This window comes from Citrobacter sp. S-77 (assembly GCF_963864895.1).
GTDB classification, from domain to species: Bacteria; Pseudomonadota; Gammaproteobacteria; order Enterobacterales; family Enterobacteriaceae; genus Citrobacter; species Citrobacter murliniae.
On record NZ_CAWLWU010000002.1, the window covers coordinates 4,302,083 to 4,359,753 of the forward strand.

The 57,671-nt window shown below is 51.8% G+C and carries 49 protein-coding genes and 1 pseudogene (1 of these 50 cut by a window edge); 21 read left to right on the forward strand and 29 right to left on the reverse strand.

Going from position 1 to position 57,671, the window contains the following annotated elements:
* Positions 1-27: 27 nt before the first annotated feature.
* From ptsN to npr, 3 genes are read left to right on the forward strand one after another with little or no spacing between them, the layout of a single operon-like run.
* The gene (ptsN, locus tag AACS05_RS21090; RefSeq protein WP_045448092.1) at positions 28-519 is read left to right on the forward strand and encodes a PTS IIA-like nitrogen regulatory protein PtsN; all 492 of its coding nucleotides are present in this window, start codon (positions 28-30) and stop codon (positions 517-519) included.
* Positions 520-564: 45 nt separating this feature from the next.
* Positions 565-1,419, forward strand: coding sequence for an RNase adapter RapZ (rapZ, locus tag AACS05_RS21095; protein WP_003025085.1), 855 nt, complete (start codon positions 565-567; stop codon positions 1,417-1,419).
* A complete protein-coding gene (gene npr, locus AACS05_RS21100; protein WP_045448095.1) occupies positions 1,416-1,688 on the forward strand; it encodes a PTS phosphocarrier protein NPr in 273 nt (90 codons plus the stop codon). Before rapZ ends, npr begins: the two co-directional genes overlap by 4 nt.
* Positions 1,689-1,735: 47 nt before the next feature.
* Here npr and mtgA read toward each other — a convergent pair whose 3' ends face one another.
* The 4 genes from mtgA to AACS05_RS21120 all read right to left on the reverse strand — a co-directional run bounded on the left by mtgA (position 1,736) and on the right by AACS05_RS21120 (position 6,695).
* Positions 1,736-2,455 (reverse strand): monofunctional biosynthetic peptidoglycan transglycosylase, encoded by a 720-nt coding sequence (gene mtgA / locus AACS05_RS21105; RefSeq protein ID WP_045448098.1) that lies wholly within the window; start codon positions 2,453-2,455, stop codon positions 1,736-1,738.
* Positions 2,452-3,105, reverse strand: coding sequence for an isoprenoid biosynthesis glyoxalase ElbB (gene elbB, locus AACS05_RS21110; protein WP_045448101.1), 654 nt, complete (start codon positions 3,103-3,105; stop codon positions 2,452-2,454). The genes mtgA and elbB overlap by 4 nt, the downstream gene beginning before the upstream one ends.
* 229 nt (positions 3,106-3,334) lie before the next feature.
* Positions 3,335-5,671: an aerobic respiration two-component sensor histidine kinase ArcB gene (arcB, locus tag AACS05_RS21115; RefSeq protein ID WP_045448104.1), complete on the reverse strand. Its 2,337-nt coding sequence runs from the start codon at positions 5,669-5,671 to the stop codon at positions 3,335-3,337.
* Positions 5,672-5,765: 94 nt separating this feature from the next.
* A complete protein-coding gene (locus tag AACS05_RS21120) occupies positions 5,766-6,695 on the reverse strand; it encodes a TIGR01212 family radical SAM protein (RefSeq protein ID WP_144243086.1) in 930 nt (309 codons plus the stop codon).
* A gap of 684 nt (positions 6,696-7,379) precedes the next feature.
* Between AACS05_RS21120 and gltB the strand changes: the two genes are divergently transcribed.
* The 4 genes and pseudogenes from gltB (at position 7,380) to AACS05_RS21140 (ending at position 16,044) form a co-directional block, all read left to right on the forward strand.
* Positions 7,380-11,840, forward strand: a complete 4,461-nt coding sequence (gene gltB / locus AACS05_RS21125; protein WP_144243087.1) for a glutamate synthase large subunit — start codon at positions 7,380-7,382, stop codon at positions 11,838-11,840.
* 12 nt (positions 11,841-11,852) lie between these two features.
* Positions 11,853-13,273: pseudogene (locus AACS05_RS21130) on the forward strand (glutamate synthase small subunit).
* A 250-nt stretch (positions 13,274-13,523) separates the two neighbouring features.
* Positions 13,524-14,774: a cytosine permease gene (codB, locus tag AACS05_RS21135; protein ID WP_045448109.1), complete on the forward strand. Its 1,251-nt coding sequence runs from the start codon at positions 13,524-13,526 to the stop codon at positions 14,772-14,774.
* Positions 14,764-16,044, forward strand: a complete 1,281-nt coding sequence (locus tag AACS05_RS21140) for a cytosine deaminase (RefSeq protein WP_045448111.1) — start codon at positions 14,764-14,766, stop codon at positions 16,042-16,044. Before codB ends, AACS05_RS21140 begins: the two co-directional genes overlap by 11 nt.
* A 64-nt stretch (positions 16,045-16,108) precedes the next feature.
* Here AACS05_RS21140 and nanQ read toward each other — a convergent pair whose 3' ends face one another.
* The 6 genes from nanQ to nanR all read right to left on the reverse strand — a co-directional run bounded on the left by nanQ (position 16,109) and on the right by nanR (position 21,602).
* Positions 16,109-16,576, reverse strand: a complete 468-nt coding sequence (gene nanQ / locus AACS05_RS21145; protein ID WP_045448113.1) for an N-acetylneuraminate anomerase — start codon at positions 16,574-16,576, stop codon at positions 16,109-16,111.
* Between the two features lie 2 nt (positions 16,577-16,578).
* Entirely contained in the window at positions 16,579-17,448 is an 870-nt protein-coding gene (gene nanK / locus AACS05_RS21150) for an N-acetylmannosamine kinase (RefSeq protein WP_045448115.1), read from the reverse strand.
* Positions 17,445-18,134 carry an N-acetylmannosamine-6-phosphate 2-epimerase gene (locus AACS05_RS21155; RefSeq protein WP_045448117.1) on the reverse strand — a complete coding sequence of 230 codons (690 nt, stop codon included), beginning with the start codon at positions 18,132-18,134 and terminating at the stop codon, positions 17,445-17,447. Before AACS05_RS21155 ends, nanK begins: the two co-directional genes overlap by 4 nt.
* Before the next feature lie 47 nt (positions 18,135-18,181).
* Positions 18,182-19,672, reverse strand: coding sequence for a sialic acid transporter NanT (gene nanT / locus AACS05_RS21160; protein ID WP_045448119.1), 1,491 nt, complete (start codon positions 19,670-19,672; stop codon positions 18,182-18,184).
* Positions 19,673-19,782: 110 nt separating this feature from the next.
* Positions 19,783-20,676: an N-acetylneuraminate lyase gene (gene nanA / locus AACS05_RS21165; protein WP_045448122.1), complete on the reverse strand. Its 894-nt coding sequence runs from the start codon at positions 20,674-20,676 to the stop codon at positions 19,783-19,785.
* Positions 20,677-20,810: 134 nt separating this feature from the next.
* On the reverse strand, positions 20,811-21,602 hold the full coding sequence (gene nanR / locus AACS05_RS21170; RefSeq protein ID WP_045448125.1) for a transcriptional regulator NanR: 792 nt from the start codon (positions 21,600-21,602) through the stop codon (positions 20,811-20,813).
* 359 nt (positions 21,603-21,961) lie between these two features.
* On the opposite strand from nanR, the gene dcuC reads away from it, so the two are divergent.
* Entirely contained in the window at positions 21,962-23,329 is a 1,368-nt protein-coding gene (gene dcuC / locus AACS05_RS21175; RefSeq protein WP_045448127.1) for an anaerobic C4-dicarboxylate transporter DcuC, read from the forward strand.
* Between the two features lie 44 nt (positions 23,330-23,373).
* On the opposite strand, the gene sspB is transcribed toward dcuC, so the two are convergent.
* The 5 genes from sspB to zapE form a co-directional block, all read right to left on the reverse strand.
* Complete coding sequence (gene sspB, locus AACS05_RS21180) at positions 23,374-23,877, reverse strand: ClpXP protease specificity-enhancing factor (RefSeq protein ID WP_045448130.1); 504 nt, start codon at positions 23,875-23,877, stop codon at positions 23,374-23,376.
* 5 nt (positions 23,878-23,882) lie between these two features.
* Positions 23,883-24,521: a stringent starvation protein SspA gene (gene sspA, locus AACS05_RS21185; protein WP_045448133.1), complete on the reverse strand. Its 639-nt coding sequence runs from the start codon at positions 24,519-24,521 to the stop codon at positions 23,883-23,885.
* A gap of 316 nt (positions 24,522-24,837) precedes the next feature.
* On the reverse strand, positions 24,838-25,230 hold the full coding sequence (rpsI, locus tag AACS05_RS21190; protein WP_003025138.1) for a 30S ribosomal protein S9: 393 nt from the start codon (positions 25,228-25,230) through the stop codon (positions 24,838-24,840).
* 15 nt (positions 25,231-25,245) lie between these two features.
* Positions 25,246-25,674 carry a 50S ribosomal protein L13 gene (gene rplM / locus AACS05_RS21195; RefSeq protein WP_003025141.1) on the reverse strand — a complete coding sequence of 143 codons (429 nt, stop codon included), beginning with the start codon at positions 25,672-25,674 and terminating at the stop codon, positions 25,246-25,248.
* 218 nt (positions 25,675-25,892) lie between these two features.
* Entirely contained in the window at positions 25,893-27,020 is a 1,128-nt protein-coding gene (gene zapE / locus AACS05_RS21200) for a cell division protein ZapE (protein WP_045448136.1), read from the reverse strand.
* 192 nt (positions 27,021-27,212) lie between these two features.
* On the opposite strand from zapE, the gene zapG reads away from it, so the two are divergent.
* The 3 genes from zapG to degS all read left to right on the forward strand — a co-directional run bounded on the left by zapG (position 27,213) and on the right by degS (position 30,311).
* On the forward strand, positions 27,213-27,611 hold the full coding sequence (zapG, locus tag AACS05_RS21205) for a Z-ring associated protein ZapG (protein ID WP_045448139.1): 399 nt from the start codon (positions 27,213-27,215) through the stop codon (positions 27,609-27,611).
* A 168-nt stretch (positions 27,612-27,779) separates the two neighbouring features.
* Entirely contained in the window at positions 27,780-29,153 is a 1,374-nt protein-coding gene (gene degQ / locus AACS05_RS21210) for a serine endoprotease DegQ (RefSeq protein WP_045448142.1), read from the forward strand.
* A gap of 90 nt (positions 29,154-29,243) precedes the next feature.
* Complete coding sequence (degS, locus tag AACS05_RS21215) at positions 29,244-30,311, forward strand: outer membrane-stress sensor serine endopeptidase DegS (RefSeq protein ID WP_045448145.1); 1,068 nt, start codon at positions 29,244-29,246, stop codon at positions 30,309-30,311.
* 98 nt (positions 30,312-30,409) lie between these two features.
* Here the strand turns inward: degS and mdh are convergent, their stop codons facing one another.
* Positions 30,410-31,345, reverse strand: a complete 936-nt coding sequence (gene mdh / locus AACS05_RS21220; RefSeq protein ID WP_045448148.1) for a malate dehydrogenase — start codon at positions 31,343-31,345, stop codon at positions 30,410-30,412.
* A 435-nt stretch (positions 31,346-31,780) separates the two neighbouring features.
* Between mdh and argR the strand changes: the two genes are divergently transcribed.
* Positions 31,781-32,251, forward strand: a complete 471-nt coding sequence (gene argR / locus AACS05_RS21225) for a transcriptional regulator ArgR (protein WP_045448150.1) — start codon at positions 31,781-31,783, stop codon at positions 32,249-32,251.
* Between the two features lie 375 nt (positions 32,252-32,626).
* Positions 32,627-32,893: a peroxide/acid stress response protein YhcN gene (gene yhcN / locus AACS05_RS21230; RefSeq protein ID WP_045448153.1), complete on the forward strand. Its 267-nt coding sequence runs from the start codon at positions 32,627-32,629 to the stop codon at positions 32,891-32,893.
* Between the two features lie 56 nt (positions 32,894-32,949).
* Here yhcN and AACS05_RS21235 read toward each other — a convergent pair whose 3' ends face one another.
* From AACS05_RS21235 to aaeX, 5 genes are all read right to left on the reverse strand, one after another.
* Positions 32,950-33,228 carry a barstar family protein gene (locus AACS05_RS21235; protein ID WP_045448157.1) on the reverse strand — a complete coding sequence of 93 codons (279 nt, stop codon included), beginning with the start codon at positions 33,226-33,228 and terminating at the stop codon, positions 32,950-32,952.
* 29 nt (positions 33,229-33,257) lie between these two features.
* Entirely contained in the window at positions 33,258-34,706 is a 1,449-nt protein-coding gene (locus tag AACS05_RS21240; RefSeq protein WP_045448161.1) for an NAD-dependent succinate-semialdehyde dehydrogenase, read from the reverse strand.
* Positions 34,707-34,794: 88 nt separating this feature from the next.
* Positions 34,795-36,762, reverse strand: a complete 1,968-nt coding sequence (aaeB, locus tag AACS05_RS21245) for a p-hydroxybenzoic acid efflux pump subunit AaeB (protein ID WP_045448164.1) — start codon at positions 36,760-36,762, stop codon at positions 34,795-34,797.
* A 5-nt stretch (positions 36,763-36,767) separates the two neighbouring features.
* Positions 36,768-37,700, reverse strand: a complete 933-nt coding sequence (aaeA, locus tag AACS05_RS21250; RefSeq protein ID WP_045448166.1) for a p-hydroxybenzoic acid efflux pump subunit AaeA — start codon at positions 37,698-37,700, stop codon at positions 36,768-36,770.
* A 7-nt stretch (positions 37,701-37,707) separates the two neighbouring features.
* On the reverse strand, positions 37,708-37,911 hold the full coding sequence (aaeX, locus tag AACS05_RS21255; RefSeq protein ID WP_003828816.1) for a p-hydroxybenzoic acid efflux pump operon protein AaeX: 204 nt from the start codon (positions 37,909-37,911) through the stop codon (positions 37,708-37,710).
* Between the two features lie 186 nt (positions 37,912-38,097).
* On the opposite strand from aaeX, the gene aaeR reads away from it, so the two are divergent.
* Positions 38,098-39,027 (forward strand): HTH-type transcriptional activator AaeR, encoded by a 930-nt coding sequence (gene aaeR, locus AACS05_RS21260; RefSeq protein ID WP_045448175.1) that lies wholly within the window; start codon positions 38,098-38,100, stop codon positions 39,025-39,027.
* Between the two features lie 98 nt (positions 39,028-39,125).
* Here aaeR and tldD read toward each other — a convergent pair whose 3' ends face one another.
* The 8 genes from tldD to csrD all read right to left on the reverse strand — a co-directional run bounded on the left by tldD (position 39,126) and on the right by csrD (position 51,485).
* Positions 39,126-40,571 carry a metalloprotease TldD gene (gene tldD, locus AACS05_RS21265; RefSeq protein ID WP_045449807.1) on the reverse strand — a complete coding sequence of 482 codons (1,446 nt, stop codon included), beginning with the start codon at positions 40,569-40,571 and terminating at the stop codon, positions 39,126-39,128.
* Between the two features lie 76 nt (positions 40,572-40,647).
* Positions 40,648-44,448: an AsmA2 domain-containing protein YhdP gene (yhdP, locus tag AACS05_RS21270; RefSeq protein WP_045448178.1), complete on the reverse strand. Its 3,801-nt coding sequence runs from the start codon at positions 44,446-44,448 to the stop codon at positions 40,648-40,650.
* Positions 44,449-44,559: 111 nt separating this feature from the next.
* A complete protein-coding gene (gene rng, locus AACS05_RS21275; RefSeq protein ID WP_003828822.1) occupies positions 44,560-46,029 on the reverse strand; it encodes a ribonuclease G in 1,470 nt (489 codons plus the stop codon).
* Complete coding sequence (locus AACS05_RS21280) at positions 46,019-46,612, reverse strand: Maf family protein (RefSeq protein WP_045448181.1); 594 nt, start codon at positions 46,610-46,612, stop codon at positions 46,019-46,021. The genes rng and AACS05_RS21280 overlap by 11 nt, the downstream gene beginning before the upstream one ends.
* A 7-nt stretch (positions 46,613-46,619) precedes the next feature.
* On the reverse strand, positions 46,620-47,108 hold the full coding sequence (gene mreD, locus AACS05_RS21285) for a rod shape-determining protein MreD (protein WP_003025196.1): 489 nt from the start codon (positions 47,106-47,108) through the stop codon (positions 46,620-46,622).
* Positions 47,109-48,131 carry a rod shape-determining protein MreC gene (mreC, locus tag AACS05_RS21290; RefSeq protein WP_045448184.1) on the reverse strand — a complete coding sequence of 341 codons (1,023 nt, stop codon included), beginning with the start codon at positions 48,129-48,131 and terminating at the stop codon, positions 47,109-47,111. It abuts the gene before it with no gap.
* 64 nt (positions 48,132-48,195) lie between these two features.
* Positions 48,196-49,239 carry a rod shape-determining protein MreB gene (gene mreB / locus AACS05_RS21295; RefSeq protein ID WP_000913396.1) on the reverse strand — a complete coding sequence of 348 codons (1,044 nt, stop codon included), beginning with the start codon at positions 49,237-49,239 and terminating at the stop codon, positions 48,196-48,198.
* 305 nt (positions 49,240-49,544) lie between these two features.
* Positions 49,545-51,485, reverse strand: a complete 1,941-nt coding sequence (csrD, locus tag AACS05_RS21300; RefSeq protein ID WP_045448201.1) for an RNase E specificity factor CsrD — start codon at positions 51,483-51,485, stop codon at positions 49,545-49,547.
* A 225-nt stretch (positions 51,486-51,710) separates the two neighbouring features.
* Between csrD and acuI the strand changes: the two genes are divergently transcribed.
* The 7 genes from acuI to panF all read left to right on the forward strand — a co-directional run.
* A complete protein-coding gene (gene acuI, locus AACS05_RS21305) occupies positions 51,711-52,685 on the forward strand; it encodes an acrylyl-CoA reductase (NADPH) (RefSeq protein ID WP_045448204.1) in 975 nt (324 codons plus the stop codon).
* 117 nt (positions 52,686-52,802) lie between these two features.
* On the forward strand, positions 52,803-53,807 hold the full coding sequence (gene msrP / locus AACS05_RS21310; RefSeq protein ID WP_045448206.1) for a protein-methionine-sulfoxide reductase catalytic subunit MsrP: 1,005 nt from the start codon (positions 52,803-52,805) through the stop codon (positions 53,805-53,807).
* Positions 53,808-54,407 (forward strand): protein-methionine-sulfoxide reductase heme-binding subunit MsrQ, encoded by a 600-nt coding sequence (gene msrQ / locus AACS05_RS21315; RefSeq protein WP_045448208.1) that lies wholly within the window; start codon positions 53,808-53,810, stop codon positions 54,405-54,407.
* Between the two features lie 392 nt (positions 54,408-54,799).
* The gene (gene accB, locus AACS05_RS21320) at positions 54,800-55,270 is read left to right on the forward strand and encodes an acetyl-CoA carboxylase biotin carboxyl carrier protein (RefSeq protein WP_045448210.1); all 471 of its coding nucleotides are present in this window, start codon (positions 54,800-54,802) and stop codon (positions 55,268-55,270) included.
* A 10-nt stretch (positions 55,271-55,280) separates the two neighbouring features.
* Positions 55,281-56,630, forward strand: a complete 1,350-nt coding sequence (gene accC, locus AACS05_RS21325; RefSeq protein ID WP_045448212.1) for an acetyl-CoA carboxylase biotin carboxylase subunit — start codon at positions 55,281-55,283, stop codon at positions 56,628-56,630.
* A 108-nt stretch (positions 56,631-56,738) separates the two neighbouring features.
* The gene (locus AACS05_RS21330) at positions 56,739-56,981 is read left to right on the forward strand and encodes a YhdT family protein (protein WP_045448214.1); all 243 of its coding nucleotides are present in this window, start codon (positions 56,739-56,741) and stop codon (positions 56,979-56,981) included.
* On the forward strand, positions 56,971-57,671 hold the 5' portion of the coding sequence (panF, locus tag AACS05_RS21335) for a sodium/pantothenate symporter (RefSeq protein WP_045448216.1). The gene runs 751 nt beyond the window's last position; the window shows 701 of its 1,452 coding nt (coding positions 1-701); the start codon lies at positions 56,971-56,973; its stop codon lies beyond the right edge, outside the window. The genes AACS05_RS21330 and panF overlap by 11 nt, the downstream gene beginning before the upstream one ends.

Genomic DNA, 57,671 nt, shown 5'->3' on the forward strand with positions numbered 1-57,671 from the left:
TTGTACAGTTAGCGCTTAGGTGAAATTATGACAAATAACGATACGACTCTACAACTGAGCAATGTTCTTAACCAGGAATGTACACGCGCGGCCGTTCACTGCCAAAGTAAGAAACGCGCACTGGAAATCATTAGCGAACTGGCGGCAAAGCAGCTCAGCTTGCCTCCTCAGGTGGTGTTTGAAGCCATTCTGACGCGTGAGAAAATGGGCAGTACCGGCATCGGCAATGGTATTGCAATTCCGCACGGTAAGCTGGAAGAAGATACGTTACGTGCGGTCGGCGTGTTTGTTCAACTCGAAACCCCCATCGCTTTCGACGCCATTGATAATCAGCCTGTTGATCTGCTTTTCGCTCTGCTGGTCCCTGCCGATCAAACCAAAACGCATTTGCATACGCTGTCACTGGTTGCAAAACGCCTGGCAGATAAAACCATCTGTCGTCGCCTGCGTGCCGCACAAAGCGACCAGGAGTTGTATCAAATCATCACGGACACCGAAGGTGAACAGGATGAGGCATAATAACCCAATGGCATCTTTTTCTGTCGTTGTGAGGAGAAACAGTACATGGTACTGATGATCGTCAGCGGTCGCTCAGGGTCGGGAAAATCTGTCGCCCTGCGAGCGCTGGAAGATATGGGTTTTTACTGCGTGGATAACCTCCCCGTCGTGTTGTTGCCCGATCTGGCTAGAACGCTTGCCGATCGCCAAATTTCTGCGGCTGTCAGCATTGATGTGCGTAACATGCCTGAGTCACCAGAGATTTTCGAACAGGCGATGAATAACCTGCCAGAGGGCTTCTCACCGCAGCTGTTGTTCCTTGATGCTGACCGTAACACGCTGATTCGCCGCTACAGCGATACGCGACGTCTGCACCCGCTCTCCAGCAAAAACCTATCTCTGGAAAGCGCGATTGATAAAGAAAGTGATTTACTGGAACCACTGCGTTCCCGCGCAGACTTGATCGTTGATACCTCGGAAATGTCCGTGCACGAACTGGCGGAAATGTTACGTACCCGACTGTTGGGTAAACGTGAACGTGAACTGACGATGGTATTCGAGTCCTTTGGTTTCAAACACGGTATCCCAATAGATGCGGATTACGTCTTTGACGTACGATTCCTGCCTAACCCACACTGGGATCCAAAACTACGTCCGATGACCGGTCTTGACAGGCCTGTCGCCGCCTTCCTCGATCGACACACAGAAGTACACAATTTTATCTACCAGACTCGCAGCTATCTTGAGCTATGGTTACCCATGCTGGAGACGAACAACCGCAGCTACCTCACCGTAGCCATCGGCTGTACCGGCGGGAAGCACCGTTCGGTGTATATTGCAGAGCAACTGGCAGACTACTTCCGCTCACGCGGTAAAAACGTACAGTCACGCCATCGTACGCTGGAAAAACGTAAATCATGACCGTGAAGCAAACTGTTGAAATCACGAATAAGCTGGGCATGCATGCCCGGCCCGCAATGAAACTGTTTGAATTAATGCAGGGTTTTGAAGCAGAAGTACTGCTACGTAATGATGAAGGAACGGAAGCCGAAGCAAACAGCGTTATCGCATTGCTAATGCTGGATTCCGCCAAAGGCCGTCAGATAGAGATTGAAGCCTCTGGCCCCCAGGAAGTTGAAGCCCTTGCAGCGGTTATTGCGTTGTTTAATTCAGGGTTTGACGAAGAGTAGTCCGGAAGGTCGGATAAGGCGTTTACACCACCATCCGACACCACCGATTAATACAGCTTATTTTCCCGCATAAACGACTCACCGCCAAGCTGGCGCATTTGACGCATGATCCACGCCTGACGGCTACGAACATAGCCTGACGGTGCATTCGCCTTAAAACGCAGAGGATTTGGCAATACCGCCGCCAGTAATGCCGCTTCTGACAGACTCAACCGGCTGGCGGGCTTATGGAAATACCGCTGCGCCGCCGCTTCCACGCCAAATACACCATCGCCAAACTCAGCAATATTCAGATAGACGGTCAGAATACGTTTCTTGCTCCAGACTGTTTCCATACCCAGCGTCAGACCAGCCTCCAGACCTTTACGCACCCAGCTACGCCCATCCCACAGAAAAAGATTTTTTGCCGTCTGCTGCGACAACGTCGACGCGCCGCGAATACGCTTTTCGTTACGTTCGTTGTGCTCCAGCGCTTTCTCTATGGCGGAGACATCAAATCCCCAGTGTTCGGGAAATTTTTGGTCCTCGGCTGCAATCACCGCCAGCCCCATCAGTGGCGATATCTCGTCCATGCTGACCCAGTCTGAATGCGCCACATAGCTGAAATGTCCCTGTAACCATGCTCCAAGCTGCCGCTCGACCATCACTGCCGAGAAAGGCACCGGCACCACGCTAAATAGCGCGATGCCGCCGCCCCAAAAAACGGCGAGGACAACAACCACCCGCAGAAAAATACGCCGCAAAAAGGCGGCGACCCCTTTTCTCATTCAGCCAGCACCAGCACACGCGCCACCAGCTTATCGATACCGCTTGCGGCCTGGGCTATATCCTGCGCCAGCATATAAGCCGGTGTAGTGACGATTTTGTTGTCTTCATCGACCACGATATCATCAACCGGACAAGGCACATGTTCGCCCCCCATATCTTCCAGCACTTCCGCGGTGTCAATATCGGTGCCAATTGTCAGACGCAGTGGGAAATCAAAGATTTTTGGCAGCATCGCCGGAGCAATACACATAAACCCCAGCGGTTTTCCTGACTGATGCATAGCGACCGCCAGCGCGGCCAAATCGCTATCAACCCGACATTCGCTGCCCTGGCTGGCAAAATTACTCAGATTCTTCGCCGCGCCAAACCCACCAGGAACAATCAGCGCATCAAGTTCAGCAGAAACAGCCTGGGCCAGAGGACGGATATCACCCCGCGCAATACGTGCTGCTTCAATCAGGACGTTGCGTGCTTCCTGCATCGGCTCACCCGTCAGATGATTAATGACATCCACCTGCTGTTTATCCGGTGCAAAACAGATAGCCTGAGCACCGCTGCGAGCAATCGCCAGAAGGGTTAGCACGGCTTCATGGATCTCTGAACCGTCATATACACCACATCCACTGAGCACAACGCCAACTTTTTTCATCGAGATACTCCTTTCGCAACTGACTGAAGCATATTAATAATTCTTATTAAAATGCTACGCTTCACACATTTAACTGATTCATGTAACAAATTATTTAAGATTTGCTATCTTAACTGCGTGCGGCCTGAAATTTAGGGCTGCGCCCTTGTAAACAATGATAATAATTTACGGCGCAGCCACGATTTCCCTGGTGTTGGCGCAGTATTCGCGCACCCCGGTTAAGCCGGGGTCATTTTTTTTCCACGCTCGCTACCCAGGCTCTTAATACCGCCACGTCGTGTTGCCACTCTTGCTTCATCTCTTCAATCCATTCAGCCACGTTATCTTCCCAGGCAGGAAGGTCTGGTGATTGAATTTGCTGTCCCAGTTGCTGCAGATGTCGCAGGCCAACCGATCCCGCAGCACCTTTGATTTTGTGGCCTTCTTCAACAACGCCTTTTTTATCACGCGCAGTCAGATTGGACTCCAGGACGCTCAAATATCCCGGCATCATCTTCTCAAACACCGCCAGCCCATCGGTAATCAACTTCGGTCCCACCAGCTCGAGGTATTGTTCCAACATGGGAATATCTAACAGCGCTTGCGATTTACTGCTTTCTTCAGATGTCACAGTGCTCTCCTCTTTGTTTCGGGTATCCCAGTATTTTTTGATCATGGCGGTTAACGCCGGAACCGATAATGGCTTACTCAGCACGTCATCCATTCCCGCATCAAGATATTCTTTCTTATCCTTCAGTACGTTGGCAGTAAGCGCCACCAGCGGCGGCAGGTCTTCACGCGCGTATTTTTGGGTAAGCTCTCTGGAGATATCCAGCCCCGTCATATCCGGCAACTGAATATCCAGCAGTACCAGGTCGTATTCCCCCGGCTTGAACATTTCCAGCGCAGCTTTCCCGGTCATCGCGACATCCACGCTGTTGCCTAGTTTTTCCAGCACTGAACGCGCAACAATCACATTCAGTTCAATATCCTCTACCAGCAACACATTCAGAGCTGGCAACGGCATATCATCCTCTTCAAAGGCGTCTTCAATCTCTTCCGCTACGGCAGGCGCATGAACGGTTAGCGTAAAGACTGAACCTTTTCCTGGCTGGCTGGAGACCGTGATATCCCCCCCCATATTCTTCGCCAGACGGCGGGATACCGCGAGACCAATCCCGGTACCTGTTGCCGGTTTACCACCGTTGCTGTCTTTCACCTGATAATACATGGCGAAGATCTTATCCTGCTCATCCTGCGGAATACCGATCCCGGAATCTTCAACTTCAAAATGCAGAATACTTCCTTCGTCATAACGCGCCCGAACGGTGACCTGTCCTTGCTGGGTGAACTTCACGGCATTACTGATCAGGTTCCACAGGATCTGACGTAAACGCGTCCCGTCTGTGATGACCTTATGCGGCAGAGGCAACGTCGGTTCCAGGACAAAGCGTAGCCCTTTTTGTTGCGCCTGAAGGCCTGACAGGTTTTCCAGATCCGCCATAAAGCTGGTGAAATCAATCGGCTGGTTATCCAGTTGGACTTTACGCCGTTCCATCTTATCCATGTCGATAATATCGTTGAAAATATTACCCAACGTGACGGCAGAAACGTGGATGGTTTTGAGGTATTTTTCCTGCTCGGCGGTCAGATCTGTATCCAGCAGGATCCGGCTTAAACCGACAATGCCGTTCAGTGGTGTTCGCAGTTCGTGGCTGATAGTCGAAATGAAGGTGGTCTTATCGCGACTGGCACGCTCAAGTGCGTCCTGATAACGCTTACGCTCGGTAATATCGCGCCCAAAGCCCATCAGACCATGTCGCTTACCAACTCGGTCGTAATAAGGCACTTTACGAATTTCAAAGCAGGCTTTACGTCCGTCCGGATAATCCAGCCATTGTTCATAAGTGAGCGAAACATTATGGCGGAACACTTTCTCATCAGTTTCGATAACCTTCTCTGCCGCCTCAGGGGAATAAACGTCAGCCGGTTTTAAATTTACCAGTTGCTTTTCACTCTTGCCGGTCAGCAATTCCATCGCACGGTTACAGCCGGAAAATTCTTTATCCTCATTGCGATAAAAAACCAGATCCGGCGACGCATCGAGGAAAGAACGCAGAAAAGAGGACTGTTGTTCAAGCTGGATCTGCGCTTCTTCGCGCTCTTTAATTTCCACCTTAAGCTGCTCAAACGTTTCCTGGCGCTCCGCTTCTGCCTTTTCACGTTCTACGATCTGCTGATTGAGCTGAGCAATATTGTCCTTCAGTTGTACATTAAGCTTGAGATCGCGCTCACGCATCTCTTCCAGCTTCTGTACCAGTCGTGACAGGCGCTGTCGGGACTCCTCCAGTTGTTCCACTACCACTGACAGGAAATAGACGGCCCACGGGGTAATTAACAGACCAAAAAAGATTGAACGGATAACATCAATACTTTCTACCTGACCATGCAGCACCATGGTGACAGCCATCTGCACCACAATTGCCAACACGACCAAAGCCAGCGCCAATAGCAGCGAAAAGCGCACCAGACCTAACTTCATCATCAGGTCGACATAATATTGCGCCAGCATACGAATTTGCTTCATAGAGGGTTCCTTCACGACAACTTGGCACAATAATACTCAATTCTCAGCGCGACGTTTAAGATTGTGCCAAAAATGCGTAGTTTCCCTCATCGCGCTACACTGCCGGCGGGTTCCAGGGCCGTCCCAGAGCTGACCCCTGTACGCCATATTCGTTAAGGTACTTATCCAGTTCGACCATCCCGGTCCAGCGATTTTCACACCATAATGGGGCTAATAACGTCGGGCGACGGGCGCTGGCAGAAATTCGGTGATAGATAACCTCTGGCGGAGTGTGGCGAATCATCTCTCCCGCCGTCACTGTGTAATCACCCAGCTCAATACCGCTCAGGCGCCCGGCCTCCCAGGCTTTCGCCATAATGCTGCCCTTCACGATATGCAGGGGATGCAGCTTAATTCCATCGACTCCGGTATCCACCACGCGTTCCAGCGTTTGCAGACATTCCATTTGCCCTTCTCCCGGCAGACCGACAATAAGGTGCGAACACACTTTCAACCCGCGTTCACGCGCTAACTGAGTGGTTCGCTGATAGCAGGAAAAATCATGTCCACGATTGATGCGGTGCAGGGTTTTATCATGCGCAGTTTGCAGCCCCAGCTCCAGCCACACCTCATATCCCTGATCGTTATATTCGCAAAGCAGATCAAGCACCGCTTCCGGAACACAATCGGGGCGCGTCCCAACGCACAGACCAACAATATTGGCCTGACTGACCGCCTGCTGATACATAGAACGCAGCACCTGCACTTCCGCAAAGGTACTGGTATAGGCCTGGAAATAGGCCAGATAGCGCTTAGCGCGATTCACCAGGTGCGCCTGATGTTCAAGCTGTTCGGCAATGGAATGATGCTGTTGGGCCTCATCGGCAAAAGAGGCCACATTACAGAAAGTACATCCACCGCGTCCGATGGTACCATCGCGATTTGGGCAGCTAAACCCACCGTGCAGCGTGAGTTTATGAACTTTTTGCCCATAACGACGAGAAAGATCCCCACCAAACATATTGACTAATTTCTGTAACTGCATAATCTGATAGACCGCGCCTTGAAAAGAGGCCAAAGCCTGCCATTTTTAGCCCCCGTTGGCGATGACCTGGATCAATCGCCCTGGCGTGCCTTTATTTATTGCATAACAAATCAAAATAACCGAAATTTCATTCAATCCAAATGGAATTATTTTTCCTTATATCCCGCTATTTTTTTTATGTTCTTTTAGCTCTTGTATAAAAACAGTATCTTTAAGACGCCAAAACTCTAAAATCCAGCATAAAATGCCAGTCATCACGATAAACAAAGGGAGGACGAGGGATAACAGGCCTTTCTGACAGTGAGACAGATCACACTTCACCATCCATTCCACACACGTTAAATCAATGTAAAAACGCCTTTAATTTCAATATATTCATAAAGTTAATCTTCCTATAGCACATTTTTGTATAAATAAGATTGCCATTTGACCTGTGTGTGGATTCCCGATAACTTGGAAATCCGCTGGAAGCTTTCTGGATGAGCAGTCTGCTCATCATATTTATGCAGTAATTGAGATTCCCTCTGAAGCAAGTCCTCAAACTTGTTTGACCTGTGCGAAAAGGATAAAGAGGGCGAATGCGAGGTAAGCGTATGACACGCAAACCCCGTCGCCATGCTCTTGGTGTGCCCGTGCGCAACGGTTCAGATGGGGATCTCGCAGAGCCTGGGGAGGTTCACTGATATGTTGTACGATAAATCCCTTGAGAAGGATAACTGTGGTTTCGGCCTGATCGCCCACATAGAAGGCGAACCTAGCCACAAGGTAGTGCGTACCGCCATACACGCGCTGGCCCGTATGCAGCACCGTGGCGCAATTCTTGCCGATGGTAAAACCGGCGATGGTTGCGGCCTGCTGTTACAAAAACCTGACCGCTTTTTTCGTATCGTTGCTCAGGAGCGCGGCTGGCGTTTAGCCAAAAACTACGCCGTCGGCATGATCTTTTTAAATAAAGACGCTGAACTGGCGGCTGCATCTCGTCGCATTGTTGAAGAAGAATTACAGCAGGAAACCTTGTCGATTGTTGGTTGGCGCGAAGTACCCACCAACGAAGGTGTCCTCGGTGAAATCGCCCTCTCCTCCCTGCCTCGAATTGAGCAAATTTTTGTTAACGCCCCTGCGGGCTGGCGTCCGCGCGACATGGAACGCCGCCTGTTCATCGCGCGTCGCCGTATCGAAAAACGCCTCCAGGAAGATAAAGACTTCTACGTCTGCAGCTTGTCTAACCTGGTCAACATCTACAAAGGTCTGTGTATGCCGGCGGACCTGCCGCGCTTTTACCTGGACCTGGCGGACCTGCGTCTGGAATCAGCTATCTGTCTGTTCCATCAGCGCTTCTCCACCAACACCGTACCACGCTGGCCGCTGGCGCAACCGTTCCGCTACCTGGCGCACAACGGTGAGATCAACACCATCACCGGTAACCGTCAGTGGGCCCGCGCACGTACCTATAAATTTCAGACGCCGCTGATCCCTGATCTCCATGATGCCGCTCCTTTCGTCAACGAAACCGGCTCCGACTCCAGCTCAATGGATAACATGCTGGAGCTGCTTCTGGCAGGCGGCATGGACATTATCCGGGCCATGCGCCTGCTGGTGCCACCAGCCTGGCAGAACAACCCTGACATGGACCCGGAACTGCGCGCATTCTTTGACTTTAACTCCATGCACATGGAGCCATGGGATGGTCCGGCAGGTATTGTTATGTCTGACGGCCGCTTTGCCGCATGTAACCTGGACCGTAACGGCCTGCGCCCGGCACGCTACGTGATCACCAAAGACAAGCTCATCACCTGCGCCTCTGAAGTGGGGATCTGGGACTATCAGCCGGATGAAGTTGTCGAGAAAGGCCGCGTCGGTCCGGGCGAACTAATGGTTATCGATACCCGCAGTGGGCGCATTCTGCACTCAGCCGAAACCGATGACGATCTGAAAAGCCGCCACCCGTACAAAGAGTGGATGGAGAAAAATGTCCGCCGTCTGGTACCGTTTGAAGATCTGGCTGACGATCAGGTCGGTAGCCGCGAGCTGGACGATGACACCCTTGCCAGCTACCAGAAGCAGTTTAATTACAGCGCTGAAGAGCTGGATTCCGTCATCCGCGTGCTGGGTGAAAATGGTCAGGAAGCGGTTGGCTCAATGGGTGACGATACCCCGTTTGCTGTACTCTCCAGTCAGCCACGCATTATTTATGACTACTTCCGCCAGCAGTTTGCGCAGGTGACTAACCCGCCTATCGATCCGCTGCGTGAAGCGCATGTGATGTCACTGGCCACCAGCATCGGTCGTGAGATGAACGTCTTCTGCGAAGCGGAAGGCCAGGCACACCGTCTGAGTTTCAAATCGCCGATCCTGCTGTACTCCGATTTCAAACAGCTCACCACTATGAAAGAGGAACACTATCGCGCGGATACGCTGGACATAACCTTTGACGTGACCGAAACCACGCTTGAAGAGACCGTCAAAGCACTGTGCGACAAGGCCGAGCAGATGGTGCGTAACGGCACGGTGCTGCTGGTACTTTCCGACCGTAACATTGCCAAAAACCGCTTGCCAGTCCCGGCACCGATGGCGGTCGGCGCAGTGCAAACGCGTCTGGTAGAACAAAGCCTGCGCTGTGACGCCAACATCATCGTTGAAACTGCCAGCGTACGCGATCCGCACCACTTTGCAGTCCTGTTGGGCTTTGGCGCGACGGCGGTCTATCCATACCTCGCGTATGAGACGCTGGGGCGCCTGATCGATACGCAGGCGATAGCCAAAGATTACCGGACCGTGATGCAGAACTACCGTAACGGCATCAACAAAGGCCTGTACAAAATCATGTCCAAAATGGGCATTTCGACGATCGCCTCTTACCGCTGCTCTAAGCTGTTTGAAGCCGTTGGTCTGCATGATGACGTCGTTGCGCTCTGCTTCCAGGGCGTAGTCAGTCGCATCAGCGGTGCTGGATTTGCCGATTTCCAGCAGGATCTGCTGAATCTCTCCAAGCATGCCTGGCTGGCACGTAAACCGATTAGTCAGGGCGGCCTGCTGAAGTACGTTCACGGCGGTGAATACCACGCTTACAACCCAGACGTGGTACGTACTCTGCAACAGGCGGTACAAAGCGGGGAATATAGCGACTATCAGGAATATGCAAAACTGGTAAATGAGCGCCCGGCGGCGACGCTGCGCGACCTGCTGGCAATCACGCCTGGTGATGAAGCCATAAGCATTAACGACGTAGAACCAGCAACAGAACTGTTTAAACGCTTTGATACCGCAGCGATGTCTATCGGCGCATTAAGTCCGGAAGCACACGAAGCGTTGGCCGAAGCAATGAACAGCATCGGCGGCAACTCTAACTCCGGTGAAGGCGGTGAAGATCCGGCGCGTTACGGCACCAACAAGGTGTCACGCATTAAGCAGGTCGCTTCCGGCCGCTTCGGAGTTACCCCGGCGTATCTGGTTAACGCCGATGTGATTCAGATTAAAGTCGCACAGGGCGCGAAGCCGGGTGAAGGTGGTCAGTTGCCGGGTGATAAAGTGACTCCGTACATCGCCAAACTGCGTTATTCGGTACCGGGCGTGACGTTGATCTCCCCGCCGCCGCACCACGATATCTACTCAATCGAGGACTTAGCGCAGCTGATTTTCGACCTGAAACAGGTCAACCCGAAAGCGATGATCTCCGTCAAACTGGTTTCCGAACCTGGCGTCGGCACCATCGCTACCGGTGTGGCAAAAGCGTATGCGGATCTCATCACCATCGCAGGCTATGACGGCGGCACCGGAGCCAGCCCACTCTCGTCAGTAAAATATGCGGGTTGTCCGTGGGAACTGGGTCTGGTTGAAACCCAACAGGCACTGGTGGCTAACGGTCTGCGCCATAAGATTCGTTTGCAGGTTGATGGCGGACTGAAAACTGGCGTCGATATCATCAAAGCGGCAATTCTGGGAGCGGAAAGCTTCGGCTTCGGTACCGGTCCGATGGTGGCGCTGGGCTGTAAATATCTGCGTATTTGCCACCTGAACAACTGCGCAACTGGCGTGGCGACTCAGGACGAAAAACTGCGTAAGAATCACTATCATGGTCTGCCGTTCAAAGTCACCAACTACTTTGAATTTGTTGCCCGTGAAACCCGAGAGCTGATGGCGCAACTGGGCGTGAAACGCCTGGTAGACCTGATTGGCCGTACCGATCTGCTCACCGAGCTGGAAGGATACACCGCCAAACAGCAGAAACTGGAGCTGTCCCGGCTGCTGGAAACCGCCGAGCCGCATCCGGGTAAAGCGCTGTTCTGCACCGAGAACAACCCGCCGTTTGATAACGGCGTGCTGAACGCACAATTACTGCAGCAGGCGAAACCGTTTGTCGATGATCGCCAGAGTAAAACTTTCTGGTTCGATATCCGCAACACCGATCGTTCTGTCGGCGCATCATTGTCTGGCTATATCGCACAAACGCACGGCGATCAGGGGCTGGCCTCCGATCCTATCAAAGCGCATTTCAGCGGTACTGCAGGACAAAGCTTCGGTGTATGGAACGCAGGTGGCGTTGAGTTGTATCTGACCGGCGATGCCAATGACTATGTCGGTAAAGGTATGGCGGGTGGCTTGCTGGCTGTGCGCCCACCGGTGGGGTCTGCCTTCCGTAGCCATGAAGCAAGCATCATCGGCAACACCTGTCTGTACGGTGCTACCGGTGGTCGTTTATTCGCCGCGGGTCGAGCGGGTGAACGATTCGCCGTACGTAACTCAGGCGCGATTACCGTAGTAGAAGGCATTGGTGACAACGGTTGCGAATATATGACCGGCGGCATCGTCTGTATTCTTGGGAAAACAGGCGTCAACTTCGGTGCGGGTATGACGGGCGGGTTCGCCTACGTGCTGGACGAAGACGGCGAATTCCGCAAACGCGTAAACCCTGAACTGGTCGAAGTGTTGAGTGTGGACTCTCTGGCTATCCATGAAGAGCATCTGCGCGGGCTTATTACCGAACACGTACAGCATACCGGTTCTTCACACGGCGAAGAGATCCTGGCCAACTGGCCGGCATTCTCGGCGAAATTCGCGCTGGTTAAACCAAAATCCAGTGATGTGAAAGCACTGTTGGGTCACCGTAGTCGTAGCGCAGCTGAGCTGCGTGTGCAGGCGCAGTAAGGGGTAGCAGCAATGAGTCAGAACGTATACCAATTTATCGACCTGCAGCGCGTTGATCCGCCGAAGAAACCGCTGAAGATCCGCAAGATCGAGTTTATACGTAAATTTACGAGCCTATTTCCGAAGGTCAGGCCAAGGCGCAGGCGGATCGCTGCCTGTCCTGCGGTAACCCATACTGCGAATGGAAATGCCCGGTACATAACTACATTCCGAACTGGCTGAAGCTCGCCAACGAGGGACGTATTTTTGAAGCAGCGGAGCTGTCTCACCAGACTAACACGCTGCCGGAAGTCTGCGGCCGTGTCTGCCCACAGGACCGTTTGTGCGAGGGTTCCTGTACGCTGAACGACGAGTTTGGCGCGGTGACTATCGGCAACATTGAACGTTATATCAACGATAAAGCGTTTGAGATGGGCTGGCGTCCGGATATGACTGGCGTTCGCCAGACCGACAAACGCGTGGCGATTATCGGCGCCGGTCCAGCAGGTCTGGCCTGTGCTGACGTGCTGACCCGTAACGGCGTGAAGGCCGTGGTGTTTGACCGCCATCCGGAGATCGGCGGCCTGCTAACCTTCGGTATTCCGGCCTTCAAGCTGGAGAAAGAGGTCATGACCCGCCGCCGTGAAATTTTCACCGGCATGGGCATAGAGTTCAAACTCAACGTTGAAGTCGGTCGCGACGTACAACTCGACGATTTGCTGAAGGATTACGACGCCGTGTTCCTTGGCGTTGGCACCTATCAGTCGATGCGCGGCGGACTGGAAAACGAAGATGCCGATGGCGTGTTTGACGCCCTGCCGTTCCTGATTGCCAATACCAAGCAACTGATGGGCTTTGGCGAAAGCAGCGACGAACCATACATCAGTATGGAAGGCAAACGCGTGGTTGTGCTGGGCGGTGGTGATACGGCGATGGACTGTGTGCGTACTTCTGTTCGTCAAAACGCGTCACACGTTGTCTGCGCCTATCGTCGCGACGAAGAAAACATGCCGGGTTCTAAACGCGAAGTGAAAAATGCGCGTGAAGAGGGCGTGGAATTCCAGTTCAACGTCCAGCCATTAGGTGTTGAAGTCAACGCCAACGGTAAAGTCTGCGGCGTAAAAATGGCGCGTACTGAGATGGGCGCACCGGATGCCAAAGGTCGCCGTCGCGCGGAGATCGTCGCGGGTTCCGAGCACGTTGTTCCTGCTGATGCGGTTGTTATGGCGTTTGGTTTCCGCCCGCACAGCATGGAGTGGCTGGCTAAACACAGCGTCGAACTCGATTCGCAGGGGCGTATTATTGCTCCGGAACGCAGTGACAACGCCTTCCAGACCAGCAACCCAAAAATCTTCGCCGGTGGTGACATCGTGCGCGGTTCGGATTTGGTGGTAACGGCGATAGCCGAAGGCCGTAAAGCTGCTGACGGGATTATGAATTACCTGGAAGTGTAATCCAGCTTCTTCTGGTATCTCATCTGCATCCGTGGATGAGATACCAAATTCCTGCCGCAATACCATCAAGCACTGTCATGTAAGCCAGCATGACAACACGATTTTCAACGGGAAAAACTCTCCGAATCAATCCCCCAACACATCAATACCGCGAATGAAAACAAAGTAATAATTAGACGGAAACGTTTGCTTTATTCTGGAAACTGTATATTATGCGGCGGATTTTTTGGTCCAAATTCAAGGAGGCGTTGTGTCGCAAGATAACAATTATAGCCAGGGCCCCGTCCCTCTGGCGGCGCGAAAAGGCGTGGTTCCACTGACGTTTGTGATGTTGGGGTTAACGTTCTTTTCAGCAAGTATGTGGACCGGAGGCACACTCGGTACCGGTCTTTCCTATAATGATTTCTTCCTGGCAGTTCTCTTCGGTAATCTCCTCCTCGGTATTTACACTGCATTTCTCGGTTACATTGGCGCAAAAACAGGGTTATCCACCCACCTCCTCGCACGTTACTCATTTGGTATAAAAGGTTCCTGGCTTCCCTCGATGCTACTGGGCGGTACGCAGGTGGGCTGGTTTGGCGTTGGCGTGGCAATGTTCGCCATCCCGGTTGGCAAAGCGACGGGAATTGACGTCAATATCCTGATTGCCGTTTCCGGCCTGTTGATGACAATGACCATCTTTTTTGGCATCTCGGCATTGACGGTGTTATCTGTCATCGCCGTACCCGCTATCGTTATTCTTGGCAGCTACTCGGTCTGGCTGGCGGTGAGCGACGTAGGTGGTTTGGATCATTTAAAAACGATTGTGCCGCAAACGCCGCTGAATTTTTCAACCGCACTGGCGCTGGTGGTAGGCTCGTTTGTCAGCGCAGGTACACTGACCGCCGACTTCGTCCGCTTTGGTCGTAATGCCAAAGGCGCGGTGCTCATTGCCATGGTGGCATTCTTCCTTGGCAACTCATTAATGTTTATCTTCGGTGCAGCAGGCGCCGCCGCCGTAGGGCAGGCGGATATCTCTGACGTGATGATCGCCCAGGGGCTGCTGCTGCCAGCAATTGTGGTTCTCGGCCTGAATATCTGGACGACCAATGACAACGCGTTATACGCATCCGGTTTAGGTTTTGCCAATATTACCGGTCTTTCCAGCCGTACGCTTTCGGTAGTAAACGGCATTATTGGTACACTGTGCGCGCTGTGGCTTTACAATAACTTTGTCGGCTGGCTGACCTTTCTGTCGGCGGCGATCCCCCCTATTGGTGGGGTGATTATCGCCGATTATCTGTTGAACCATCGCCGGTATGCCGATTTCAACAACGCGCGGTTTATTCCCGTAAACTGGGTGGCTATTCTGTCCGTTGCACTGGGCATTGCCGCCGGACACTATATCCCCGGCGTTGTGCCGGTCAACGCCGTACTCGGCGGCGTATTCAGCTACATCCTGCTGAATCCACTTTTCAATCGCAGCCTTGCTAAATCCCCGGAGGTCAGCCATGCAGAATAATACCCTCACCATTCGTCAGGCGCGTTTACAAGGACGCGAAGGATTGTGGCAACTCACCATTGAAAACGGGCGTTTTAGCCGTATTGAACCTCAGGACGCTGCATCTTTACCGCAGAGTGAAGTTCTTGATGCTGAAGGCGGTCTGGCCATTCCGCCGTTCGTTGAGCCGCATATCCATCTGGACACCACGCAAACCGCAGGTGAACCAAACTGGAACCTGTCGGGTACGTTGTTTGAGGGTATTGAGCGCTGGGCTGAACGTAAGGCGATGCTCACTCACGAAGATGTGAAGACCCGCGCAATGCAGACCCTGAAGTGGCAGATGGCCAATGGCATCCAGTATGTTCGTACTCACGTTGATGTTTCAGACCCCACGCTCACGGCACTGAAAGCCATGCTGGAGGTGAAACAAGAGGTCGCGCCATGGGTGGAACTGCAAATCGTTGCGTTCCCGCAGGAAGGCATCCTTTCTTACCCCAACGGTGAAGCGCTGTTAGAAGAAGCCGTGCGTCTGGGGGCCGACGTCATTGGCGCAATCCCCCACTTTGAGTTTACGCGTGAATATGGCGTTGAGTCGTTGCATAAAATTTTCGCCCTGGCGCAAAAGTACGACCGACTCATCGATGTGCACTGTGACGAAATTGATGACGAGCAATCACGCTTTGTTGAAACCGTAGCGGCACTGGCACATCGCGACGGAATGGGAGAACGCGTGACCGCCAGCCATACCACGGCAATGCACTCCTATAACGGCGCGTATGCTTCCCGCCTTTTCCGCCTGCTGAAAATGTCGGGCATTAACTTCGTTGCTAATCCGCTGGTGAATATTCACCTGCAAGGGCGTTTTGATACTTATCCGAAGCGCCGTGGTGTAACTCGCGTCAAAGAGATGCTGGAGGCGGATATCAATGTCTGCTTTGGTCATGATGACGTCTTCGATCCGTGGTATCCGTTGGGAACCGCGAATATGCTGCAAGTGCTGCATATGGGATTACACGTGTGCCAGTTGATGGGATACGGACAAATTAATGATGGGCTGAACCTCGTCACTACCCATAGCGCGAAAACCCTGCATTTGCAGGACTACGGCCTGAGCGTGGGAAATTCCGCTAACCTGGTGATTTTACCTGCTGAAAACGGGTTTGATGCGGTTCGTCGCCAAACGCCGGCACGTTATTCAATTCGCCACGGGCGAGTCATTGCCGAGACGAAACCAAGCCAGACAACGTTACATCTGACACAGCCGGAAGCGGTAACGTTTAAACGGTAGGTTGTTGTTTCAAATATTGCCGCAGGCGCTCAGACTGCGGCCCCCCATATACAACTGTTTCCTGTCAAACATGTAATAAGCTGGCACGTACCTTAATCACGACCTTTTTGATTTCCGCAGGAGTCTCGACCGCGCAGCCCGGTTTATGAGGCTCGCCCGGCATAAAAATCGCAAACATCCCGGGTTTCAACGTGATCATTTGCTCATCGATAATCTGATTGCAAAGTTGATAATCCTCTTCAACATGAATCGCCTCACACTGACGAGCAGAATCTGTCGTACCAAACAGAATGCGCTCTTTACCCTCCAGCAACACCTGGATATCAATGTATTGCTGATGCAGCTCCGCTTTCTTTTGTTCTGGATGCTGCGTGACGAACTGCATGACATTCATAAAAATATCATCACCCTGCAGCTCATAGCTTCCGGGCGCTTTTTCCTGCGGTATTGCCGCAACGGCCAGCATTAATGCCTCATGTAATACCGGGTGTAATCCGGCAGAAGGTAGCGTACGCAAATCACCTGACATCATAATCATTCTCCCTGGGCCAACAATGCAGCCCCCAGTAATCCAGCGTCATGGCGGTAATGTGCCGCCTGTAATTTCACGTGATAGGCCAGGGGAGCTTGTGCCAGATAAGACTCCACCAGCGCCAGATACCCTTCAGCCAGCCCGACACTGCCGCCAATGACCACGCACTGGCAGTCAGTTGTCGCTTTCACATCGGCTATCAATCGCGCGACAACCGCTGCAGAATGCGCAACCAACCGCATAGCCTGCTCATGCCTCTGGGCTGCACGCACAAAAATAGTTTTCGCATCACATCCGGCGAGATCATCCCGAGCGGCGGCGGCAATCCCGCGACCTGAGGCAATAGCCTCCACGCAGCCCACGCGTCCACAACCGCAGAGCGGCCCGTGCGGATCGGCCAGCGTATGCCCCAGGTGCCCGGCCAGGCCACCGGACCCGGTAAGTAATTTACCGTTGCTGACTACACCGCCACCAACGCCGGTCGAAACGGTGATAAACGCCATATCACTTATTTCATCAGCAAGAGCGCGATATTCCGCCCACGCAGCTGCCTGTGCATCATTAACCGCCATCGTCGGCAAACCAGTCAGATCATTTAACGTCTGCACCAGTGGAAAGTGCACCAGCCCACCAAGATTTAACGGATTAATCGCCAGCAGTACCCCATCACGGATAATGCCAGTCGAGGCAATGGCTACGTGCGTTGCCTGCGTCTGCAGCGGCTCAACCAGCGCTTTTAGTGCAGCCCGCAGCGCATCCGGTGTTTTACTGGCTGGCGTAGGTAATTCACGGCGATCGCGGATTTGCAGGTCGCTATCCACCAGCGCGGCAGCCAGTTTAGTGCCGCCGATATCAATCGCCAGCGTAGTCATAACATCGCCTTCTTCATTGCTGTGATGTACCACTGGCAAATGTGTTCCAGTCGGGTAATGGCAGAGCCGACCGTGACGGCCCATGCACCATGTTGCACCCCTTCAGCAGCCTGTGCAGGAGAGTTGTAACGCCCTTCAGCAATCACCCGGCAACCAGAATCACTCAACGCTTTCACCAGTGCCAGGTCTGGTTCTTCCGGTGTTTCTGCCGTTGTATAACCAGAAAGCGTGGTACCGATAATTTCAGCCCCGAGTTTTTGGCATGCCAGACCATCTTCCAGCGAGGAGCAGTCTGTCATCGCCAGCCTTTGATGCTGATGGATGCGTGCCAGCAGCGTTGCAACAGGTACAGGCCGCACACGATCGGTACCATCAATGGCAATAATGTCCGCGCCAGCCAGCACCAGCGCATCAACATCCTCTAAAAAAGCGGTAATACGTACCGGGGAATCATCCAGATCGCGTTTAAGAATGCCAATAATCGGCAGCGAAACCACTGCGCGAGTAGCACGCAGGTTCTCCACACCTTCGATACGCAGTGCCACTGCGCCGGCCTGCTCTGCCGCCAGCGCCATGGCAGCAACGATCTCAGGTTTATCCAGCGGGCTGTCAGGAACAGGTTGGCAAGAAACAATCAGTCCGCCGTTAGCGGCAATTTTTTTATCCAGTTGTTCAAGTAACGACATACTTCTTCCCTTACGAAAATTGCCCGGATCAGGACCGGGCAAACGGATTAACCTTTTGATTTCACGAAAGCACTTTTATCACCGCCAAACGGCACAGCTCCACTGAACGGTTTACCATCAATGGCATCATGCGTGCGCAGCGCTTCCGGTCGCAGCCAGCGCTGCACGCGGGACGGCATATCGAGGCCTATCAGCAGGATCACCACAAAGGTCAGGCTAAACGAAAGCGATCCCAGCGCAGTCCCCAGATCCAGACGTTGTGCAATCAGCGCCCCGATGATCGGTGCCAGCGCTCCACCCAATGCACCGACGTTATAGGTAAAGCCCAAACCCGCCGCACGCTGATCGGTATCGAAATAACCGCCAATCAGTTTCGGTAAGATCCCGGAGATCCCTTGCCCAAGCATTTGCTGGAAAAACAGTAGCAACCCCAGTACCCAGACGTTTGTACCACCAATCGCAAACACCGGAATAATCAGCAATTGCGATGCCAGCAGACTACAGACATAGGCTTTTCGGGTCCCCAGCCAGTCACCAAGAAAGCCGCCGACGCAACAGCCAACCGCCGCGCCAAAGCCGCTAAAGAACAGCACCCTGGCAACCGTTGAAGGGTCGTACATCAGTTCAGTTTTAAGATAGGTTGGCAACAGCGCCTGAATCGGCCACGAATAGAGGAAGGCAAACAGCACAACCACCATCAACATCACGCCCGTTGGCCAGCGCTTACCGCTGCTTTGCACCATAAAGCTAATGAAGATGACGGCGCATATCAGCCCGAGGATCGCCACGATTGCCGCATTCTGCAGGTTACCCGCGAAGCAGAACCACAGCGCGGTCGCAGCAGCGAGGGTCATCAGTATATTGATAACCCGATGTTCACCCCGATAGAGAATGTCCACCATTGTGCGCACTGGCGCTTTGCCTTCGTGTTTTTCTTTCCAGTCTTCAGCTTCCGGAATATTTTTGCGCAGCCAGAGGGCGAAGATAATCGGTACGATGCCAATGAAGAACAGCGCGCGCCATCCCCAGACCGGAACCACCAGGCTGTAAACCTGAGCGGCTATCACCGCCCCCACAGAAAAACCAGAAATCAGGAAACCGCTGGCTTTGTTGCGTAGGTGTTTAGGCCAGCTTTCAATAACATAGGTCGCGCTGGAGCCATATTCACCCGCCATCCCCATACCGATAACCAGACGAGCGATAAACATAGTGGTGTAACCCGGCGCAAAACCACAGGCCAGTGTTCCCACAGAGAAGAGAATAATACTGGTGACCATTGCCAGACGACGCCCGTAACGGTCGCCCATCGCCCCCAGCATCAGTCCACCAAACCAGCGAGAAATAAAGGCTGCTGAAATCAGGCTGGCAGCCTGCACCGTCGTCAGCCCGAATTCACCTTGTACTTCCGTCAGCACAAGGGCGATTAACACAAAATCAAAACCATCCAGCAAATATCCCAGCCATGCGGCTGAGAATGCCCGCCATTGCGCACGGTTGAGATGGCGATACCACGGGATGCTCTGGGTAGAAGTACTCATTTTACTCTCCCGACGATTTTTGTTGTTGTGCCGGATGACGGCGTTGCCTTATACGGCCTACGATCGACATATGTAGGCCGGGCAAACGAAGCGCCCCCGGCTATACGCTGTTACGCCTTTTCCGCCAGCAGTTGGTTAGCCAATGCTTTCAGTTCTGGCAGGTAGTTTTCATCTACAGGAGCAAACGGTTTACGGCACAGCGGTACGGAGATCACGTCCATAAAGTGCAGGACCGTTTTCAGACCACGGAATACGCCGACTTTAATGAGCAGATCGATAACCTTATTGCACTCGGTTTGCAGCTTTTGTGCAGTCCGGACGTCGCCTTCTTTGAGCGCTTTCACAATTCCCTGGTAACGCCATCCCATGATGTTGTAGGTACTGCCAATTCCGCCATCAGCGCCAGCCAGCAGGCCAGAAGCGAAAATTTCGTCATAACCGTTGTAAAGCACCAGATCAGGATGCGCACGACGGATCTGCTCCATCTGATAGAGATCGCCAGAGGTTTGCTTCAGTGCGCCAACACCCGGCAGCGTCACCAGTGTGTTGATCTGATCCAGCGTCAGTTTGACGCCACTCAGTGCTGGAATGTTATACACCACCATTGGTAAGCCATCAGCGGAATCAATGATTGCGCGATAGTGATCGCAATGTTCTTCGAAGCTGAACGGATAGTAAAACGGAGTGACTGCGGAGACTGCATCAAAGCCGTAGCGATGCGCGGCGCTCGCCAGTTGTTGACTCTCTTCGGTACTGATTGTGCCAACGTGCGCGATTAAAGTGACTTTACCTTTCGCTTCTTCAGCAACAATTTCCAGCACCTGCTCTCTTTCAGCACGGCTCTGTACAAAGGCTTCACCGGTAGAACCACCGACATAAAGCCCATCAATACCCTGCTCAATGTTGAAGCGCACCAGACGACGCAAACTCTCAGTGTCCAGTCGCTGTTGGTTGTCGAACGGAGTCAACAACGCCGGCATTACGCCTTTTAAATCTCTTGCCATAACTACCTCTGTCGATGATTAGTGTTATCTGACTGCATACCTTTATACCTGTTATACCAGATCAAATAAGCAGCAATACAATACAGAACGCTTATAGTGCGATCTGCCTCACTAAACGATCGTCAGGATCGCGATCACTTTCGCAATTTTTTATTTTTACCGAAGGCGTGCCAGGTGGCGGATACGCTGTTGAGATGTTCTTGTAAGGCGCGGTCAGCTTCATCAGGATTGTGCTGGCGAATGGCCTCGACAATAGCAATATGCTGCTGATAACTCACGCTATTGTGTTCATGCAATTCCTGATCGGCAACGGTCGGACGAGCCGCAATCAGCCAGTCCAGCAGCGCGACATGGATCGCCATAAAGATAGGATTACCAGGGATCTCCGCCAGTACTCGGTGAAAATCAACGTCCGAACGAATGAACAACGTATTGTCATCCAGCGACTGGCTGTTGATCTCCAGCGCTTTCGCCAGCCGATCGATTTGCTCGTCAGTGGCATGTTCCGCAGCGTAACGCACCAGGCTGGATTCAAAGAACAACCGCAGCTGTTCAAAGTGAGCGATGCCTCCCGGATGCGAGAGGAAATCTTTCGCCATCCCGGACAGTTCACTGATGATGGTATCTGCAGAGGGGCGCGAAACGCGGGCACGTTCGCCATTGTTGATTTGCACCAGACCTTTACGCTTTAACGCAGCAAGCGCTTCCCGCACGGAAGGACGACCCACGTTGAAGAAAGCCATCAGCTCTCGTTCCGACGGCAACTGCTCACCTTCGCCAAATTCCCGGCGACGAATCATCTGTTCCAGCTCTTCTTCAACCATTTCAGACAGTTTTTTACGCGCCAGTGGACGGTTACGTAAGCTACGGCCAATGGTCGATGGAGAGTCTTCAGCTTGCGAATCAAATGCGTTCATAGGGTCCATTCCGCTAAGTCGAGGTGACAAACAACAGCGAGTTCATCCTAACACAGGATCGAAAGCAGGGTGTAATGATGGTCGCCCGGCAAAGCTGGCACATTGTGAATATACAAAATAGAAATATTATTTATCATAAAAACATTCAGGTTAAATTTAATTACAGAACACTATATTTTATTTATGAAATTAGCGAACATGATCGTGAAAAATTATCATAACCATCTATTTTAAAACGAAAAATATTTTAAACTCTGAATAAAAAATAAGATATCCACTCCATAAAAAGGCGCAGAAAAAATATAACATCCGCATTTATAACAATGTAATTACCGGATTTATGTTCTTCTCTGCCATGGAGTGAAAAAATGTTCGGCATCATTATCTCTGTCATCGTTTTATTAACGATGGGTTATCTGATCCTCAAAAACTACAAACCACAAGTGGTACTGGCAGCTGCCGGGATCTTTCTAATGATCTGCGGGGTCTGGCTGGGCTACGGTGCGTTGGTCGCGCCTGATAAAAGCAGCGGCTATTTGCTGGTCGATATTTATAACGAAATTCTGCGTATGCTCTCAAGCCGGGCCGCAGGACTTGGACTGTCAATCATGGCGGTGGGCGGTTATGCCCGCTATATGGACAGGATGGGAGCCAGTAGAGCCATGGTTAGCCTGTTAAGTCGACCTCTTAAGGTTATCCGATCACCTTACATCGTTCTGGCCGCCACCTATGTGATCGGCCAGATCATGGCACAGTTCATAACCAGCGCCTCCGGGTTAGGCATGCTACTAATGGTCACGCTCTTCCCGACATTAGTCAGCCTTGGTGTGAGCCGTTTGTCTGCGGTGGCAGTTATTGCCACTTCAATGTCGATTGAATGGGGCATTCTGGAAACCAACTCAATTTTTGCCGCACAAGTGGCAGGAATGAAAATCGCCACCTACTTCTTCCATTACCAGTTACCAGTGGCTTCCTGCGTAATTATCGCCGTTGCCATTGCGCATTTTTTCGTGCAGCGCCAGTTTGATAGAAAAGCGTTACCGGATAGCGCAGGTTTCGCCGAACAAAAGAGGCTCGAAGATGTACCACCGCTCTATTACGCCATTTTACCGGTAATGCCTCTGATCCTGATGCTGGGTTCGCTGTTCCTTGCACATCAGGGATTGATGAAAGCAGAACTTAATCTGGTGGTGGTGATGCTGTTGAGCATGACAGTGACCATGTTTGTAGAGTTCCTTCGCAAACACAATCTGCGCGAAACAATGGACGATGTGCAGGCTTTTTTTGACGGCATGGGCACGCAGTTTGCGAATGTCGTTACGCTGGTGGTGGCAGGCGAGATCTTTGCTAAAGGGTTGACCACTATCGGCACCGTCGACGCGGTTATTAAAGGTGCGGAACATTCCGGGCTCGGCGGTATCGGGGTGATGATCATTATGGCTGTGGTTATTGCTGCCTGCGCAATCGTAATGGGGTCCGGCAACGCGCCGTTTATGTCTTTTGCCAGCCTGATCCCGGATATCGCTGCCGGGCTGCATATTCCGGCTGTCGTAATGATTATGCCTATGCATTTCGCCACCACGCTGGCACGCGCAGTTTCACCGATCACCGCAGTCATTGTCGTGACATCAGGCATCGCTGGGGTATCGCCTTTTGAAGTGGTTAAACGTACGGCGATCCCAATGGCCGTAGGATTTGTGGTGAATATGATCGCCACAATCGCGCTGTTTTACTAATTCCGAACGCAGAAAACAAAACAGGCCCAAAGGGCCTGTTTTTTTTATTTAACTACGCGTAGCGCTGGACGTCCACCACGAGGAGGCGGTGGAGTATCATCCGGGTCATTGTCGTCGCCGTTGTCAGGTTTATCACCATCAATGACGGACATGACCGTTTCGTTCTCAAAGCCAGGAGCTTCGTTGTCGTCATCGTTTAGGCTGGCGACATCTTCGTCATAGGCGGATTCTGGCTCAAACATCGTACCGGCACCGTTTTCACGAGCATAAATTGCCAGAACAGCAGCCAGCGGCACAGAAACCTGACGTGGTACTCCGCCGAAACGCGCGTTAAAGCGCACTTCATCGTTAGCCAGTTCCAGGTTCCCAACTGCACGCGGTGCAATATTCAGAACAATTTGCCCATCACGCGCATATTCCATAGGAACCTGCACGTCCGGGAGCGTCACATCCACCACCAGATGCGGCGTAAGCTGGTTGTCTAGCAACCACTCATAAAATGCACGCAGCAGATACGGACGGCGCGGTGATAGTTGTGGCAAATCCATACAGATTAACCCCGGCCCAGGCGCATTTCACGTTCAGGCTCAGTCAGAGAAGCCAGGAATGAGTCACGTTCGAAGACGCGAGTCATATATCCTTTCAGCTCTTTCGAACCTGCACCGCTGAATTCAATACCCAGCTGCGGTAAACGCCACAGCAGTGGTGCCAGATAGCAATCTACCAGGCTGAACTCATCGCTCAGGAAATACGGTTTCTGACCAAATACTGGCGCAATCGCCAGCAACTCTTCGCGCAGTCGCTTACGAGCGACATCAGCTTCAGAAGCAGAACCGTTCACGATGATGTTCATCAGCGTGTACCAGTCTTTTTCGATACGCTGCATGTACAGGCGGCTCTCACCACGCGCAACCGGGTAAACCGGCATCAGCGGCGGATGCGGGAAACGCTCATCCAGGTATTCCATAATGATGCGAGATTCCCACAGGGTCAGCTCACGATCCACCAGTGTCGGTACGCTCTGATTCGGGTTGAGGTCGATCAGATCCTGAGGTGGATTGTCCTTCTCCACATGCTCAATCTCGAAACTAACACCTTTCTCAGCCAGCACAATGCGGACCTGATGGCTATAGATGTCAGTAGGACCAGAAAACAGCGTCATTACCGAACGTTTGTTGGCAGCGACAGCCATGAAAACCTCCAGGTATATTCAGAATTTTACTGCTACCAGCCACTATATATGGCCAGTCAGAAGTGGTGTCACCCATATTCGGGAAAGCCATTATTGCTCAAAATACAAACAAAAAATGAACGATACCGGACATTTGGGCAGAAAATTGGATGATAGTTTACCAGATTTTGTGACCTTTGTGGTGAGTCGATTCTGGAAATGGGGAAAAAGAGGTGGCAATCAGCACATTACCGTGGATCTTCGCGGCGAGTATACATAAAAAAACCCGCCGAAGCGGGTTTTTTCGCAAATTGAGCTCTGCCGAAGCAGAAACCAATTAACGTTTGGAGAACTGAGGACGACGACGTGCTTTACGCAGACCGACTTTCTTACGTTCAACCTGACGAGCATCACGGGTAACGAAGCCAGCTTTACGCAGTTCGCCACGCAGGGACTCATCATACTCCATCAGAGCGCGGGTGATACCGTGACGGATCGCACCAGCCTGACCAGAGATACCACCACCTTTAACAGTGATGTACAGATCCAGTTTCTCAACCATGTCGACCAGTTCCAGCGGCTGACGAACTACCATGCGGGCAGTTTCACGACCGAAGTACTGTTCCAGAGAACGTTGGTTGATTACGATTTTACCACTGCCCGGTTTGATGAAAACGCGAGCTGCGGAACTTTTGCGGCGACCAGTGCCGTAGTATTGATTTTCAGCCATTGCCTATAATCCCGATTAGATGTCAAGAACTTGCGGTTGCTGTGCCGCGTGGTTGTGCTCGTTGCCAGCGTAAACTTTCAGTTTACGGAACATAGCACGACCCAGCGGGCCTTTTGGCAGCATGCCTTTAACCGCGATTTCAAGCACACGCTCAGGACGGCGAGCAATCATCTCTTCAAAGGTCGCTTGTTTGATACCACCGATGTGACCGGTGTGGTGATAGTACACTTTGTCAGTACGCTTGTTGCCGGTTACAGCAACTTTGTCAGCGTTCAGAACGATGATGTAATCACCGGTATCTACGTGCGGAGTGTATTCCGCTTTGTGCTTGCCGCGCAGGCGCAGAGCCAGTTCGGAAGCCAGACGGCCCAGAGTTTTACCGGTCGCGTCAACAACATACCAGTCGCGTTTTACGGTTTCTGGTTTAGCTGTAAAAGTTTTCATTAAAAGCTTACCCAAATAAATAAGTTACACGTTGGTGAACACCCAAACGTTTTGTCAGTTGAGGTTCACACGACATTGTCCAGCAAACCTACCCCTTCGAATAGCCTATGCCGGCACATAGAAAGTTTTGGGAAAAAAACTCTCTCGTAACGTGGGGTCGCAAGATTATAGAGAAGTCAGGGTCAAAGATCGACCCCTTTATGTGATTTGCGGCGGGTTTAACCCGCTAAATGTTCCCGTTTCAGATACTCTTCGCTTTGCATCTCTTGCAAACGCGACAAGCAGCGCTGGAATTCAAACTTCAGGCGTTCACCCTGGTAGATCTGATATAAGGGGGATGCCGCACTCACGACCAGTTTGACATGGCGCTCGTAGAACTCATCAACCAGCGCGATAAAACGCCGTGCTTCGCTCTCCATCAACGGTGTCATCACTGGTACATCAGATAACAGCACCGTATGGAACAGGCGCGACAACGCAATGTAATCGTGCTGACTACGCGCATCGACGCAGAGCGTGGTAAACGAAATCGCCAGCGTTTGGTTTTCTACGGCTAACGTCGGCATCGGGCGATGGTTTATCTCCAGCGTCGGAGCATGCTCACCTTTCGCGCCCGCTAACGCCAGCCACAGTTTATCCATCTGCTGCTGAGTTTCATCATTAAGTGGCGATAACCATAAATGCGCTTGCGTTAACGTACGCAGACGATAATCAACGCCAGCATCTACGTTCATGATGTCGCAATACTGTTTGATTGCCTCGATAGCGGGCAGAAAACGTGCGCGTTGCAAGCCATTACGATACAGCTCATCAGGCGGAATATTAGAGGTCGCAACCAGCGTGATACCACGGGCAAACAGCGCTTTCATTAATCCACCGAGCAGCATCGCATCGGTAATATCTGAAACAAAAAACTCGTCAAAGCACAGCACATCCGTCTGGGCTTTAAAACGGTCGGCAATCACCTCCAGCGGGTCACTTTGACCTTGCAGAGCGGTAAGTTCTTCATGCACGCGCAGCATAAAGCGGTGAAAGTGCAGACGCTGTTTACGTTCACCCGGCAGGCTATGGTAGAACAGATCCATCAGCCAGGTTTTCCCACGCCCCACTCCCCCCCACATATACAGCCCGCGTACCGGCATATTTTCCGTCGGCTCACGTTTACCCAACAATTTACCAAAACGGGCCATCAGCCCACTCTCCTGCGGCACAGGACGTGTTCGGGTTGTGAGTTCCTGGAAAATAGTTTCCAGCCGATTCACAGCTTCTTGTTGTACGTTGTCAGGTTGATGGCTGCCGTCGTTGAGGGCCTGCAGGTAACGCGATGTCGGGGAAAGGCTTTGCATGATGTTATTGTTATTCCTTGAGAATCGATGTGCCGTCGCTCACGGTTGACGAAAAAAAGGCCGTTCTACACTACGCGATATAAAGACGGGATTCCACTTCTACGGGATTAGCGGTTATAGTGGCATAATCAGGCGCAGGCATGGAGCCTAAAGCCAACACCCTACGGAAACAAAAGACAACGGGAGATGTTCATGACCTGGGAATATGCGCTAATTGGGTTAGTCGTCGGTATCATTATTGGTGCTGTAGCCATGCGTTTTGGTAATCGTAAATTACGCCAACAGCAGGCATTGCAGTACGAACTTGAAAAAAACAAAGCTGAGCTGGAAGAGTACCGTGAGGAACTGGTGAGCCACTTTGCCCGCAGCGCTGAGCTGCTGGACAACATGGCGGACGACTATCGTCAGATCTATCAGCATATGGCGAAAAGCTCCAGCAACCTTCTTCCAGGTATGTCACCGGAATCCAACCCATTCCGTAATCGTCTGGCAGAGTCTGAAGCAGGCAACGATCAGGCTCCGGTTCAAATGCCGCGTGACTATTCCGAAGGGGCGTCCGGCCTGCTGCGTAGTGGCGCAAAGCGCGACTAACTGCACATCGTTAAGAAATTTATTGGGCGCAGCAATTGCGCCCTCCGCTTCTCTTCCCTTCCCAGCTATTATTTAGTCGTTAGCCGCATTGTGACCAAACCCAAAATTCAATAACATCAAACTGTTTTGAATCATCTTCCGTTTACTCAAGGTACGAGAGCAGGATCAATGAAAAAACAAACCCAGCTGTTGAGTGCATTAGCGTTAAGTGTCGGGTTAACTCTCTCGGCGCCGTTTCAGGCCATTGCGTCGATACCCGGCCAGGTTCCCGGTCAGGCAGCGCTCCCCAGCCTCGCCCCAATGCTGGAGAAAGTGTTACCTGCTGTCGTTAGCGTGAGGGTCGAGGGTACCGCCGTTCAGGGACAGGGACAGAAAGTCCCGGAAGAATTCAAAAAGTTTTTTGGCGATGAACTGCCAGACCAACCTTCGCAACCGTTCGAAGGTCTGGGGTCGGGAGTTATTATTGACGCCGCAAAAGGCTATGTTTTAACCAACAATCACGTCATTAATCAGGCACAAAAAATCAGTGTCCAGCTTAATGATGGCCGCGAGTTCGACGCCAAGCTTATCGGTAGCGACGATCAGAGCGATATCGCGCTACTGCAAATTCAACACCCCAGCAATCTGACGCAAATTGCCATCGCCGACTCCGACAAACTGCGTGTAGGTGATTTCGCCGTAGCAGTCGGTAACCCGTTCGGACTGGGACAAACGGCAACTTCAGGTATCGTATCGGCGTTAGGCCGTAGCGGTCTGAACCTGGAGGGTCTGGAAAACTTTATTCAGACCGACGCATCTATTAACCGCGGTAACTCCGGCGGCGCATTGCTGAACCTGAATGGTGAGCTGATCGGTATTAATACCGCCATTCTGGCTCCGGGCGGCGGCAGTATCGGCATTGGCTTTGCTATCCCAAGCAACATGGCGCGCACGCTGGCTCAGCAGTTGATGCAGTTTGGTGAAATCAAACGCGGCCTGCTGGGTATTAAAGGCACGGAAATGACTGCCGATATTGCCAAAGCGTTCAAACTGGATGTGCAGCGCGGCGCGTTTGTCAGCGAAGTTCTGCCTGGCTCCGGCTCTGCGAAGGCTGGAGTGAAATCCGGTGATGTCATTACCAGTCTCAACGGCAAACCGCTCAACAGTTTCGCTGAACTACGTTCGCGCATCGCGACAACCGAGCCGGGTACCAAAGTTAAACTGGGACTGCTACGTAACGGCAAACCACTGGAAGTTGAAGTCACCTTGGACACCAGCACATCGTCATCTGCCAGCGCAGAAATGATTGCACCTGCGCTACAGGGGGCAACGCTCAGCGATGGTCAGTTAAAAGACGGCACTAAAGGCATCAAAATTGATAACGTCGAAAAAAGCAGCCCTGCCGCGCAGGCCGGTCTGCACAAAGATGACGTTATCATCAGTGTTAACCGCGATCGCGTGAACTCGATTGCTGAAATGCGCAAAGTTCTGGAAGCGAAACCATCGATTATTGCTCTGCAGGTGGTACGCGGTAACGATAATATCTATCTGCTCCTGCGTTAACCTATGCGAACCGGACATCAGCCTGCCGTGTGATGTCCGGTAAACTCGTGATATGCTGCTGCCGTTCCCTTTTTTAATGACGCCGCCATCATGTTTGTGAAGCTTTTACGTTCGGTCGCGATTGGTTTAATCGTCGGCGCCATTCTGCTGGCCGCGATGCCCTCTCTGCGCAAAATTAATACGCTTTCCGCACCACAGTTCGACAGTGCAGATGAAACACCCGCCAGCTATAATCCGGCGGTTCGTCGCGCTGCGCCTGCCGTGGTTAACGTTTACAACCGCAGTATGAATAGCACGACGCATAACCAGCTCGAGATCCGTACACTCGGCTCGGGCGTTATCATGGATCAACGCGGCTATATCATTACCAACAAACACGTTATCAATGATGCCGACCAAATCATCGTCGCTTTACAAGATGGGCGTGTGTTTGAAGCCCTGCTTGTCGGCTCCGACACGCTGACCGACCTTGCGGTACTAAAGATCAACGCTTCTGGCGGACTGCCAACCATCCCAATCAATAACAAGCGCGTTCCGCATATTGGCGATGTCGTTCTCGCCATCGGGAACCCGTACAACCTTGGGCAAACAATCACCCAGGGGATCATCAGCGCCACCGGTCGTATTGGTTTGAACCCAACAGGGCGGCAAAATTTCCTGCAAACAGACGCCTCCATCAACCACGGTAACTCGGGCGGCGCGCTGGTCAACTCGTTGGGTGAGTTGATGGGTATTAACACGCTGTCATTTGATAAAAGTAATGATGGCGAGACACCTGAAGGGATTGGTTTTGCCATTCCGTTCCAGCTGGCAACCAAAATCATGGATAAGCTGATTCGTGACGGACGCGTTATTCGTGGGTACATCGGTATTAGTGGTCGTGAGATTGCTCCGCTGCATGCACAGGGCAGTGGGATGGATCAAATTCAGGGGATAGTGGTTAACGAAGTCGCCCCGGATGGTCCGGCAGCGCAGGCAGGTATTCAGGTTAACGACCTGATTATATCGGTCAACAATAAACCTGCGGTATCAGCCCTGGAGACCATGGATCAAGTGGCTGAAATTCGCCCCGGGTCGGTTATCTCAGTCATTGTGATGCGCGATGATAAACAGTTGACGCTCCAGGTGACGGTTCAGGAATACCCGGCAACAAATTAGTATAATTGGGATGTAAAAAAACCGGAGATTACTCCGGTTTTTTATACGTCAAACCTGATGGCAACGCAGAAGCGTCTTATCTGGTCGACACGAAAGCATTACTTAACGAACTCTTCGCCCAAAGTAATATCTTTCTTCAGCGTGTCCAGCATACCTTCCAGCGCATTCTGTTCAAATGCACTCAGTTTACCGATGGACTTGCGCTCTTCCACACCATTTTTGCCCAGCAGCAGCGGCTGAGAGAAGAAGCGCGCATACTGGCCATCGCCTTCAACGTACGCACATTCCACTACGCCTTTTTCGCCATTCAGGGCACGAACCAGTGACAGACCAAAACGTGCCGCAGCCTGACCCATAGACAGGGTTGCAGAACCGCCACCAGCTTTAGCTTCCACAACTTCGGTACCCGCGTTCTGGATACGTTTGGTCAGGTCAGCAACTTCCTGCTCGGTGAAGCTCACACCAGGAATTTGTGACAGCAGTGGCAGAATGGTCACGCCAGAGTGTCCACCAATTACCGGAACTTCAACATCGGCAGGCTGTTTGCCTTTCAGTTCCGCAACAAAAGTGTTGGAGCGGATGATGTCCAGCGTAGTTACGCCAAACAGTTTGTTCTTATCGTAGACGCCTGCTTTTTTCAGCACTTCTGCAGCGATAGCAACGGTCGTATTCACCGGGTTAGTGATGATACCAATACATGCTTTTGGACAGGTTTTAGCAACTTGCTGCACCAGGTTTTTCACGATGCCTGCGTTAACGTTAAACAGGTCGGAACGATCCATACCCGGCTTACGCGCGACACCCGCAGAGATCAGAACCACATCAGCACCTTCCAGTGCAGGGGTGGCATCTTCACCGCTGAAGCCTTTGATTTTCACAGCAGCAGGGATATGGCTCAAGTCAACGGCCACACCAGGAGTTACTGGAGCGATGTCGTACAGGGAGAGTTCTGAACCTGAAGGCAGTTGGGTTTTTAACAGTAATGCTAGCGCCTGACCGATACCACCAGCAGCGCCGAGGACTGCAACTTTCATCCTAAACTCCTTATTATATTGATAAGCAAAATGTCTATTGCTCCGCGGCGGCGACCTTAATTCACAAATCCAACGAATTCAATAACCACGCGTCAAGAATGCGTAGTCACGCAAATTTGGCTTTTATGCATTTAACTTACGTAAAATAAATCCTAAGTTACGTAATTCAAAACAACCGCCCAGTAGAGCAACTTTCCAACAGGTGTTGACAATATACCCTACCGCCCTCTCAAAACAACATCAATTTGATAACATTTAATTTACTTTTAATCTTATTTGCGAGCCGTGACACAGGCATGTTTCTTGATAACGAAATTTGATAAAATTCCGCTCTTTCATAACATTATTTCAGCCTTGAACGAGGCAGACCGTTTGCATAAAAATTCATCTGTATGCACAATAATGTTGTTTCTACCGCCATATTACGGGTGACTTATGCGAAGCTCGGCTAAACAAGAAGAATTAGTAAAGGCGTTTAAAGCGCTGCTCAAAGAAGAAAAATTCAGCTCTCAGGGCGAAATCGTCCTCGCGTTGCAGGATCAGGGCTTTGATAATATCAATCAGTCCAAGGTTTCACGCATGCTGACCAAGTTTGGCGCAGTGCGTACCCGCAATGCAAAAATGGAGATGGTGTACTGCCTCCCGGCAGAACTGGGGGTTCCAACAACCTCAAGCCCGCTGAAAAATCTGGTACTGGATATCGACTATAACGATGCTGTCGTGGTCATTCATACTAGCCCAGGCGCAGCACAATTAATTGCCCGCCTGCTGGACTCATTGGGTAAAGCGGAAGGTATCCTCGGGACGATTGCCGGAGACGATACCATCTTCACCACCCCAGCGATGGGCTTTACGGTAAAAGATCTGTACGAAGCTATTCTGGAGCTCTTCGAACAAGAGCTGTAACCCCTTCCCCGTCGCATCATGCGGCGGGGGAAAAACCTTCCTTTCATACCCACGCCACTGTTTTTCACTACTAATCATTTAACAGATAGTGCGTTTAACCGCTATAAAGCATTCACATAGTGAATGATAATCATCAAAAACGCACAAATTGCAAAATCACATATCAATATGATTTTATTGAACTTATTTTAATCCCGGTGTACTGAAGCGTATTTTTAATTCCGTTTGGTTATAAAAAATATATTTTTTAACCCATAATACCCGATGAAACCATTAGCGTGGTATTAATTTACTGAGTGATTAGTGTATACTTGATTCTGTGATGAGGGTCACGAAACGAAGACCCCAATAAAAGTATTCGACGAGGTAAATATCATGAAAATCAAAACTACTGTTGCAACCTTAAGCCTTCTGTCTGTTATCTCTTTCGGCGCAAGCGCTGCGGTAAATCAGGTGAACTCACAAGAAGCACAGAATCTGCAATCCATGGGTACTATCTCTGTGTCTCAGATTGGTAGCTCACCAATGGATATGCGTCAGGAAATTGTCGCCAAAGCAGAAAAAGCGGGCGCCAGCAGCTATCGCGTTACTGAACTCCGTGAAGGGGCTCACTGGCACGCAACTGCTGAACTGTACAAATAAACCCTCGTCGTCTAGTCCGACGACTTGCCCCCGCTGCCGGGGGCTTTTTTTATCTCTTAAGATGAGTGACGAACGTTAAAGCGCAATTGCCCTTCCAGCTCTTCTTCCGCTTCATCAAACAGCAAAATCAGCGCGCCATAGCGTCTGCGTTGCTTATCCGGCAAATGCACAAACTCAATCTCCAGCGGCAACGGCAATACTTCCCCGACAACCACTTCCCACAGAGAATCTAAGTCACTGACCTTTTCCCGGGCCAGGCCGAAGGTACGCGTAAACTCCCGGTAGAAATCACTTTGATCTTCAATCTCGTCAAAATCAAACGTATAGATATTCATCTATAGCCACCATCCCGCCGTCGGTTACTCTACAGACCACCAATATGCAAGGTCTTCACTTGCAGAAACTCTTCTAATCCAAGCACCGATCCTTCACGCCCTAACCCCGACTCTTTTACCCCACCAAATGGCCCCAGCTCGGTTGAAACGGCACATTCGTTGATACCAATCATGCCGCTTTCAATGGACTGCGAAACGCGGAATACACGCTGCAGGTTTTGCGTATAGAAATAAGCAGCCAGCCCAAAAGGAGTATCGTTAGCGCGCTGAATAACTTCGTCTTCACGACTAAAGCGGAAACAGGCCGCGACGGGTCCGAAAGTTTCTTCACGGGCAAGTTTCATCTCTTCGTTGCAATTGCTCAGTACCGTTGGCTGCCAGAAGTTACCGCCCAACGAATGCGCTTTTCCTCCCGCCAGAACCGTCGCACCTTTTGCAATAGCATCTTCAACATGTTCCCGCACTTTATCTACTGCCGAAGGCTCGATCAGCGGGCCAACCACCACACCGTCATCCAGACCATTACCCACCTTCAGCGCCTGGACAGCATCCGCCAGTTTGCGGGTAAATTCGTCATAGATGGATTCCTGAATATAGAAGCGGTTAACACTAACGCACACCTGACCCGCATTACGGAATTTGTTAGCGATGGCCCCCTGCACCGCGGCATCAATATCGGCATCATCAAACACAATGTATGGGGCGTTGCCGCCCAACTCCATCGAGACTTTTTTCATCGTGTCGGCCGCGTTACGCACCAGCGTTTTTCCGACAGCGGTGGAGCCGGTAAAGGAAATTTTACGCACTTTATGGCTAGCCATAATTGCATCACTGATTTCCGGGGTATTGCCCGCGACAGCGTTAAGCACCCCATCGGGCACACCAGCCTTTTTCGCCAGCGTTAGCAGCGCAAACGCGCTGAGCGGCGTATTGTTGGCCGGCTTAATCACCCCGGTACATCCCGCAGCCAGCGCGGGCCCAAGTTTGCGTGTCAGCATCGCCATCGGGAAGTTCCACGGAGTGATCGCAGCGACTACACCAACAGGTTCACGGGTAGCGAGAATTCGCGAGCCTGGTTTAATCGGAGGGATAATCTCACCATTAGCGCGTTTGGCCTGCTCCACAAACCACTGAATAAAGCTGGCGGCGTACTCAACTTCACCTTCGGCTTCTTTCAGCGGCTTCCCTTGTTCAATGGTCATCAGACGCCCCAGCCAGCTTTTGTTTTCGAGGATCAGTTCATACCAGCGATAGAGGATTGTCGAACGCTCTTTCGCCGTTTTTTCGCGCCACGCCGGAAAAGCGTTTGCGGCAGCAGCAATCGCCTCTTCAGTCTGCTGCTTACCCGCCTTCGCCACCTTTGCAATGACCTCCCCCGTCGCCGGGTTTACCACATCAAAGGTGGTATCCAGGGTCTTCCACTGCCCATTAACCAGATATCCCGTCTGAAAAAGTTCACTCTCCTGCAGTCCAGGCATAGTTTTTTCCTCCTGATGTCATGGCTTACGCACATCGAATAAGTATAGCCATAAAAAAACCGACGCTTCTGGCGTCGGTTTTTAACTCTTAACTGCTGGTCAGGGCGTGCTGATATTTGTGCAGCATACCCGTAAGCCGTTTTACAGGCTCCGTCACCTGAGGCGGGGCTTCCCAGATGTTTAATTTTTCCTGATAGATATCAAGCTCCTCAAGCAGCTGACTAAAGTAGCGTCGGCGTTTGTCGTCATTTCCAGCTGAAATAACGTGATCGGCAGTACGACGGAGCTGACGATGAAACGCAGATAAATCCTCATTTACCGGTACAGGTGCATCACGCAGACGCTGGTGAGCGATGATCATCGTCAGCGCCAGACGAAACTTCGCCAGATCGCCGGGAAATTTATTCATCAGTAAAAACAGTTGCTGATAGAGCGCCGGAAGGTGATTCTCTTTTCGACGAACCACATTAGTGGTCATAGCGGAGACTGCGGCTGAAACAAACTGATTGAGCAGCACGCGACCTGTTCTGTCACGGGAGTTATCACGCACCAACAGAATCACAATAAACGCCAGCACACATCCCACAAGCTGCCCCAGCGCACTGTCGAGGAACTGGCTAAAATGGAACGTCATCGGGTTATCCAGCACGATAATGTTAATCGTGCTCGCCAGCGCCCCCATAGAGCCCAAACGCCGCTTCTGTACCTCGATACCGAGGAAAAATCCCAGCACAGCAAGGCTCAGGCACAGTAACAACATACTTTGCTGGGTATTGGGGATAATCACCAGAAAATAGAGCGCCCCCAAAGGTAATGCTGCCAGCGTGCCGTAGATAAAGTCTATCGCTACCATACGTGGATTGGGTAAACGCATTGCCAGTGAGGTAACGACCGCAATCATCACCATCGCGCCACTACCTGACGTCCAGCCGGTCCACAGCCAGAACAAGGTTCCCAGCACACAGGAAAGCGTGGTACGCCAGAAGTTGACCATCGCATGGTGACGTTCGGCGGATTCCACTTTCACTACCGGCTCACCCTGCAGGATCTCTTCTTCAATCGCACTAATTTTGGTATTGCTGACAACACCGCGTTTGAGCAGCAGGTAGCGTGTCGCAGCACCTGCCCAGCTATATATCGTCACCGGCGTGTCACGCTCGCCGGTCCAGACAATCACGCGCCGCATCCGCTTGAGTTGCTTATGTACGTCCTGCACCGTTTGAACTGGCGTATCAAACAGCTCACGGAAGGTGTCCGTAATCAGGTCCGGTCGCGTGTTCTGGATAAGATAGGTTTCACAGGATTGAGTAATGAGCGTCAGCGACAACGTGTTCAATGCTTTAAGTCTGCGGTTGGCGCGTACCCAGCGTGAGGACTCCATGTTCAGGTTGCTGCGCATACCTTCCAGCGCCGCAGTACGACGGACTAAATCCCCCCAGGCTTTATCCACTTCTTCACTGTCGCCGTGCTTAATGCACAGTTGCATAAGTTGATACTGCGCCACCAGAAGGCTGTCCAGCTCGACATCGATCTCCTGCTTCACTGAACGGGGTGAAAAGAGCAGATCGGCTACAATAGCGCAGACGATCCCCATCACGATCTCGCTGCAGCGTTCGAGCGCAAATTGCGGCGTCAGCAATGGTTCCGCCTGAATGGTAATGACGATTATCAGCGCCGTGTAGCCCGAAAGCCCCCAGGCATAGGAGTTCTCGATCTTCACCAGCGAGGAGAGCCAGGTACAAAAACCGGCCCAGATGCAGCACACCAGGATCATCAGCAGCGGCGCACGGATCATGCTGATAATAATGATCAGTGCGGCAATACAGCCAATAAATGTTCCGACAATACGAAGCATACCGCGATAACGGATAGCGCCAGAATAGGGTTCTCCACCCGCAGCAAAGGCCGGGCCAGCCGCCACAATTGCCGCAGTCAACACCGCCCAGCGCGGTGTCTCAAGTTGAAAGTGAAAGCCAACAAACAGCGCCAGCACAATGGCGCATGCCAGTTTTACCGCAAAGCGGATATGCTGATTGGCAATGGAGAAAATACCCATCACGATTAACCAAACTCGCGCAGGCGATGCGCTATTTTACGGAAAAACGACTCCTGGCTGGCATCGCGATCCTGCTTACCAGTAATGACGACGGTGGCCGTAGTACCGGCCGGCCACAGGGTGCCTTGCTGCTCATCCAGACGAATACGCACCGGCACACGCTGTGCCAGACGTACCCATTCAAGATTGGAATCAATGGTCGCCATACCTTTTGCATCCTGCGTACTGCTGGCATTCGTTACACCAGCCGCTACGCTATCAACGGTGCCTTTCAATACCTTATTACTGCCAAGTGGTGTTATTTCAGCACGATACCCCGGACGAACACCTTCCAGCTTGGTCTCTTCCATATAAGCCAGCACATAAAAAGAGTGCTGTTTTACCAACGCTACCGCCGTGGAGCCGCGGGTAATAAACTCGCCAGAATAGACGTTAAGGTTAGTCACCCAACCGTCGGCTGGGGCGCGAATGACCGTTCGTTCAAGATCCAATTTCGCCAGGTCGCGTGTCGCCTGCGCCTTTGCAAGCTGGTGCAATACGGTTTGCAATACGTTATTGGACTGGTCAATCTCTTCACGAGACATTGCCTGAACGCCAAGCCGGTTACGACGACCCGCTTCCTGGCGCTTTTCCTGTGCCAGTACCTGATAATAGGCGACATCCGCTTCAGCCTGTTCGAGGGCTTTCTTATAGCGCGGTTGGTCGATAGTGAACAGGACCTGATCCTTTTTCACCAGTTGGTTATCATGAACGTTAACATCAGTGATTAAGCCCGCGACATCCGGTGCAATTGCCACAACATCAGCACTGAAACGTGCATCACGCGTCCACGGCGATTCGGTGTAGTAGACCCATGCGCGGAAAATGGCGATAAAGGCCAGAATGACCAGTATGAGAGTCATGGCCGTGCGGGAGAGTTTTCTTGTTAGTGTTTTCACTTCAACCTCAAACGAACAGGCGCGTTATTAAATAGAAAAGACAGCAATACAGCGCGGTATTAAACAGAGCCGGATGCCAGACAAAATCATAGATACCAGTCGGAACTAGCATCCGGCGCACCAGCCAGAAAATCGCCAGTGACAAAAGCAATTCGAAAAATATCGGTGGGAAGGAAAGACCAAACACCACGATAACGGGAAACAGACTCATGTTGACCTTGGTAGCTTAAGAGAGTGCAGATGATTGATTTTTTTTAGCGTATGTCACCGCAGAGAAGGGCAAGGATTAGCCAGGCGAGAGCGACACAGCAGTTATTTGAATAATAATATATTAACGTAACTGTTATGCTGTTATCTATATTATGTGATCTAAATCACTTTTAAGCCAGAGTGAACAATGGAACGATTAAAACGAATGTCGGTGTTTGCCAAAGTTGTCGAGTTAGGCTCCTTCACCGCCGCCGCGAGACAGCTTCAAATGAGTGTTTCATCGATAAGCCAGACGGTATCAAAACTGGAAGATGAGCTACAGGTTAAGCTGCTAAACCGCAGCACACGTAGCATTGGGCTTACCGAGGCGGGTAAGATTTATTATCAGGGCTGCCGCAGAATGCTGCACGAAGCGCAGGATGTTCACGAGCAGCTTTATGCCTTTAACAACACGCCAATTGGTACCCTGCGAATTGGCTGTTCTTCAACCATGGCACAAAATGTCCTTGCCGGACTGACGGCAAAAATGCTGAAAGAGTACCCTGGCCTGACGGTAAATCTGGTCACCGGCATCCCGGCACCAGACTTAATCGCCGATGGCCTGGACGTCGTTATCCGTGTGGGTGCGTTGCAGGACTCGAGTCTTTTTTCGCGTCGCCTGGGGACCATGCCGATGGTGGTCTGTGCCGCGAAAAATTACCTCGCCCAATTCGGTACCCCGGAAAAACCGGCCGACCTCAGTAATCATTCCTGGCTGGAATACAGCGTACGACCCGATAATGAATTTGAGCTTATTGCCCCGGAGGGGATTTCTACTCGCCTCATCCCACAGGGACGCTTCGTAACCAATGACCCTATGACGCTGGTGCGCTGGCTGGCCGCAGGCGCGGGAATTGCCTATGTCCCACTGATGTGGGTGATCAATGAGATCAATCGTGGCGAAGTGGAGATCCTGTTGCCCCGTTATCAGTCAGACCCGCGTCCGGTCTACGCCCTGTATACCGAAAAAGACAAGCTACCACTCAAGGTGCAGGTGGTGATTAACTATCTCACGGATTATTTTGTCGATGTGGCACAGTTGTTTCAGAGGATGTATGGCAGGGGCAAAGAAAAATAGAGGACTGTCCAGCCGGAGCAGCATTTATGTCCCCCATCCAGCAAAATGCCCGATAGCACAATGCTTATCGGGCATACAGCAGGTATGAATCCGGAGATTTAAGCAGTGCCGCCCACGGTCAGGTTATCCACCTTCAGCGTCGGCTGACCAACGCCAACCGGCAGACTCTGCCCTTCTTTACCGCAAACACCAACGCCGTTATCCAGTTTCAGATCGTTACCCACCATGGAAATCTGCTGCATCGCTTCAATGCCAGAACCGATAAGCGTCGCGCCTTTCACCGGTTTGGTGACTTTACCGTTTTCAATCAGGTACGCTTCAGAGGTTGAGAAAACAAACTTCCCGGAAGTGATATCCACCTGACCGCCGCCGAAGTTAGGTGCATAAATCCCATATTCGACAGACTCGATAATTTCCTGCGGCGTGGATTTCCCTGGCAGCATATAGGTGTTGGTCATACGCGGCATTGGCAAGTGCGCATAAGATTCACGACGTCCGTTACCTGTCGGCGCCACACCCATCAGACGCGCATTCAGTTTGTCCTGCATGTAACCTTTCAGAATACCGTTTTCAATCAGTACGTTGTACTGGCCCGGAGTCCCTTCGTCATCAATGGCTACCGAACCACGGCGATCCACCATCGTACCGTCATCAACGACTGTGCACAGTTCAGACGCGACCAGCTCCCCCATATGACCGCTGAATACCGAAGTACCTCGGCGGTTAAAGTCACCTTCCAGACCATGACCGACCGCTTCGTGCAGTAGCACACCAGGCCAACCTGCGCCCAGCACTACAGGCAGCGTTCCTGCCGGAGCGTCTACCGCAGAGAGATTCACCAGCGCCATGCGCACGGCCTCTTTCGCCCACGCATCGGCCCGGACTTCGCCATCAAGGGAGGCGAGGAAATAGTCATAACCAAAACGACCGCCGCCACCGCTGGCACCACGTTCACGTTTGCCGTCATCTTCTACCTGCACGCTGACAGACAAGCGCACCAGAGGACGAACATCCGCCGCCAGCGTTCCGTCTGTCGCTGCCACCAGGATCAACTCGTAGACGCCGGTCAGACTTGCAGTCACTTCCTGCACGCGCTTATCAGCCGCACGTGCAACACGATCGACACGCCTGAGAATGTCCAGCTTCTCTTCACGACTCATGCTTTGTAACGGATCAACCGAGGTATAGAGAGCTTGATGTTCGACTGCGCCCAGCGTCTTTACTTTGCCATCGCCGCTGTCGCGCACAATCGTACGGGCAGCATGAGCGCTTTGCTCTAACGCCAGCAGGCTTATCTGGTCTGCATAGGCAAACCCTGTTTTTTCGCCGCTGATGGCGCGCACACCAACGCCCTGGTCGATATTGTAAGAACCATCTTTAATGATGCGGTCTTCTAAAACCCAGGATTCGTGATAGCTCGACTGAAAATAGAGATCGCCGTAATCAAGACGGCGTTCGGCCAGTTGGCCCAGAATGGCAAACAGATCCTGATGTTTCAGGCCATTCGCCGCTAGCAATTGTTCACTTACCAGGTTCAGACTCATCGTTTTGCTACTCATTAGTTGCTGCGGTAGGGAGATCTATTTACTGAGATTGGGGCAATTACTCGCCCCCGTCAAATCATTGCTTTCTTTCTTTTCGCGGCTGGCGCAGGACTTCGTTAATCTGCGGCTTATCAACCGGACCGGTGATGCGATAGCGCAGAATCGAGACTTTGCTCCATAACGGTCCCAGTACTTTACTGGCAGCAAATACAGCGGCACCGACAATCGGGTTGACGGCAAACGCGGCGGCAACACCCACGGTGGCAGAAATTTCCGGTGCGACAACAGCTTCCATATCCAGCTCACGCCGCACAAGGTTAACTGAACCTTTCATCGCGATATCCGCTTCCAGTCCGTCCACCAACGTATCATCGGTATGCATTACGCCATCTTTAATCCATGCCGTGCTGCGAATGGAGTCAAAATAAAAGCCTTCACTGAAGGTATCGCTAAAATCAAAACGCAGTTTACGCAGCAACGCATCAAAGCTCAGCAGGCGCAGCAGTTGTCCCGCATGTCCGGTGCTTAACTCAGTAAGCTCGCCTTTACCCAAACGGGTACGCAAAATTCCATTAAGCGAGGCTTCATCAGGATCCCAGGGGGGATTGCGCCAGTGCAGATCGTACTCAACGTTGAATGAAGAGTTTCGTATCGGCGTCGATACGCCAAAGAAACCCGCGGCAGAGTCAATTTTATTACCGTTTAGTTTTCCCTTCAGCGACGTACGCTCTTTACCCGGCACGTTAACCCATTCACCGTCCAGAGTCAGTCTGGCAAAACCTGTATCTAACAAACCACTGCTCAACGTCAACGTATCGCCTTTAATCGCCACATCGGCGTCAATACGCCCGTATTTCTGCCCCCACATCCAACACTCTGCGCAGCGCAACTGAACATCCGGCCAGCCACGGAAGCTAACTCTGCCAATGTCAGAAAACGGCGAGGCGGATGCTGTTTTCTGTGACGACTTTGCAGTGCCTGGGTTGTAGTAAAGATACTTAATAAACGCCTGCCACGGCGCGTTATTGCGCATGGCCAACGTCGCGTTAATCTCACGTCCTTGCGCCTGTATGTTCGCCCCGTTAAGCGCAGGTTCAGACACAATGCTCAGATTGTTCCACTGCTGGCCTCCCAGTGATAAAGATGGCGTACGTACCGTGATGCGTTGGGGGAAGTTCGCGTTAGTACCGACGTTATCCGCCGCACCTTTCTGGAACAACGCCAGCCACTGCGCACCATCCATTGGCGGAAGGTTAAGTTCAACGCCCTGCTGGTCAGGCAGCGCAGGCACGGTACGGCTTTCAGAAGTCCAGATGGCACGGTCAAGCGTCAATTTCTGGTTCAGCAACCAGTGGCTGTTAAAGTGGTTTTTATTTCCGGCGTTGCCAGTCAGATCAAAACTGCGCAGATTGCCGTCCGCCTTAACGTTAACCGGCAGCGACTCACCGCGCGCTTTGTTCAGCGGTGCAGGTAAGTGACTGCTTACATTTTTCAGGTCACTCTTTAACTCAATGTTGTATGTTGCCCCGGCATGATACGGAAGTTCGATACCAACTTTACCATTCCACGCCATGCTGCCGCTTAAAGCATCGTTCACCTGCGTCGGCAAAATCCCCATCCGGGTTGGTTGCCAGTCCCCCTTCAGATTCACAGCGACCTGATAAGCTTTAGTGCCTTCAGTAGTGGAAAAATCGACATCCAGAGGCTGATTAAACCAGTTTGCCGTCATCGGCTCGCTTTTGAGATCCCCGTTTACAAAGCTGAATTTGCCGTTCAGGTTCTTCAGCGTACTGTCGAGTGGCTTAATAAACAGGCTGTTATTACGCAGCATGACATCACCTTTGGCGGTGACCAGCGAACCATCAAGTGGGATATCAAGATGTAAGCGAGCATTCACATCGCCGTCAATCTGGAGCTGTTCCAGTGTGGCACCGAGAGAGTCCTTCAACGGGGTATCATCAAAATACGGTCCGACCGCCTTTCCCGGCCCGTTGATATCCGCATCAATCAGCAGCTTTTCTTTCTCATAGTCGGGAATATTGGCGGTCAGGTTACTGGCTTTCACTCCACCTAACTGGACGCCGTCGGTTTTCATCCACAGACCGTCGTTAAGGAAGTTCAGCTCAATATCAAGGTCTGTTAACGCAGGCCAGTCTGGCTGGAAGGCAAACGTTGCATTGCGCAGCGGCACCAGCACCTGAAACTGACCTTCGTTGTGTTTATACGGGAATAAGTGCGGATTACCGCCATAGACCAGCGTGGCGTTATCCGCCTCACCACCCTGAATTGCGCTGCTGAGGTAGTCAACCAGCTCCTTACCCATCAGGTTTTCCGGAAAATAACGCCAGGCCTGAGAGCCGTCGTTGGTACTGATACCCGCCAGAATGCCCAGCCATGGCTCATCACCCGTCGGTTGCAGATAGCGAAAACCACCGCGTGCATGTACTGCTGTCGCTTTAACATCAATATCACGCCCATCTAACTGAAAACCTTTGTCATTTTTCAGCCAGCTAAGCGTAGCCACACCCTCTTCAATTTCCAGCGGAGCGCGGAAGACCGTTTCATAGGGCATTTTTGCCTGTTTCATGGAGGCGGTGAGCAAACCATTTTCAACACTGCCCGCAAGCGTTCCGGAGAAATGTTCTGCACCCGGTAACAGCTTCCACTGTTTCCAGGCCAGATTGGTCCACGAGGACTGGAAGCGGGTTTTTTCTGTCGCCTGCAACGGAATATCGAGCGCCAGCACATCTATCTTGCCGCTCGGTTGCGTTGCCTGCCAGATATCACCCAGCGCCGGAGATAACTTTGCCGCCATCGAACGCAGCCCCTCTAATCCAGCTAACTCCAGATTACTGGCACGAATGCGCAGCTCATCACTGCGTTTGTTATTTTCACCGCCCACTTCCTGCTCAGGGATCCAGGCAAGGGTTAACGCTCCGCTCGGCCAGGGTTTATCGTCCAGAGTTATCCGTGTATCGGGAATAGAAAATTGCCAGCCAGGCTGTTCACGGCTAATGTGTGCGGTCAGATTATCAACAGCGAGCGTGTGCGTATGGTTATCGCCCTGCCAGCTTGCACCACCTTTCTTCAGCCAGATATCTCCACCGGAGATTTCCCCTTTGCTGAGCGTCATCCATCCTTCGAGGCTAAAACGCGCGGTTTGCAGCGCGACGTTATCCTGCATCCATTTCCCCAACCACGGCTTCACATCGATGTCATCAGCCTGTAGCCAGACGCGACCATTATTCAGCAGTCCGTCATCGTCACGCAGATCCATTCGCACCTGCATGACGCCGTGCTGTCCGGTGAGGCTGGAGAGACTGACCTGACCTTCGGCGCGGTGTCTGTTTTTACCGTTCAGCCAGGTAAGCTGTGGTATCGCCAGCTCTGCACGCTGGCCAGAGAGGGTTAAAAAGCTGATCTGACTATCGCGAAGATCGAAATGATCAAACTGACGAAGGAAAAGATCGCTAAGGTGACCGGCTTCAATGCCATCGTCGCTGTCGCTGCGCTGGATAGGAGTATTAGTGCGCAGTTGCAGTTGCCAGAAGGTAAGATCGCGAAACTGCCAGCGCATGTGCAGCAGACTTTGCCAGACATCCAGCGCCAGCGTGACGCGCTTAACTGAGAATTCTCCGCCATCGTTTAGCTGCGCATGGATATCGCGCGCCTCGAGCGTCGGGCCAAAGTTTTGCCAGTTGGCGGTGAACTGAGTGGCAGAAACGGGCATACCTGTTGCGGATTCAATCTTGCCAAGAATGGCGGGACGCCAGGTATCGAGATGAGGCAAAGCAAGGCGCAGCCCACTAACCAGCAGCGCTGCGATGACAACGAATGCGGCTCCAGTGAGCAGTAATATCCCCGGCAATCGCCTCACGCGCCTCTCCTTGTCTGCCAAAAAATGTGACTCACAAACCTGAAGTGAATCTTGCCGGATGGCAGCGCTTGCGCCAAATCCGGCCTACAAGCACTGACGCCGCAGGCCTGCTCACATCATTACCACGTCAAACTGCTCCTGGTTATAGAGCGGCTCGACTTGTACTTTGACCTGTTTGCCGACAAAGATTTCCACTTCCGCCAGCGCATGTGACTCTTCACCTTTCAGAGTCTCTGCCACTGCCGGAGAAGCATAGACCAGGAAACGATCGGAGTCGTAAGCATGATGCACGCGCACAATTTCACGCATGATTTCATAGCATACGGTTTCTACCGTTTTCACCGTGCCGCGCCCATGGCAAGTTGGACACTCGTTACAAAGCACATGCTCCACGCTTTCGCGCGTACGCTTACGCGTCATCTCCACCAGCCCCAACTGTGAAAAACCGTTAATGCTGGTTTTTACGCGGTCCTTACTCAGGGCCTGCTCCAAAGAGTGCAGCACCCGACGACGGTGATCCTCATTATTCATGTCGATAAAATCGATAATGATAATGCCGCCCAGGTTGCGCAGACGCAGTTGACGCGCAATGGCCTGCGTCGCTTCAATGTTGGTATTAAAGATAGTGTCATCGAGATTACGATGTCCAACAAACGCGCCGGTGTTTATATCAACAGTGGTCATCGCTTCGGTCTGATCGATAATCAGATAACCACCGGATTTCAGCTCAACTTTACGTTCCAGCGCGCGTTGAATTTCATTTTCAACATCAAAGAGATCGAAAATAGGCTGCCGTCCACTGTAGTGTTCCAGCTTGCTGGTCATCTCCGGGATGTATTCCGCGGTAAACTCCAACAACGCTTCATAGGTCAAACGGGAGTCCACTCGGATTCGGTCAAGCTGAGCATCAGCAAAATCGCGCAGTACACGCTGCGCAAGCGCCAGTTCGCCGTACATCTGATAGCGCGTTTGCGGACGCTTTTTGCGCTCCATAACTTTGGTCCAGACGCGCTTCAGGTAAGCGGCATCGGAGGCCAGATCCTCTTCGCACACACCTTCTGCCGCCGTGCGAATAATAAATCCGCCCTGCTCATCGCAGTAATCCGCCACCACTTTTTTCAGACGTTCACGTTCGGTTTCACTTTCGATACGCTGGGAAACCCCAACGTGTGATGCACCAGGCATGAAAACAAGGTAACGGGAAGGAAGCGTGATATCCGTCGTCAGACGGGCGCCCTTAGTGCCAAGCGGATCTTTTACCACCTGCACCATCAGGTCTTGTCCCTGGCGCACCAGCTCGGAGATGTCGCGCACAGTGAACTGCTTTTGCTCTTCACCTGCCACACATTCTGTATGTGGCATGATGTCTGAAGCGTGAAGAAATGCGGCTTTATCCAGTCCAATATCTACAAAAGCCGCCTGCATACCCGGAAGTACACGACTTACACGACCTTTGTAGATATTGCCTACGATTCCGCGTCGCGCCTCACGTTCAATATGAATTTCCTGCAGAATTCCGCCATCAATGTACGCCACGCGCGTTTCCGATGGCGTTACGTTTACCAACAATTCAGCCGTCATGTTTATCCCTTTTCTCACGCAGTGCGTTAAAATTGCTCAGCAACTCATACGTTTCTACCAGCGGTAAGCCGACTACGGCGTGATAGCTGCCATTTATCTTCCTGACAAAACAGCCACCCAACCCTTGAATACCGTATGCACCTGCTTTATCCATAGGCTCACCGCTGGCAACATAGCCCGCAATGTCCTCATCAGTTAGTGCTCTGAATGTCACTTCCGTTACAACCAGGCAGTCCAGACTGTGCTGGCGATCGGCTAACGCCACTGCCGTCATGACCTGATGTGTTTTGCCTGACAGCTTGCGCAGCATCGCTGCAGCATGGGCGGCGTCATGCGGTTTTTCCAGCACTTCGCCATTCAGAATAACAATGGTATCTGCACCCAACACCGGCAGATCACGAAGAGCCAACGCAACGCCTGCCTGCGCCTTCTCCCGCGCCAGACGAACAACATACTGCTGTGCGCTTTCTTGCGAATGCCGCTGTTCCTCAATCCCGGGAACCAGCCGCTCAAATTTCACACCAAGCTGAGTCAACAGTTCCTGCCGGCGTGGGGAACCTGAAGCCAGATACAGAGTATTCATATCAACCTTATTGCACCGCAAACTGCTGGCGGACTTTACGCATCAGTAAGAATAACCATGGCCAAAGCACACCGTTTACTACACTACTCCAGAACACTTCGGGTCTGAAAGAGACATTGATCACTAAAAACTCGGCCCAGAAAACAATAATATCCACGACCAGTGATAGCAACATGACCACCAGCGCCTGTTGCCAGAGCGCGAGGTTACGGAATAGTTGGAATTTCAGCGCGACCAGATAAGCAATGATACTCATCGACAAAGCCCGCACGCCAAGCGTGGAACCACTAATGAGATCCAGTATGGCACCCACCACAAATCCTGTGCCCACATTTACGCGATGCGGCAGTGCCAGGATCCAATACAGCAGGATGAGCAGCACCCAGTTTGGCCGGAAAACAAGAATGTCATCCGGCCAGGGCATGACTTGCAATAACAGTGCAATAAGGAACGAGAGCCAAATTACCCAACGTCCCTGGCTACGATAGCTTGCCACTTACTGCCCTCCCGGCTTACGCGGAGAAGGTACTGGCTGCGCTGTATTCGCAGGTGCAGGAGTAACACCTGTTGCCGGTGCTGGAACAGGGGCTGGTGGGCCCATCGTATCCGGCGACGGCAGCACCTGAGGCATCATTTGCATCAGACGTTCATTGGCTACGCGGTGCACTTCCTCCGGAGTCATCGGATTTGCACCATTACGGTCGGCTCCCCACAACAGCAACAGGTAGCGCAAACGCTGTAAACCAGCAGTCGGACGCGCCTGAATCACGGTGTAAGCACGTTGGGTGTCCAGCTTAACGGAAGAGACAACGGCGACCGGATACCCTTCAGGGAAACGTCCGCCCAGGCCCGATGTGACCAGCACATCGCCAACACGAATATCGGTATTGGCTGGCAGGTGTTCGAGCTGTAGATCGTCCGTGCAGCCGTTACCGGCAGCAATCACACGAATGTCGTTACGCAGAACCTGGATCGGCAACGCGTGGGTTGCATCGCAAATCAACAGTACGCGACTGGTCAGTTTTGCCACGGCAACGACCTGACCCACGACACCTTTATCACTGATTACCGGCTGACCTTCGTAAACACCGTTTACGCTCCCTTTATCGATCACAACCTGATCGCTGTAAGGGTCATTAACCGTTGAGATGACCTGCGTCACCATCTTTTGTTCATCCTGACGCAGCGGCGATCCCAGCAGCTCGCGCAAACGCGCGTTCTCCTGTTTATATTGCCCCAGCATCAGCAACTCGCTGTTTTTCAGCAGCAGTTCCTGGCGCAGCGCCCGGTTTTCAAGTTCGAGTTGGTCACGCGAAGCCAGCGTTTGCGACACGCCGTCGAGTAATTCACGGGGACCATTAGAAATAAAGTAGAAAGGACTGACGGCGGTATCCATGTACGTTCGGATTTGGCTAAACGTACCCAGGCGGCTGTCGGCGATAATAACGCCGAGCGCCACCAGCACCGCCAGAATAAGGCGAATCTGTAGCGACGGGCCACGGCTAAAAATTGGCTTCATAGGCTATGCGTATTCTCGTGTCAGTGCGGAAGGGCAACCTGTTGGCCACCCTACCTGCATCCGACTACTCTTCGCTGAACAGGTCGCCGCCGTGCATATCAATCATTTCCAGCGCTTTGCCGCCGCCGCGCGCCACACAGGTCAGCGGATCTTCAGCAACAACAACTGGAATACCGGTTTCTTCCATTAACAGACGATCAAGGTTACGCAGTAATGCGCCACCGCCGGTAAGCACCATGCCGCGTTCGGAGATATCAGACGCCAGCTCTGGCGGGCACTGTTCCAGTGCAACCATCACCGCGCTCACGATACCGGTCAGCGGTTCCTGCAGCGCTTCCAGAATCTCGTTAGAGTTCAGGGTAAAGCCACGTGGAACACCTTCAGCCAGGTTACGACCGCGAACTTCGATTTCGCGTACTTCATCACCCGGATAAGCAGAACCGATTTCGTGCTTAATACGTTCTGCGGTAGCTTCACCGATCAGAGAGCCGTAGTTACGACGCACATAATTAATAATGGCTTCGTCGAAACGGTCACCACCGATGCGTACGGAAGAAGAGTAAACCACGCCGTTCAGGGAGATAACTGCGACTTCAGTGGTACCACCACCGATGTCCACAACCATAGAACCGGTTGCTTCGGAAACAGGCAGACCCGCACCGATCGCTGCCGCCATCGGCTCTTCGATCAGGAACACTTCACGCGCACCTGCTCCCTGAGCGGATTCACGGATCGCACGACGTTCAACCTGAGTTGCTCCAACCGGTACACATACCAGTACGCGCGGGCTTGGGCGCATGAAGCTGTTGCTGTGCACTTGTTTGATAAAGTGCTGGAGCATTTTTTCAGTCACGAAGAAGTCAGCAATAACGCCATCTTTCATTGGGCGAATTGCAGCAATATTACCCGGTGTACGACCCAGCATCTGCTTCGCATCATGACCTACTGCGGCCACGCTTTTCGGCGAACCGGCACGATCCTGGCGAATGGCCACAACAGAAGGCTCATTCAATACGATGCCTTGTCCTTTTACATAAATAAGGGTATTCGCGGTACCCAGGTCAATGGACAGGTCATTGGAAAACATGCCACGAAATTTTTTCAACATACTAAGGGATAATCCTGAAAGCTGGGGCGGAAAACAAAATCCGCTTACTTTACCAACCACACGCAGCAGCGACAAGGCGGAAAAATCATCTGCTACGGTGAAAATTAGTGCAGTTCGTTTCCTTTGTTACAAAACCGGCCTGAGTCCATCAGGGCTGAATAAATCAGCAGCAATCCTCGCCTCATTTGCAACCTGTCAAAGGTCATTCACCTGCATGTTTGCTGTTACAACCTGGCGGGCAGACAAGCACACCCCCAGAAGGCACAGCGCGCGTTATTCTACGTGAAAACAAATTAAACGGCAGGTTAAACCGAATATCTTTGCGAATATTTTTTCACGTTGGTGTCAAGTGGCTGTGATGCGGCAAAAAAATCACCTTGTCCACCCGAGACTCCACGTTCGGTCAACGTACGCCACTCGCTACGCGAACGAACACCGGTGGCATAAACCAGCGTGGGTGTTCCTGAACAGGCTTCCACCAGACTCTGCACAAGAAGCTGATTTTCCGTTCGCTTATCAATATTTCTTACCAGGCTTGGATGAAGTTTCAATAATTCGACATTGAGTTCTTTTATCCAACTGGTGCTAACCAGTGTTAAACCTGCCTGCGTAACGGCGATACGAACACCCAGCGCATCCATCAATCGAATCACAGGCTGTAACCGGCTGATATGTTGACAGACATCCGCCTCCGCAAGTTCAATAATTATGCGTTTACGCAGCGATTTTTCGCACTGCATCAGCGTATCACGCAACCAGCGCTGAAAACGCGGGCGAATAAGCGACTCTACTGTCGCCTGCATCGCCAAACTTTCCTGTGGCCAATAGCCCAATAACAAGATCAGACGGCTAATCTGCAAGCGGTCATATTCTTCCGCCAGGCCAAATTGCAGCACCATCGGCATATATTCTGCCGAGATGACCTCTTCGCTCCCATCAAAAATGCGGCACATTAATTCCCGATGGTGCACCCGCCCTTCACATGTCACAGCAGGTTTTTGGTAAATTCTCGGACCGCCCCGGCTGAGCATCTGTTCTATAAGCGTTCGCCAGCGTACATTACCCCGGCCTTTTTCGGGTAGAGAGTCGTCATAGACTGACCAACTGTTCCCACCTTGCAATACCGAATTACGGGTTGCCGCTTCGGCGTGATCCATAACCTGTTCAGTGGATTGACCGCTGCGGCAAACGCAAATGCCAATATGAATCATATCGGCACGATCGATCATTTTGTTAGTCGGAAGTGCGTCTACCGCTTTTAACAATTGCCCGGCGATACTTTCCGCTTCTTTTAACGTGCGGTGCGGCAGCAAGATGGCAAAATCACTACGATGGTAGCGTGCCAGCAGCGCTCCCGGATAGCGCATAATAAAGGTCGACAACAAATTGATGAGCGCGGAGATTTGTTCTTCAGCAAGCTCAACTCCCCAACTATCACGCAACAGGGTAAAGTCCGGCAGACGAACCATCATCACAACCCCGTGCGATCCTACTTTCTCTTGATCTTCCAGCAGCGTCGCCAATTGGTTATCAAAGAACAGCCGGTTGCTAAGCCCGGTTTTTGTATCCTGCGCAACATAGGATCGGATCAGCGTATCCAACCTGCTTCGCTGCTCGCGGGCGTTCTGAATTTCGGTAAGCAGCATATCAAGCGCACTACTGGTACGCGCAGGCCATTCATAGACTGTACCCCGGACGTTCGGCCCTCGTTCACCGTTCAGGATCCGCGTTGAACGAATCTCCAGCAGCTCCTGTCCGGAAAGCTGACGCTGAAGCCAGCGTACCGACAAGAATAGCATCAGGATAATAAAACCAATCGATAGCGTGAGCGGCGCTGTCGTCATCAGCGAATGGAAATAATTGCCCATTGGATCCTGATAGACCAGACGCAGCGACATCCCAGGATGCTTGACCAAAGGAACCGTGATATCGCGATAGAGATTGTTCGTCCCTGCAGGGCGATAGCTACTGGTTCGGGAATGGCGATAAACAATATTCTCACCCTGAAGCAACTCAACGCGGACGATATCGACGGAGATCATTAACTCATCTATTTGCGGCGTTAAAGAAACAGCATCTTTGGAGACAAGATGGGTGTCAATCGCCGTCGCTACGGCCTGGACGCGGGCGGTGAACTTGTATTGAATCGCGTTGTAAAAACTCAGTGAGCAGCCAATCAAAGTCACGAAGATCGTTAACCCGGTAAGCAGCGTCACAAAAGCTGAGAATTTCGTCGTTAATCGCATCCTTGTGTTAACTCCGACAGTTATGAATCAAGCGTGAAAATGAAAAAGCGACACGAAAATGCGAAATTGAACGCGAAATCCGTCAATTTACACAAATAATGTGGGCATACTACCAAATCAGGTATTTCTGGCAATTTATTGCGCAGAATCGGCATCATGTTTTGTTTAGCGAGTATAGTCTTCATAAATAATTTTCCAATCCACTATATGAATTGAGGACAGGTTATGCAGGCTTTGATCTTAGAACAGCAGGACGGAAAAACCCTCGCATCCGTTCAACCCCTCGACGAAAACCAGCTACCGGAAGGCGATGTGACGGTGGATGTTCACTGGTCGAGCCTGAACTATAAAGACGCGCTGGCCATCACAGGCAAGGGTAAAATTATCCGTAATTTTCCGATGATTCCTGGTATCGATTTCGCTGGCACCGTTCGCAATAGCGAAGATCCCCGTTTTCATGCAGGCCAGGAAGTCTTGCTAACCGGCTGGGGCGTGGGGGAAAACCATTGGGGTGGACTGGCAGAACGTGCACGCGTGAAAGGTGACTGGTTGGTTGCTCTGCCAAAAGGACTGGATGGCCGTAAAGCCATGGTCATCGGCACCGCCGGTTTTACCGCCATGCTGTGCGTAATGGCGCTTGAAGACGCCGGTATTCGCCCGGAAGATGGCGAGATTGTTGTCACCGGCGCCAGCGGTGGTGTGGGCAGTACTGCCGTCGCGTTGCTGCATAAACTGGGTTATCAGGTTGCGGCGGTATCCGGTCGCGAAAGTACGCATGACTATCTGCGTAGCCTGGGCGCCAACCGAATCCTCGGTCGTGATGAGTTTGCTGAATCTCGCCCGCTGGAAAAACAGCTCTGGGCCGGTGCGATTGATACCGTTGGCGACAAAGTGCTGGCAAAAGTCCTCGCTCAGATGAACTACGGCGGCTGTGTCGCTGCCTGTGGTCTGGCCGGCGGTTTTGCACTCCCAACCACAGTGATGCCATTTATTCTGCGTAATGTGCGCTTACAGGGTGTTGATTCCGTGATGACGCCCCCGGCTCGTCGTGCGCAAGCCTGGCAACGTCTGGTCAATGACTTGCCAGAATCATTCTATGCGCAAGCTGCAACAGAAATCACTCTGGCTGATGCGCCAAAGTTTGCCGATGCCATCATCAATAACCAGGTGCAAGGCCGCACATTGGTAAAGGTACGTTAAGCTGTCGCAGATAAAAACTTACATTTAATTAACTATTTTTTTATACACATTGACGGACTCCCTGCCATAGTAACTACGCGCCAATATGAGTCATCGCGCGTATGCCGGGAGTCTATCATGAAGAAAATACGTCAATTTACCGAAGCCGATGTAACCGCAGAATCGGCTTTTTTTATGCAGCGCCGCCAGGTGCTGAAAGCACTGGGTATCAGTGCCGCCGCATTGTCTTTGCCTTTGTCTGCACAGGCTGACCTTCTCAGTTGGTTTAAAGGTAATGACCGTCCACCCGCACCTGCTGGTAAACCGCTTGATTTCAGTAAACCTGCTGCCTGGCAAAATACGCTTCCTTTAACACCAGAAGATAAAGTGTCTGGCTATAACAATTTTTATGAGTTTGGCCTGGACAAAGCAGACCCGGCAGCCAACGCTGGCAGTCTGAAGACCAATCCCTGGACGCTGAAAATCAGTGGCGAAGTGGCCAAGCCCTTAACACTCGATCACGATGCACTAACCACTCGTTTCCCGTTGGAGGAACGTATTTATCGGATGCGCTGTGTAGAGGCCTGGTCAATGGTCGTGCCGTGGATTGGCTTTCCTTTACATAAGCTGTTGGCACTGGCCGAACCCACCAGCAATGCAAAATATGTCGCTTTCGAAACGCTCTATGCGCCGGATGATATGCCGGGACAGAAAGATCGCTTTATTGGCGGGGGGCTGAAATATCCCTACGTTGAGGGACTGCGCCTTGATGAAGCCATGCATCCGCTCACGCTACTCACCGTAGGTGTTTATGGTAAGGCGCTTCCCCCGCAGAATGGCGCACCGATCCGCTTAATCGTGCCATGGAAATACGGTTTTAAAGGCATTAAGTCGATCGTTAGTATCAAACTCACACGTGAACGCCCACCGACGACCTGGAATATGGCCGCACCTGATGAATATGGTTTTTATGCCAATGTGAATCCACATGTCGATCATCCTCGCTGGTCGCAAGCGACTGAGCGTTTTATTGGTTCAGGCGGGATTCTGGACGTACAGCGACAACCTACGCTGCTATTTAACGGTTATGCCGATGAAGTCGCCTCGCTGTATCGCGGCCTCAATTTACGGGAGAACTTTTAAGTGCGCCTGACTGCAAAAAACATTACCTGGCTGAAAGTGTGCCTGCATCTTGCCGGTATTTTACCTTTTGTCTGGCTCTTTTGGGCGGTAAATCATGGGGGATTGAGCGCCGATCCCGTTAAAGACATTCAACACTTTACCGGTAGGACAGCTCTGAAATTTTTACTGGCGACCTTGCTGGTCGCGCCGCTGGCGCGCTACGCTAAACAGCCATTATTGATACGTACTCGTCGCCTGTTAGGGTTATGGTGTTTTGCCTGGGCTACGTTGCATTTAACCAGTTATGCCCTACTGGAACTGGGCATTAATAATCTTGCACTGTTAGGACGGGAATTAACAACGCGTCCTTATTTGATGTTGGGCATTATCAGTTGGGTCATATTATTTGCCCTCACATTAACGTCAACACAGGCAGCACAGCGAAAACTGGGAAAATATTGGCAGTTCTTACACAACTTCGTCTATCTGGTGGCGATCCTGGCGCCTATTCATTACCTGTGGTCGGTAAAGATTTTATCTCCACAACCGATCATTTACGCAGCGCTCGCTACCGTGCTTTTAGCCTGCCGTTATAAGAAGTTCCGCCAGTGGTGGCGGTAGTTTCACGATATGTGCAGTGCGTTGCAAAACACAGACGAACCCATGTTCTTTACATGCCAACGGTTGATTATCTTCCCTGATAAGACCAGTATTTAGCTGCCAATTGCTACGAAATGGTTATAATGTGCGACCTTGCTTTCCCCGAGAGCGTTTTTACACCGCTGAAAGGGTGACAATCGCGCATTGAAGGTATATTTTGTTTTTTACCCGAAAATGGCAGAAGATAGCCACACAATGACTGACAAGTCATGAAATCTCATTTAATGGTTGCGGCACGCAGTGCAACGCCAGAGATGCGTGGCATCTTGTCACCAACAGTTATTCAAATGCTATACAGACGGCGATAAAACGCCTGTCACAATCTCACTAAACAAAGAGTACGGAACCCACTCATGGATATTCGTAAGATTAAAAAACTGATCGAGCTGGTTGAAGAATCAGGCATCTCCGAACTGGAAATTTCTGAAGGCGAAGAATCTGTACGCATCAGCCGTGCAGCGCCAAATGCAGGTTTTCCAATGATGCAACAGGCTTATGCTGCACCAATGATGCAACAACCTGCTCTGTCTAACGCTGTCGCTCAGACTGCAACTCCAAGCATGGAAGCCCCAGCCGCAGCGGAAATCAGTGGTCACATCGTACGTTCCCCGATGGTTGGTACTTTCTACCGCACCCCGGGTCCTGACGCCAAACCGTTTATCGAAGTGGGTCAGAAAGTAAATGCGGGCGATACCCTGTGCATCGTTGAAGCCATGAAAATGATGAACCAGATCGAAGCCGATAAATCCGGTGTGGTGAAAGCGATCCTGGTCGAAAGTGGTCAACCGGTAGAATTTGACGAGCCGCTGGTCGTCATCGAGTAACGAGGCGAACATGTTGGATAAAATTGTTATCGCCAACCGCGGCGAGATTGCCTTGCGTATTCTTCGTGCCTGTAAAGAACTGGGCATCAAGACCGTCGCTGTGCACTCAAGCGCGGATCGCGATTTAAAACACGTATTACTGGCAGATGAAACGGTCTGTATTGGCCCGGCTCCATCTGTAAAAAGTTACCTGAACATCCCGGCTATCATCAGCGCCGCTGAAATCACCGGCGCGGTGGCAATCCATCCGGGTTATGGCTTCCTCTCTGAGAACGCCAACTTTGCTGAACAGGTAGAACGCTCAGGCTTTATCTTCATTGGCCCAAAAGCCGATACCATCCGCTTGATGGGTGACAAAGTGTCCGCCATTACTGCGATGAAAAAAGCTGGCGTACCAACCGTTCCCGGCTCTGACGGCCCGCTGGGCGATGATATGGACGCTAACCGCGCTCATGCCAAACGCATCGGCTATCCGGTAATTATCAAAGCTTCCGGCGGCGGCGGCGGTCGCGGTATGCGCGTTGTACGCGGCGATGCTGAACTGGCCCAATCCATTTCCATGACGAAAGCTGAAGCGAAAGCCGCTTTCAACAACGACATGGTTTACATGGAAAAATACCTGGAAAACCCACGCCACATCGAAATTCAGGTGCTGGCAGACGGTCAGGGTAACGCGATTTATCTGGCAGAACGCGACTGCTCTATGCAGCGTCGTCACCAGAAAGTGGTCGAAGAGGCGCCAGCACCTGGCATTACTCCGGAACTGCGTCGCTATATCGGCGAGCGTTGCGCCAAAGCGTGTGTTGATATCGGCTACCGTGGAGCGGGTACTTTCGAGTTCCTGTTCGAAAACGGTGAGTTCTACTTCATTGAAATGAACACCCGTATCCAGGTAGAACATCCGGTTACCGAAATGATCACTGGCGTTGACCTGATCAAAGAGCAGTTGCGTATTGCAGCAGGTCAGCCGCTGTCTATCAAGCAGGATGAAGTTATAGTTAAAGGCCATGCGGTAGAATGCCGTATCAACGCCGAAGACCCGAACACCTTCCTGCCAAGCCCGGGTAAAATTACGCGTTTCCACGCACCGGGTGGCTTTGGTGTGCGCTGGGAGTCACATATTTACGCAGGCTACACTGTCCCTCCGTACTATGACTCAATGATCGGTAAACTGATTTGCTATGGCGAAAACCGTGACGTGGCAATTGCCCGCATGAAAAACGCCTTGCAGGAACTGATCATCGACGGCATCAAAACTAACGTTGATCTGCAGATCCGCATCATGAATGACGAGCACTTCCAGCGTGGTGGTTCTAATATCCACTACCTGGAGAAAAAACTCGGACTTCAGGAAAAGTAAGCACGCGTTAACTGAAAAGGCCGGGAATTCCCGGCCTTTTGTTTTTCTCCCCTCCGGCACGTCCCATAATGTACAATCCCCGCTTTCTTTATCCACAAGGGACAAAAAATGGACGCTCGTTTTGTTCAGGCCAATAAAGAGGCGCGCTGGGCGCTGTGGCTGACCCTTTTCTATCTTGCCACATGGTTAGTGACCGCTTACTTACCAGATTCCACACTGGGCTTTACCGGCTTGCCACACTGGTTCGAGATGGCGTGTCTGCTGACACCATTGGTTTTCATTTTGCTGTGTTGGGCAATGGTGAAATTTATCTATCGCGATATTTCTCTGGAGGATGACGATGCAGCTTGAAGTCATTTTGCCGCTTGTCGCCTATCTTCTGGTGGTGTTTGGTCTTTCCGTTTACGCAATGAGAAAGAGAACGACTGGCACCTTCCTGAATGAGTATTTCCTCGGCAGTCGCTCCATGGGCGGTGTCGTGTTGGCCATGACGCTAACTGCAACCTACATTAGCGCAAGCTCGTTTATTGGCGGCCCCGGCGCGGCATATAAATACGGGTTGGGATGGGTATTGCTGGCAATGATCCAGTTGCCTGCCGTCTGGCTGTCGTTAGGTATTCTCGGTAAGAAATTCGCCATTCTGGCGCGCCGTTACAATGCCGTAACCCTCAATGATATGCTGTTTGCCCGCTATCAGAGCCGTTTACTGGTATGGCTGGCGAGCCTCAGCCTGCTGGTGGCTTTTGTCGGAGCGATGACCGTGCAATTCATCGGCGGCGCACGTTTGCTGGAGACTGCTGCGGGTATTCCTTACGAAACCGGCCTGCTGATCTTTGGTATCAGTATCGCGTTATATACGGCATTCGGCGGATTTCGCGCCAGCGTGCTGAATGACACCATGCAGGGCATGGTGATGCTGATTGGTACTATCGTCTTGCTGGTGGGCGTAGTCCACGCCGCAGGCGGCCTCAGTCAGGCAGTAGAAACCCTGCAAACCATCGATCCTAAGCTGGTGACACCGCAGGGTGCTGATGACATTCT

Coding starts and splice junctions, on each gene's coding strand:
- ptsN (WP_045448092.1), top strand. CDS start 28: ATGACAAATAACGATACGACTCTACAACTGAGCAATGTTCTTAACCAG.
- rapZ (WP_003025085.1), top strand. CDS start 565: ATGGTACTGATGATCGTCAGCGGTCGCTCAGGGTCGGGAAAATCTGTC.
- npr (WP_045448095.1), top strand. CDS start 1,416: ATGACCGTGAAGCAAACTGTTGAAATCACGAATAAGCTGGGCATGCAT.
- mtgA (WP_045448098.1), bottom strand. CDS start 2,455: ATGAGAAAAGGGGTCGCCGCCTTTTTGCGGCGTATTTTTCTGCGGGTG.
- elbB (WP_045448101.1), bottom strand. CDS start 3,105: ATGAAAAAAGTTGGCGTTGTGCTCAGTGGATGTGGTGTATATGACGGT.
- arcB (WP_045448104.1), bottom strand. CDS start 5,671: ATGAAGCAAATTCGTATGCTGGCGCAATATTATGTCGACCTGATGATG.
- AACS05_RS21120 (WP_144243086.1), bottom strand. CDS start 6,695: ATGCAGTTACAGAAATTAGTCAATATGTTTGGTGGGGATCTTTCTCGT.
- gltB (WP_144243087.1), top strand. CDS start 7,380: ATGTTGTACGATAAATCCCTTGAGAAGGATAACTGTGGTTTCGGCCTG.
- AACS05_RS21140 (WP_045448111.1), top strand. CDS start 14,764: ATGCAGAATAATACCCTCACCATTCGTCAGGCGCGTTTACAAGGACGC.
- nanQ (WP_045448113.1), bottom strand. CDS start 16,576: ATGATGTCAGGTGATTTGCGTACGCTACCTTCTGCCGGATTACACCCG.
- nanK (WP_045448115.1), bottom strand. CDS start 17,448: ATGACTACGCTGGCGATTGATATCGGCGGCACTAAACTGGCTGCCGCG.
- AACS05_RS21155 (WP_045448117.1), bottom strand. CDS start 18,134: ATGTCGTTACTTGAACAACTGGATAAAAAAATTGCCGCTAACGGCGGA.
- nanT (WP_045448119.1), bottom strand. CDS start 19,672: ATGAGTACTTCTACCCAGAGCATCCCGTGGTATCGCCATCTCAACCGT.
- nanA (WP_045448122.1), bottom strand. CDS start 20,676: ATGGCAAGAGATTTAAAAGGCGTAATGCCGGCGTTGTTGACTCCGTTC.
- nanR (WP_045448125.1), bottom strand. CDS start 21,602: ATGGACCCTATGAACGCATTTGATTCGCAAGCTGAAGACTCTCCATCG.
- dcuC (WP_045448127.1), top strand. CDS start 21,962: ATGTTCGGCATCATTATCTCTGTCATCGTTTTATTAACGATGGGTTAT.
- sspB (WP_045448130.1), bottom strand. CDS start 23,877: ATGGATTTGCCACAACTATCACCGCGCCGTCCGTATCTGCTGCGTGCA.
- sspA (WP_045448133.1), bottom strand. CDS start 24,521: ATGGCTGTCGCTGCCAACAAACGTTCGGTAATGACGCTGTTTTCTGGT.
- rpsI (WP_003025138.1), bottom strand. CDS start 25,230: ATGGCTGAAAATCAATACTACGGCACTGGTCGCCGCAAAAGTTCCGCA.
- rplM (WP_003025141.1), bottom strand. CDS start 25,674: ATGAAAACTTTTACAGCTAAACCAGAAACCGTAAAACGCGACTGGTAT.
- zapE (WP_045448136.1), bottom strand. CDS start 27,020: ATGCAAAGCCTTTCCCCGACATCGCGTTACCTGCAGGCCCTCAACGAC.
- zapG (WP_045448139.1), top strand. CDS start 27,213: ATGACCTGGGAATATGCGCTAATTGGGTTAGTCGTCGGTATCATTATT.
- degQ (WP_045448142.1), top strand. CDS start 27,780: ATGAAAAAACAAACCCAGCTGTTGAGTGCATTAGCGTTAAGTGTCGGG.
- degS (WP_045448145.1), top strand. CDS start 29,244: ATGTTTGTGAAGCTTTTACGTTCGGTCGCGATTGGTTTAATCGTCGGC.
- mdh (WP_045448148.1), bottom strand. CDS start 31,345: ATGAAAGTTGCAGTCCTCGGCGCTGCTGGTGGTATCGGTCAGGCGCTA.
- argR (WP_045448150.1), top strand. CDS start 31,781: ATGCGAAGCTCGGCTAAACAAGAAGAATTAGTAAAGGCGTTTAAAGCG.
- yhcN (WP_045448153.1), top strand. CDS start 32,627: ATGAAAATCAAAACTACTGTTGCAACCTTAAGCCTTCTGTCTGTTATC.
- AACS05_RS21235 (WP_045448157.1), bottom strand. CDS start 33,228: ATGAATATCTATACGTTTGATTTTGACGAGATTGAAGATCAAAGTGAT.
- AACS05_RS21240 (WP_045448161.1), bottom strand. CDS start 34,706: ATGCCTGGACTGCAGGAGAGTGAACTTTTTCAGACGGGATATCTGGTT.
- aaeB (WP_045448164.1), bottom strand. CDS start 36,762: ATGGGTATTTTCTCCATTGCCAATCAGCATATCCGCTTTGCGGTAAAA.
- aaeX (WP_003828816.1), bottom strand. CDS start 37,911: ATGAGTCTGTTTCCCGTTATCGTGGTGTTTGGTCTTTCCTTCCCACCG.
- aaeR (WP_045448175.1), top strand. CDS start 38,098: ATGGAACGATTAAAACGAATGTCGGTGTTTGCCAAAGTTGTCGAGTTA.
- tldD (WP_045449807.1), bottom strand. CDS start 40,571: ATGAGTCTGAACCTGGTAAGTGAACAATTGCTAGCGGCGAATGGCCTG.
- rng (WP_003828822.1), bottom strand. CDS start 46,029: ATGACGGCTGAATTGTTGGTAAACGTAACGCCATCGGAAACGCGCGTG.
- AACS05_RS21280 (WP_045448181.1), bottom strand. CDS start 46,612: ATGAATACTCTGTATCTGGCTTCAGGTTCCCCACGCCGGCAGGAACTG.
- mreC (WP_045448184.1), bottom strand. CDS start 48,131: ATGAAGCCAATTTTTAGCCGTGGCCCGTCGCTACAGATTCGCCTTATT.
- mreB (WP_000913396.1), bottom strand. CDS start 49,239: ATGTTGAAAAAATTTCGTGGCATGTTTTCCAATGACCTGTCCATTGAC.
- csrD (WP_045448201.1), bottom strand. CDS start 51,485: ATGCGATTAACGACGAAATTCTCAGCTTTTGTGACGCTGCTTACCGGG.
- acuI (WP_045448204.1), top strand. CDS start 51,711: ATGCAGGCTTTGATCTTAGAACAGCAGGACGGAAAAACCCTCGCATCC.
- msrP (WP_045448206.1), top strand. CDS start 52,803: ATGAAGAAAATACGTCAATTTACCGAAGCCGATGTAACCGCAGAATCG.
- accB (WP_045448210.1), top strand. CDS start 54,800: ATGGATATTCGTAAGATTAAAAAACTGATCGAGCTGGTTGAAGAATCA.
- accC (WP_045448212.1), top strand. CDS start 55,281: ATGTTGGATAAAATTGTTATCGCCAACCGCGGCGAGATTGCCTTGCGT.
- AACS05_RS21330 (WP_045448214.1), top strand. CDS start 56,739: ATGGACGCTCGTTTTGTTCAGGCCAATAAAGAGGCGCGCTGGGCGCTG.